The sequence below is a fragment of the Streptomyces sp. NBC_00250 genome (assembly GCF_036192275.1).
Taxonomy (GTDB): domain Bacteria; phylum Actinomycetota; class Actinomycetes; order Streptomycetales; family Streptomycetaceae; genus Streptomyces.
On the sequence record NZ_CP108089.1, the window covers coordinates 1 to 55,914 of the forward strand.

Genomic DNA, 55,914 nt, shown 5'->3' on the forward strand with positions numbered 1-55,914 from the left:
CCTTAGCGCTGCGCGCTAAGCAAGCGCAGCGGTTCGCTGCGCTCACCGCACCCCGCGTAGCGGTGGCGCCTCCGCTGCGCTCCGGGGACTGAGGGGCCGGCCCGCTGCGCGGTCCGGGTTGCGGGTGGGGAAGGCTCGCTGCGCGAGCCTCAAAGAGGGGGCGTGTTTAGGGCGGGACCACATTGCTGCGCAATGTGCCAGCGAACCGCCTCGCTGCGCTCGGCGGGGCCCGGCTTCGCCGGGCCGGGGCCGGCCCTTCGGGCCGGACGGGTTCGGGTTTCGCTTCGCTCCACCCGAACGGCTCGCTTCGCGAGCCTGGGTGACCCCGTTTCACGGGGTCCGGGCCTATGGCCTGTTGCGCGGGTCCGCTGCGCTCCCCCGCCCTGGTCCTTCCGGCTCCGCCTCCAGGACTGAAGCCCGCTTCGCGGGCCTGGCCAGCAGCAGGGTGGGGGTGTCTGCCGTATCGCGGCTCCCGGTCAGGGTGCGAAATACCAGCAGTACAGAGGCTGACGAAAGCCCTCTGCCCTGCGGGCCAGATCCGCCAGCCCCATCAGGATCCCGGCCGCTGTCTCGGCTCGCACACCCTCATCCTTGACTGCGGCAAGCTCAGCCCATGCACCCGCAACCTCAACCAGCCGTTTATTGCTCGCCTGCACCAGAGCGGAGCACAGGCGAGAAGGGAGCTCGAACACCGTGAAGCCGTCATTCTTCATCGGCACCACATCACGCGAGTCTGTAGCCACACCCCCTACTAGCAGGACCTCCCAGTCCGCCACCGCATCGTCGGGGTAGAAATCCGCGCACGCGAACGCGGGAAACCCATGCCGGCGCTGCCGCGGCCCGACCTGAGTAGCCACCTCATCATCCGGTGCCACGAAGAACTCGATAGTGATAGGCATCACCCGATCATGCCAGTCCACCCCTCGCAGTGATGTTTCATTCTGTTCTCCAGATTGAAACTGGCCCAGGGGCATGCCGCGGTGAGGCCCACCTCGCAGAGCGGGCTCCCCAGCCAGCAGGCATGGCGCCATCGCCGTAACCGCCACCACGTACCGGGGATCGCTGAACTTGCGGTGTACTCAACCAACCTGCGCAGGCACGCCCAAAGCCAGAAACCCACAGGTCAGACCACCGGGGCATTCCAAACCTGCACAGACTCAGTGAACCACCCAGCCAAAAACCCGCTCACCCGAACTGCACAACACCAGGTCCTTGGGCTGTCCCGTAACTGGGCGGTACCCCCTTGCCGATCCCGGATCGGGCTGTGTCAGAGGCTGGTGACAGGATCGAGGGGTGCTGATCAAGGGATATGACGTAGGCCCATTGGTGCCGGGCGAGTCACTGCTGGTCCACCCGGGCTTCTGGTCGAACTACCTCTTGGCGATGTGTAGCGACGGGGGGTGTGCCGAGCGCCCGGTTCCGGAGTGGTTCGGTGAGGACGGCGCCGATGCCGACGTCCTGTCCGAGGTCCTCTTCGATCCTGAACGCTGGCCAGTGTTCAGGGTGCCGGCACATGACGGCCCCGGATGCGTGGTGATCTACCGCAACTTGGATGGCGACTACGGCACCGACTACCTCCTCACCCATCCAGGCAGAAGCTACGTCGAGCAGATCGCCAGCTGGGACGGAGACTTCTCAGGCACTGGGCTGACATGGCACGACCTCATCCGGATCGCTGACAGCCCGTCCCTTGCGGCCGAAGGCGTCCAGGACACGGCCACCCGCTTCCTGCTACTGCTACCCCTCCTCACCGACCCGGACGTGCCGGAAACCGCATCGGCAAGGCTTACCGCCGCCCTGACCGCAGTCGGCGCGCCGCAAGACACTGCCTCCATCGCGGCAGAGCACCTGCTGGCCCACCTCACGAGAAGATCCCGCCACGACCCCACGTGGGCGTCTCCGCTGAGCCGAGCTCCCGGATCAGGGCCAGATGACGTCGTGACGTCGTGACGTCAACCCACGGCCGACCATCAACTGAACGTTCATGAGAGTCCGTGTCCCGGCCGTACCGTCCCAGACGGTGCAGGCGAGTTGGGCCCGACAATGGCGGGGCCCGCCAACCCCGGAACGGGACTGGCGGGCCATCGCCGTCAGCGGCGCTCCGGGCGCCGCTGGTGCCCTGCCCGTCAGGGGCGTCCGTAGCGCTTGCAGGCGAGGGCCGTGACCGGGGGGTCGGTGCGGCCGTTGTCGAGGCAGACCCGCACGAACGCCGCTCCGCCGGGAACGTCCGCGGGGACGGTCATCGTGAATCGGGCACTGCCACCGCACACCGCGTACCTGCTCCAGTCCACCCTCAGTTGCCGACCCTGACTGTCCAGGGTGTAGACCGTGGTACCACGACAGCCCGCCGGGCTGACCGACTTGTGCGTCCCCTCCACCACAACCGAACGGTTGTACCACTTCCACGGAAGATGCGGGGTGGTCAGCCCCGGGACTTCCAAGCGTGCGCCGCACAGGAGTTGAAGCGGCTCCTGTACGGCTGGGGCAGGTTCCAGGTCTTCGTGTACGGGTAGAGCCTGTTGATCGTGTCGGCATTCGCCTGGCAGAGCTTGACTGTGGCCTCCCAATTGCAGGAAGGCGTCTCGTACTGGCATTCCCGTGCAGAAGCCTGCGTGGCACCCACGACACCCATGCCGGATGTCATCACGAGAGCTGCCAGAACCACACTGATCTTGCGCATAAACGTTCCCCGTGTTCCTTGCTTGCGCACTAAACGCGCCTTGGTCAACTGAAGGCTAGGTGCTCGATCACACGCAGAGCGATACCTTTGAGGATCATTTGAGGTGAGTCTTCGGCTGGTTCTGTCGTCACCTGATGGTGTGGGTGTGAGCTGAATCCTCCGGTCTGCGGTCGCTGGTCTGCTGGTGTGATGAGACGACTGAGAAGCCGTTGTAGTACCGAGAGGTTCGCTTGGCGGTCGAACGAGGGTTCCCGGTTGGGTGATCTTCCCGTGGTCGGGGCATGAAGGCAGGGGCCTTCCGAACAACTCGACGACCCGTAGGGAGGTCTTCGCGATCAGCTCCAGCCGGGGGCTGGTGGTAGGGGCCAGTCGGGCGGGACCGGCAGTGGACGGTCGGACGTGAGCGGGGGGTCGAGCGCGCGGCCACTGAGCCAGCCGAGGAGGGCGTGGCCGGAGCCGGTGATGTTGGGGCCGGTCGGGGACAGGGTCCAGGATCGGCCGATGTCGAGGGCTTTGACCCGGGCGACGGGGAAGTCGAGTGCGGCGAGCGCCGTGATGGTGTCGTCGAGTGCCCAGGTCACGTACGTGCTGGGCCAGTCGGTGGTGCGGTAGCCGGCGTTCAGGTCGACGTGGTGCGTTTCGAGTTCGCGCCAGCAGCGGTGGAGGGTGTACCAGGCCGGGTGCCGCCAGCCCGCCAGTGCCGTGACCAGGGTGTCCCAACGTTCCACGGGCATCGATGTGGCGTCTTCGGCCAGGTGTGCAAGGCGGCTGCGCAGGTCGGTGGCGAGTTCGGCCGCGGGGCGGTCGGCGCCTTCACGGACAGTACGGGCGAGCGACTTGGCGTCCGTCCTCGGGGCGGGTTCGATGCCGGTTCGGGCCACGGCGAGCAACCACCCATAGGCGTCGATGCTGCGGGCCAGGTGGGTGATGACGTGGCCGCGGGTCCAGCCGGCCAGCGTCGAGGGTGCACGCATCTCCAGGTCGGTCAGCGAGTCGAGGGTGGCGGTGATCCTGGCACCGGAGCGGGTGACTTCCTCGACTATGTCGAGCATGTTCGTACCGTAGTGGCGGGGTAGTCGTCGCCGAGCGTCGGACGGACCTGCGACGCGGGATATCGGCCCCTCAGCAGGCCTCCGACCGCCGTGATGCCTGCCGTGATGGCGCGTTCACCGACGTTGCCGAACCCCAGGATCAGCTGCACTGGCTCTGTCGCATGCGAAGAACGGCAGGTGCTCATTCCGTAGAGGCCCACGGATCGGGCGTGGGCGGCGGCGATGAGGTCTTGCTCGTCGGCCGGTCCGTGGAGGTGCGCTACCGCGTGGAAGCCCGCCGCGAGGCCGGTCACCCTGACCTCGGGGGCATGTTCGGCGAGCGCCGCCACCAGGGTCGTGCGCCGTGCCGCGTAGGTTGTCCGCATCCGGCGCAGGTGCCGGTCGAAGCGGCCGGACTCGATCATTCTCGCGAGGGCGAGCTGATCGAGTGTGGGCGACCCGCGGTCGTTCAGCTGCTTGTGCTCGATGATCAGCTCGGTGAGCGCGGGCGGGCAGAGCATCCACCCGATGCGCAGCGCGGGCGCGAGGGACTTGCTGACGGTGCCTATGGAGATCACGCGGTCGGCGGCGAGTCCTTGCAGGGCGCCCACCGGCTCCCGGTCGTAGCGGAATTCGGCGTCGTAGTCGTCCTCGATGACGACGGCGTCCCGGCTCGTGGCCCACTCGATCAGGGCGAGCCGCCGCTCGGGTGCCAGAGCGACACCGGTGGGCCACTGGTGCGCAGGGGTCATGACGACGGCGCGGGCGTCGGTCGCGGCGAGTGCCTGCACGTCGATGCCGCGCTCGTCGACCGGTACCGGGATCGCCGACAGGCCCGCCCAGGACGCGGCAGAGGAGATCGTGGCCGGTGAGCCGGGGTCCTCGTACGCCACCGTACGGACACCTGTCCGGGCCAGGGCGTGCAGGGCCAGACCGAGGCCCTGCGCGTAGCCGGAGCAGATCACGATCCGTTCCGGATCCGCTGCGGCGGCGCGCACCCGCCGCAGATATCCGGCCATGACCTCGCGCAGAGCCACATTGCCGCGCGGGTCTCCGTAATCAAGCGCCGCCGTCGGCATGGTGCGTGCCGCCTCGCGCGTGGCCCACAGCCAGTCGGCGAGCGGGAAGCTGCTCAAGTCCGGGACGCCCCATTTGAAGTCGGCCACCAGGCGTGGAGGTGCCGAGGGCGGTGACGTGGGCGCTGGCGGTGCGCCCGCGCCGGCGGCGACCCGGGTGGCTGAGCCGACGCGTGTCACGAGGTATCCCTCGGCTTGGAGCTGGGCGTAGCAGTCCTGCACCAGCCCGCGCGACAGCCCGAGCATCCGAGCGAGTTCACGGGAGGACGGCAGCCGTTCGCCGATCTGCAGCCGCCCGGTCCGGATCGCGTCCCGCAGCCGGAGTTCCAGCTGGGATCGCAGCGGCTCGCCGCTGTCCCGGTCGATGACCAGCAGCAGATCGGGTGACAGACCGGACCACTCCAGAGGCATGGAATTGGATCTTACTGGCGATCCGCTTGGCCTTTAGCTTCGTCGTGTGACCAGGATGATCAACTCTCGAGCTGAGGGCGCCGGTTTGCGGCCGCCGCTGGTGACGCGGCCCCTGCTGCTGCGTTTCGTCTCGGTCATCGGTGCCTCGACGAGCTTCTACCTGCTGTTGTCGGTCGTCCCCCTCTATGCCGAGGTGTGCGGAGGCGGTTATGCCGCGGGACTGGCCACGGGTGCGCTGATGCTGGCGACGGTCGGAGGCGGGCTGGCCACTCCCCGGTTCGTTGCCCGCTTCGGTTACCGCCTGGCGCTGGTGGCAGGGCTGGTCCTGCTCGGCACGCCCACGCTGGTGCTGACCGCTTCCGGGAGCACGGTTTGGATCACGGCGGTCTGTGTCGTGCGGGGTCTGGGCTTCGCGTTCACGGTCGTCGCGGGTGGCGCTTTGACGGCGTCGCTGATCCCGCCCGAGCGCCGTGGTGAGGGGCTGGCACTGGTTGGCATCGTGTCCGGGGTTCCGTCGCTGGTGGCCCTGCCGCTGGGGGTGTGGCTGGTAGGGCACGTGGGGTACGTACCGGTCTGCATTGCCGGCGCAGTGGCCGCGCTGGCCGCTGTCGTCTCGGTGCCGGGCCTGCCGGACCGCGAGCCGACCTCGGGACGGTCGATCGGGGTGCTGGCCGGGTTCCGGACGGCCGCTCTTCTGCGGCCCGCCGTCGTCTTCTCGGCTACTGCGCTCGCTGCCGGAATCACCGTCACCTTCCTCCCCCTTGCCGTCCCGTCGGCTTCTACCGGAGTCGTCGCCATGGCCCTGTTCGTCCAGTCCGCGGCATCAACCGCGGCCCGCTGGGTCGCGGGCCGACACGGCGACCGGCACGGACCGGCCTCACTCGTCCTGCCCGGCCTTGTTGTCTCCGCCGCAGGGACGCTGCTCACCTCTCTGACCCACAGCCCGGTCGCCGTTGTCGTCGGCGTGGCCCTGTTCGGGGTCGGTTTCGGAGTCACCCAGAACGCCACGCTGACGCTGATGTACGCGCGTGTCCCCGCGTCTGGCTACGGCACCGTCAGCGCCCTGTGGAACTTCGCCTACGACGCGGGCATGGGCGTCGGCGCCGTCGGGTTCGGGGTGCTCGCAGGCCAGACCGGCTACCCATTGGCTTTCACCCTCACCGCCGCGCTGATGCTCACTGCCCTTGCCCCGGCCTGGCGCGACCGCCTGGCCAACGGCTCCCGTCGATGACCGGCGCAACCACACACGGCCGGGGCCAAGGCTCCACCACCAGCACTTGCCGACGCGATCCCGTCGACGAACTGACCGCATTCAGCAACGAGACCGCCCAACGGGCACTGGTCTCCCAAGAACAGGAGCGCACATGACCACGAACACCGTGACGGTGGCCATCCTCGGGCCGGGCGGTGTCGGTGGCCTGATCGGCGCGCTGCTCGCCCGCGACGGACACCGCGTCGTCTGCCTGGCCGGCGAGGAGACCACCGCCGTGCTGCGCCGCGAGGGCCTGCGAGTGCAGAGCACGCAGTACGGCGACTTCACCACTCCGGTCGAAGCTGACACCTTGCTGCGCGAACCGGTCGACGTCACCTTCGTGACCGTCAAGCAGACCGCCCTGCCCGCCGCCCTCGACCGTGTTCCGCCGCAGGTCCTCGGCGACGGTATCGTCGTACCCCTGCTCAACGGACTCGACCACCTCGCAGCACTGCGCCGACACTATCCGGCCGGCCAAGTCGTGGCCGGAACCATCAGGGTCGAGGCCACCCGCACCTCGCCCGGACGCATCGCGCACACCAGCCCCTTCACCGCCCTCGAACTGGCCGCCCCGCTCGCCGACCTCGCATCCCACCTTCGGCACGCCGGCCTCGACGTGACCCTGCGCACCGACGAGAGCACGATGCTCTGGGACAAACTCTCCTTCCTCGCCCCGTTCGCCCTGCTGACCACGCGCTACCAGTCCGCTGTGGGCGCCATCCGCGACGAGCGGCGGTCCGAACTGCTTGCCGTACTCGACGAAATCACTGCCGTGGCCCGCGCCGCGGGCACACCGGTGACCGCCGAGGCCGTGCTCTCCTTCTTCGACCGGGCCCCCGAGATGATGAAGTCCTCGATGCAGCGCGACGCGGAGAACGGCCACCCGATCGAGCTCGACGCCATCGGCGGGGCTGTCCTACGGGCCGCGGCCACTCACAGGATCGAGACCCCGATTACCGCACGTCTCGTCGCAGAGCTGGTTCCCACAGCAAGTCAGTAGCAACACCGGCCCGTACCGACGGCGGCGGGGGGCACCTCGTCAAGTGCCGACAGTCCAAAGCCATACACAACACCCCGGCGTGTTCACCGCCCGCTTTCAGGAGACATGATGCAGCACTTCGTCCGACCCGACGGCACCCCTCCGGTCAACGGCTACAGCCATGCCGTGGCGTTCACGGGGCCGATGGTCGCCGTCTCCGGACAGGTCCCGGTGGACGCCCACGGGCGGGTGGTGGGCGCGGGGGATACCGCGGCCCAGGTACGCCAGGTCTTCGCGAACCTGGTCACCGCGTTGGAGGCGGCGGGTGCCGCCATGGATTACGTGGTCAAACTGACGGTATTTCTGACCAACCTGGCCGATCTGGACACCTTCCGCCAGGTGCGCGACGAGTACCTGGACACGGCCCGCCCGCCAGCCTGCTCACTCGTCAAGGTCGCCGGGCTGGTCCATCCCGCGTTCCGGGTCGAGATCGACGCACTCGCAGTGCTACCCGCTGGGGCGTGAGCTCAGGGAAGACACGAGTCGATCACCGGACGCCGTTGTCCGGCATCTCCTGCCCGAGCCCGACTCGGAGCCCCTCCCCCATTGCGTGTTTGTGGCCGCGCAACGGGGCGCCCGGCCTCCGGAGCTGGCATGAGAAGCCGCATCTCAGCCGATCTTGGAAGCTGCGGGTCAAACAGAGTTCCTGGTCGGGTGATCTTCCGGTTGTACGCGCATGAAGACAGGGCCTCTCGGTAGCTCGGGGATGTAAATCGAACCAAGCGATGTCGGGAGGCCCCTTTGTTGTTGTACGCGCCCGCGCACGTCGACTTCAACTCGACCGTCGCGTCATGTGATTGCCTCGCGCACGTGTACGGGAACGCGGCCGATCATCCGGACCGGGTACGCCGGTATCCGTCGGACATGACGGACGCGGAGCGGGCGCAGGTGAAGCCCCTCTTGCCGGTGCCGGCCTGGCTGGAGGGCCAGGGCGGGCAGCCCGAGGGCTACTGCCACCGTCAGATGCTGGACGTGATCCACTACCTGGTCGCGGGAGGTACCTCCTGGCGGGCGATGCCCGCGGACTTCCCCGTTTGGGACCAGGTCTACGCCTTCTTCCGCCGCTGGCGGCAGGCAGGACTGATCGCGGAGTTCCACGACCGTCTGCGCGGGATGGTCCGCGAACGCGAAGGACGCGAGACGGAACCGACGGCGGGGATCATCGACGCTCAGTCGGTACGGGCTGCCGCGTCGGTGCCGGCCGCCTCACGCGGAACGACGGCGGCAAGAAAGTACCGGGCCGCAAGCGACACATCGTCACCGACTGCCTAGGCCTGCTCCTGGTCGTCGCGGTGACCGCCGCGAACATCCCCGACCGGGATGCCGCCATCGGACTGCTGGGGCGGCTGCGGTCGCTGCACCACGAGATCACCTTGGTCTGGGCCGACGGCGGCTATACCGGCGGCCTTGTCGACTGGGCGAAGGAGAAACTCGACCTCACCTGCAGATCGTCAAGCGCACCGACGACATGGAGGGGTTCGTGGTGCTGCCGAGACGCTGGGTGGTGGAGCGCACCTTCGCGTGGTTGATGCATTCGCGCCGCCTGGCCCGCGACTACGAAACCCTGCCCGCCGCCAGCGAGGCGGTGATCCGGTGGTCGATGATCACGCGGATGGGCCGCCGACTGGCCCGGCCACGGGCCGGCGGCCGACGCTGAACATCCCCGACGCTTCCTGGACCAACCACCCGCGCTCCGCCAGGCGTTTCGCCTTCGACCGCACCCCCTCGACCTTCGTCGGCAACGTTTCCAGCCCCAGCACCACCGCGATGTCCTTGGCCCGCACCGGCCCCTGCCCCCGCCCCGGCCGGTCTTGCAGCACGCCCAGGATCCGCTGGTAGTCCGGCGAGAGAAGGGTCGCAGGCAGCCCTTCCCGCCAGGGCGGCACCGTCGTCCCCGACACTGGCGCGGGCGCCGATTCCCCCTCGGCCTCCGTCACGGCGGTGGTCTCGGCAGCGGACACAGCCAGGGCCTCGGCGAGCTCCTCCCGCGCGATCACCCGCCGGTCCAGCTCGATCTCGGCGGCCTCCAGCGCCTGAGCCGCCCGGTCCGCCTCCTCCCGCAGATCCTCGACCCGCTCACGGGCAGCCGCTTCCCGCGCCTCCAGCAATCCCAGCATCGACGCCACCGCGCACCCCTCCCACCCACCCATTCACAGCCACGGTCGCCCCCACCCGGGCCTGCGGGGCCGGTCCGACAGCGCACACGCAACAACCCGCTCCTGGACCAGCCGGCGAAACAGGCAGGCCCGCCCGCCTCCGCGGTCCGATGCCATACCTCAAAGAAGTCCGCCCGTACGCGTGTTGTGTTTCTGGATCAAGATGTAGTACTTCTTATACATGAGTGAGCAGGTGCACAACAGGCTGGCCGTTGTCAGGGCCGAGCGGAAGGTGTCTCGACAGGCACTGGCCGAGGCAGTGGGCGTCCACTACCAGACCATCGGCTACATCGAGCGCGGCCAGTACAACCCCAGCCTCGACCTGGCCCTGAAAATGGCCCGGTTCTTCGGTCTCCCTGTGGAAGCACTGTTCTCCCTGGAACCGTTCCAGCTGCTCACCGACGAGGTCTACGGGAGGAATCAGTGATGACCACGACGCGCTACGACCGGCACATGTACGCGCTGATGAACGATCGCCGCGCGGCTGCGGCCCACGCCACCACGACCCGGCGTCGGCTTGCCGTCACGGCCCATGTCGCCCTCACCGCCGTCGGGGTGGGCGCCTGGATCGGCACGGTCTTCGGGACCGGGTGGGGACCGGCCCTCGTGGTCGCGAGCGCCCTGCTGCCCTGGGTCCTGCTCACCGGCGTCCTGAATGGCTCCACCCGCGGACTCCTCGAACTCCGGGGCCGGATGCTCGACGAGCGGCAGCTCGTGGAGCGCGACCGGGTGCGGGCCCTGGCCCACCGGATCACGCTGTGGCTCCTCGTGGCCGCAGCGATCGGCGCCAGCACCTACAGCACCCTGGCGGATACGCCTCTGCGCGCGGCTGTGACACCGGTCCTCGTCGGCGTACTCGCCGCGCACTGGATGATGCCGCTGTGGGTGGCGGCCCTGCGGGTCCAGGACGAGCCGGCCGACGACCCGGCCGACGCATCCTGAGGCAGTAGGCCTTCCGGTGGGTTAGCCCCCAGCGCGTGCGAACCGCCCCAGGGCGGGGGATCCGAGGCCTCGGGGGTGGAACGCATGAACGAAGAGGGCCGCAGCGACCGGGAGTTACTTGAGGACGAGGCCGTACGACAGCGGAAGGCACGTTCCGCAAGGTGGACGGCACCTGGCTGCTCACCACGCGGACTCTCTTCCGCCTTCGCCGGTCCCACGGAACGCCTCGACGGGCCCGGCCAGTCATGAGAACGGCTCCCAGCCGACCGGCCGTCAAGCGTCCTGCGCTACAGGGAACGAGACTCCACAGAACTTGAGCCAGAGCCGAAACTCGTGAGCAGAGCCAAAGCCCCATAGGGTCCTTTCGGTTGGCGGTTGGCGGTTGGCGGGGGTCAGGCGTCCCGGAGACGTTCGAAGCGCGAGATGCGCTCAGGGTCGCATCGCACGCTCAGCGTCGTGGGGTCCGAGGAAGAACTGGTCGGTGATGTCGTCGAGTCCGCTCGCGTGGTAGGCCATCGGGCGGACGACGGGCTCGCCGGTCGTCGCCGCCTCCTCCTCCACGAGGCTGAGAATGAGCGGGAGCAGGGAGGCGCGCACGGCCCTCGCCGGGAAGTTCCATCAGTCCCGGCAAGGACACCCGTGGGCGGCCTGGGCCCGGTCTCGGTGTGGCACCACGACTCGTACTCCTGCCGTACGTAGGCCCGGCCGGTGTCGGGGCGCCGGCCGGGCCAGCGGCTTCGTACTCAGCCAGGCAGGTGCGATCGCCGTCCACCTGACAGGCGAAGACCGCCGGATTGCACTCAACGTCGGGCTCGCCACCACCGCGGCTGTGACCCTCTGGCTGGCCGCCAAACTGTGATGGAGCGCAGCCCTCGACCGGTGGATGCAACTACAGGGACAGCCGCCACACGGCTGCTGGCATTTCTCGGGTTCGGGCGCAACTTGAGAATCCTGGCAGGCATGCGAAAGGGCCGATCTCACAGGGAGATCGGCCCTTCTCGGCGGTTCTGCTACGGCCGGTCGAGGACGTTCGAGATGTTCCGGATGATCAGGGCAAGGTCGTGTCGGTCCTTCGGCAGGAGGCCGCGGCCCAGGTCCTGGGCTACTTCTTCGACGCCTGCGGCGAGCTGGAAGTAGCGCTGGAGCATGGCGCTTCGCTGGTCAGCGTCCAGGTTCTCTCGCGCGAAGTCCATAAGCGCCTGGCCATCGTTCTTCAGCGCGGGCAGTGCTTCGTCAGGAGCGCCTGCCGGCCTCGGCTCGGGGACGGTCACAGCGCTGGTGTTCATAACCGGGTTATGGGGGCTGGCGGGCGACGGCGGCTGCCCTGCGTCCGGGGACTCGGACGACGTCTTCATAACCGGGTTATGGGCGCTGGCGGGCGACGGCGGCTGCCCTGCGCCCGGGGACTCGGACGACGTCTTCATAACCGGGTTATGAGGGCGGCTGCCCTGAGCGGCGACGGCGGCGGTGGCTGGAGGTGTCTCCGTGGTTGCCCGAGCAGCCGTGTCGGTGGACGTGCTGGCCGTTGGAGTCTTCCTGACCTGCTTCTGTGCTTCCTTCGCCGCCTCTTCCTGCGCTTTGATCTCCGCGAGGCGGGACTCCTGGTCTTCCGGCTTCTTGTTCCCGACCCGACGCAGGTGCTTGGCCTGTTCCGTTCCGTCCTTCAGTCGCTGCTGAAGTTCGGGCGTGAGGTTGAGCAGTGCCAGGCGCTGGGAAACCCAGGCCTGTGTTCGGTGAAGCCTTTCGGCGAGCTTGTCCTGTGTGCCGTGCAGCTTGAGGAGTTTCTGGAGGGCCTTGGCCTCGTCGAGAGGGTCGAGGTCTTTGCGGTGGATGTTGGCGACGAGTGCGGATTCGAGGACGCCGTTGGGGTCGGCCCCGAGGTCGTCGTCGAGCATCACCTTGAGGGTGCTGAGGCCGGCTTCACGGGACGCTGCGAGGCGGGAGTTGCCGTCGATGACTACGTACTGGGTGTCGCTCTCGAGATCTGTCTCGCGGCCGGGGTTGGCCTGTAGGTAGGCGAAGCGGGTCATGATGCTGATGGCCGTCTTCTGCCCATGGTCCCGGAGGCTGTTGGACAGGTCGGTCAGGTCGCCGAGCTCGCTCCGGGGGTTGTCCGGGTTGAGGCTGATGGCGCTGAGGGGCAGCTCGGTCGGTGCGGCGACGCCTTCGGTGGGCGCGCTTGTCGCCTGGTCGATGGCGGCACGGCGGGCGCTGACGTTTTGGGCGCGCTGGAAGGAGCTACTGGCTCCGAGGAGGGCGGCCTTGCTCATGAGATCTCCCTGGCGAGTGCGCGCATGCCGACTGCCTGGTCGCAGCGCGGCGCATAGGAGAGGAGAGGCTGCTTCACTCGTACGGCCTCCTTCTGTTCCTTGAGGTCGCCGATGACGCCGACAACCCGGGGATCCTTTATGTCGATCCATCCCTGCAGTGAGGACGTGGCGATGAAGCCGCGGCGGGCGTCGTACAGGTTGACGACGATGCCGAGGTAGTCCAGCTCGAGGGCCATGTCGGCGCGCAGGTCGTCCAGCTGGGAGGTGAGGAGGCCGTAGGCGTCGGCCGAGCTGTCCTCGGCTTGGACGATGACGAGGATGCCGGAGTTCCCCGGTTCTTCTCCGTCGCGTCGGCGTCCGTAGTGGGCGGCGGCGTCCATGCTGAGACCGAGGCTCGGCGGGCAGTCCACCACGATCACGTCGTAGTCGCCCTCGACGACGGCAAGGGCTCGCTCCAGGGCGGCTTCGCGGGCGCGGACTCCGGACAGCTTCACGTCGAGCAGGAAGGCGTCCGTGCATGCGGGGAGGAGGTGGAGGCGATCCCCGAACCGCTCGTCTTCGACCTGGACGATGAGGTCCTTCAACTGCCCCTTTGCCTCGCCGGACATGTGCTTGGTGAGGCTGTCGCCTTCGATGGGCAGTGGCGTGTGACCGAGCTGATTGGTCAAGTGGCCTTGGGGGTCGAAGTCGACGAGGAGAACGCGCAGCGCGAGGCCGGGAAGCTCCTCGTAGTCGAGTACGTCGACGGTCTCCTCGAGGAGCGCGGCGAAGTGCTTCGAGATTCGGACTCGGTGGAGTTGGTCGGAGTCTTCCGCCATCGCCTCCCCCAGGCCGGCGGCAATGGCGGTCTTGCCGACACCGCCCTTCTGGTTGCAGGTGATGATGCGTCGGACGAACCTTGGCCTGAGGACGGCGGGCGCCGGGTTCTTCTCGAGCCAGAGGGCCACCGACTGCGAGAGGCCTTGAACGATGGACACGCCCCGGGCGCCGCAGTCGGTGCGGAAGCTGTCCCACTGGCCTTCGGGAAGGAAGGTGGAGAAGGACTTGGCGCCTGCTGTGTCGATCGGGGGCAGGTTGGATCCCAGCCCGCGCCAGGCGGTGATGCCGGCTTCGACGGCGTGTTGGATGCCGATGCCGTGCTGAGCGCTTCGAACCTTCAGGTCGCGTTGCAGCTCGGCCGGGAGCTTTGAGACGACCTTCTCGCGGTCGCCGGGTGCGGGCTGAGTCATGTGCGACACCTTACTAACATTCAAGATCAGTTCAAGCGTCGACACGGTAGGTTCACAGATCGACGCCGTCGCGCGCCTCATAACCCGGTTATGAAACAGCCGCCGTGACGGTGCAGCACGCCACAGGTCATGTGCTTGCAGATGCGGGCGGCGCGCCGGCGCATCCCGGCGGCCAGGTACACGGCCGCCCAGTCGAGCAGCGCCTGGAGCTTGCTGGGCACGGGGGGCGGGCTGGAGGGGACGGTGCCGGCGCGAGACGCAGTGGCTGTGCGGGGCCGGCGGCGTCGTAGCAGTGGATGGTGGCGTAGGTGTGGACGGCGCGGGGGATGCGGGGAATCACGTCGTCGGGGTTGTCGCCGGGGTATAGGCACCAGCTGGCCCGGCTGTGGAGGGTAGGGGCCGTATCGGTCGAGGACCATGTCGGCGAGGTGCCGGTCGGGCGCGGGGAGCAGGAGCTCCAGGGCGTCGACGGACAGCCGCGGGCCGCCCTCGTTGTCCTGGCCGGGCAGGACGAGGTGGCCGCCGATGCGCAGCAGGTCTCCGGGCCGCATCAGGGTGAGCAGCTCGTGGGCGATGCGTGGGTCGGCGGTGTGGCAGTCCCAGACGGTGTCGTCGATGGCGTCGTCGGTGGGGGAGGAGATCAGCCGGAAGCGGGCGGTGAGGCCGTCGTCGCCGGGGGCGGGCAGGGAGTCGAGGTAGCCGTCGAGGGCGAGGGGTATCGCGGTCACGTCAGCCCGCCTTCCGGACGGTGGCGACCGCCTGGGCGGTGTCGTACGCGTCCAGGACCGCCTTGGTCGGCAGTCCCCGGTCGGCGACCTGGTGCCCGTGCTCGCGCGCCCAGGTCCGGATCGCGGTGAGCTCGTCCCGGCTGTAGGCGCTGCTGGTGCCGGTGCGGATCGGGCTGGGCGGGGCGGCGGCCGCCGGACTGCGGGTGCCGGTCTTCCCGACACGCAGCTCCTGCTCCGCCTTCTCCAGTGCCTCGCGGGCCTCGGCCACCCGGGCCTCCGCCTCGCGCTGCGGGTCCTCGCCGAACACCTCGGCCCGAGCGCCCTCACCCGCCTCGGCGACTGACTGCGGCAGAGCCTGAACCCGAGGCGCCCCCGACACACCTGGCAGGGGCGGGTCATGATCGAAGTAAGCTGGTCCGTTGATCACTCAAGAGGAAAGACGGGCAAGGAACTTGAATCGCATACGAACGACGGTGGCGCTCGGTCTGGTGCTGTCCGCGGGTCTCGTGACCGGATGCTCCGGAAGCGCGGAGCCCGATGCCAAGCCCAGCGGCGGAGAGACGGGGACGGTCACGGAGTCCGCGTCCGCGTCCGCGGCGCCGAAGACCCCGGTCTTCCAGGGCAAGCCGGTGCCCGGCCTTGCCGCGAAGCCGGCCTGGAGCCTGACGCGCGACGAGGCGGGGAACTGCGCGGGCAACGCGTCCGTGAAGGACTCGTCGCAGAACGACATCTGCACGGTCGGGGACGCCCTCGTCCTCACCACCTACAGCAACGGGCAGGCGGGCACGAACACCTTCACCGTCCGGCTCCTCGATGCCGAGACCGGCAAGCTGCGCAAGAAGTTCGACCTCGCCATCGCCGCCGATGACAGCGGGTCCACGTCCTCCTCGGCGGTGGCCCTCGCGCAGGTGGGCGAGTGGCGGGACGGTTCGCCGGCCCTCCTGATCCGCAACCGCGTCGACACCCCGGCGAGCGGCCTGAAGAAGGCCTCGACCCAGACCGTGCTGACCATGTACGCGCCGTCCGGCGAGAAGCTCGGGAGCTCCTCCTTCGACGAGGACACCCACATGTCCACGCCCGTCCGGAACGGCTACCTCGTGGATGCCAGCTCCATCGGCGGCGGCGCCACGTTCATCCCGATCGGTGGCGGGGAGACCGTGACCAGCGATGTCTCGGCCTTCGACCTCAAGGGGACGGTCGGCTCCGGTCTCGGCTACTACTCGCAGCCGGACATCTCCTACCAGCCCTCCGCCGACTGGCTGACCGCCAAGGACGTCCGCACGGGCAACAAGGCGTGGAACAGCAAGGACCTCACGCCGCCGGCCGCCATCGCCAAGCTGGTCACCTCGGACAAGGCGACCAGTGCGCGGCTGATGCCTTTCCGGGGCGACAAGGCCCTCCTCGAATGGTCCTCGTACGGCAACTCCGAAGCGGTCATGACGCTGATCGACGTCAAGAGCGGCCGCCGGCTCGCCGAGGGGCCGGCCATCGACACCAACGGCACCACCGACGACGACGGCCTCGCCATCTCCCCGGACGGCAAGACCGCCGTGGTGCAGTACGGCAAGGGTGCGGTCGCCTGGAACACGGAGACCGGCAAGGAGCTGTGGCGCCAGGCGGAGGACGAGGTGACCATCGGGCCGGGCGACCTCCCGGGCAACGGCGTCCTCTACGCGTACCTGGACGGCGTCGGAGCCGCGCTCGACGCCGACGACAAGAAGCTGCTGGCCTCCGAGATCGCGGAGATGCCGCAGTTCACGACGAACGGGTACGCCGCCATCCACACCTCCGAGGGCCTCTTCGTCTTCGCCACCCAGCCCGTCTGACGGACGCCCCGCCCCCGGTTCAGGGGGCCTCAGGCCCGGACGCCGCCTCGCGGCGCATCACGCACGTGTTCCCGATGTCGGGATCGCCGACGAAGAAGAACAGCACCAACTCGTCGCGCTGATCCCGGTCCACGTGGAAGCGCCAAAAGTCGGACTTCGAGACCGCCGCCGTGACGGACAAGCTCAAGGAACTGGGCGGGACGACGCGCTCCGCCAGGAACAGCAGCGTCTGAAGGACCACAGGTGGAATGTGACCTTCACCGACGCGGCGACCAGCGAGGCGGTCATGTCATCGGGGATCGACAAGGTCGCCATGGCGAAGTCAGTCCCACATCCCCTTCGCCCGCTGGAATCCGAAAGTTCATCCTCCCTCTGGGGGACGAAATTCACCGGGGAAACGGTGCTTCGTGTCACCTGCCGAGGTCTGCGGCGCGGTGCCGGCCCGGCGTCTGCGATCGGGGGGCAGGATCAGGGACGCTCCGTCCTGTCGGATGCAGCTTCCTGACAGCGCCCGCGTGTAGGTCATGTCCGGACGCGGAGCTCCGAGACAGTCCCCGTACCTGGGGAATCACCTCGGGGCTCGGCGTAGTTCTCCCGGCATGAACTCCGTACGGGAAACCTTCGACGTCCTGCGATACACCGCTTTCTCCGACGATCCCGAGGGAGGCAATCCCGCCGGAATCGTTCTCGACGCCACGGGCCTCAGCGACGAGGAGATGCTGGCGATCGCCGCCGAAGTCGGCTACAGCGAGAGCGCGTTCCTGACACCGCCGTCCGAGGGAGCGGGCTCCGGCGCGTCGGACGCCGGGCGCGCGTACACCATCCGCTACTTCAGCCCCAAGGCGGAAGTGCCCTTCTGCGGTCACGCCACCGTCGCGACGGCGGTGGCCCTTGGCGAGCGCCTCGGCCCCGGCGACCTGGTATTCACCACGCGGGCCGGGACCGTGCCGGTCACCGTGACGCGGGAGGGCGGGGCGCTGCGGGCCACACTCACGAGCGTCGAGCCGCACATCGAGGACGTCGCGGCCGATGACCTGGCAGAGGCACTCGCTGCGCTCGACTGGCCGGCCGGCGACCTCGATCCCGCCCTGCCTCCCCGCATCGCCTTCGCGGGCGCCCGCCATCTGATCCTTGCCGCCGCGAGCCGAGAGCGCCTGGCCCACCTGGCGTATGACTTCGCCCGCCTGGAGGCCCTCATGCACCGGCTCGACCTGGTGACGCTGGAGTTGGTCTGGCGCGCCTCTGCGGAGGTCTTCCATGTCCGCGCCCCGTTCCCGGTGGGCGGTGTGGTCGAGGACCCGGCGACCGGGGCGGCGGCGGCCGCCTTCGGCGCGTACGCCCGTGAGCTCGGACTTGTGCCCGAGGCGACGGTTCTCACCCTCCACCAGGGGGAGGACATGGGACGCCCCGGCGTCCTGACGGTGGAACTGCGGGCGGGCGACCGGCGGATCAGGGTGGGCGGCGCAGGGACCCGCATCCCGGCCTGATCCACTTGTGGCTGAGCCGTGGGGGCGAACCGACGGTCAAGCCGGTGCGCCTCCCTCGTGCCCCACGCTGCGGTGTGGGGCACGACGCGTCTCATGCCGGTTCGACTAGCCCCAGTTCGGGTCGCCGGCGGCATTCCACTCGGGGTCGCGGACCGTGCCCCAGCTGATGTTGCGCCGGACCCAGCCTGTGTCGATGCTCCCCGGCCCGGGTGGCTGCTGTGGCCCATCCGGTGTCCCTGGGCCATGGTCCCGATGGTGGAACCGCCCATGCATCGAGATGCTCATCTTGCATATTGAAACGTAGTTCCATTTTTCGGATTCTCGGAGCGTTCCGGTCGTGGACGCGACAGTGATCGCATGCGGGTCGGCTCCGGTTTCAGCACTGGGGACGGCTGCACGACCGTCTGCGAACGGTTCTGCACCGCAACTTCGAGGGCCGCCAGGGCAAGGGCAGGCGTACCCGCTTGGACTCCCCGAAGGTGGCCGCCGCCACCGTGGGGCCACTTGACCTCATCCGACTCCTCGTCCGACGCCGACGCGACCGCCGGAGTCCGAGGCCGTGACGGGTTCGAGGACGGGCTCTTCGAGGCCTGGTGCCAGGGCCCGGAGGCCCGCTCCTCGCACGAGTACGCCGGTCAGCCCTTCCCGGTTCGGCGACATCTTCCGCGGCAGCTCGCCGAAATACGGCCTGTTGATCGGTTGAAGGAAGCGCACACAAAGGTGCGCACACTGCAAGTCCCGGAGGACGTAAGGACGGCGCTTTCCCGGAAGTCGTTGGTCGTCACGGCCGGGGCGAAGCACGATCTCGCCGATGCGGCAAGGCGCCTGGACAGGTTGATGAAGGACCTCGACGAGGGCCGATTCCCTGAAGGTGACTGAGCAGCAGATGTCCACGCTCGTTGTCAGCACGCGTTCCTGTGAGGAGAAGCAGAACCATGACGTCACTCGATCCTGCAACCCGATCTCAGCCCCCCGCCGGCCATCTCGGTTGGCTGACCGCTGTGACCGGGCTGGTGTCCATCGTCGCCGTGGCCATCCTGGCCCTGACCGGTCACGCTGCCGCAGCCACCACCGTCGGGGTCATCGGTGGCGGGGTGAGCGCAGCCGGCGGAATCCAGGTGACCGTCCGTATCCGGCGCTGAGGCATTGGCCTCCTGCTACGGGACTGCGGGCCGTTCGCCGCAGCCCCGTAGCAGGGCACCTCACAAGCCCAAGTGCCTATCGACCCGCCGACCGACAGTGACGTTCCCTGCCCCTCACTCCTGGCACCGGGGCGCTAGGGCAAACGCCCCTGAAGCCAGCCCTCGGCCCGCCCGGGCCCCCCCTCCACCCCACGCCCGTCCTGCCGGTGCTGACGTCCAGGCGCGCCCTGCGCACCGTCCGGCGCGGTGTACATGAAGACCGTGATGCCGACGACGATGCCCACCACAAGGAGCAGGGCCGCCAGCGGCGCGGATCGGTGAGCAGTCCGCTGCGGCAGGTTCCTCGGCGGAGACGGAAGCCCCGCCGGTCGAGCTCGCCGTTCTTGGCGCACGAGACTCTTCGAGGACTCCGACAGCGGCGCCTTCCAGCTGAGCTGGTCGGCAGGCCCGGACCTACGGGAATCGCCCACCCTCGTTCGGAGGGTGGGCGATTCCCGTAGGCGGATGGCCAGGCCGTTCTACAGGAACCCGATGAAGTCGGCGAGGGCCCGGCCGCCGTAGTCGTGGTCGGTCAGCAGGGGCAGCGCGTAGCCGGTGAGCAGAGTGAGGAGCCATCCGAGGAGCACGAGGCCGGGGACCCATCGGTCGTACAGGCGATGGAGAACTGTCCGCGCGCCGACGGCGAGAACGGCGTTGAGGAGGATGGCGATCAGTGGCTTCCACAGGGGCTGGACGGGGTCGGCGGAGTATGTCGCGCTGAGCAGGATCCCGGTCGCCGCGGCGGTGGCGAAGACTGCCGTACAGGTGAGAGCGGTCAGCCAGATGAGGTCGCTTCGCCTGCTGCGACGCCGCATCATCTCTGCCGGGTCGGCCATCACGGTGGCTGTGTGGGAGACCCGCCTGAGCGCCTCCTCGAACGCCGCCAGTTCGCCCTTGCCGGCGCCCATGGCGATGAGAAGCGGCCGCAGACGGGACCACGAGGGCAGGACCTTCCCTGCGAGCCACTGCTTCACCGCTCTGCGGGCCTTGCGCGTGGCGAAGCCCTGGCTGACCTCGGAAGCCAGACGGGCATGCGACCAGTCAGCCCGCCCCACGCCGGCGCGCTGCCTCAGTGCCTCGATCTGCGCCCCGAACTGTCTCGCGTCCGAAGCACCGGCCAACGCGATCGTGAGGGGGGTCGGTGGCGCGGGGAAGTTGTCCGGTCCACGTAGGGCGTCGGCTACGTCGTCCACGTCATCCACGTCGTTCACGGGCGGGCCTGGGACGACGGAGACTCCGGGAGAGACGTTCTCGTCATCAGGCTGGGTCCCGGTGGCGGACGACGGCGCGGGGCTTTCGGAGAGCTCCGGGGCGGAGCCGCTGAGGGCGGGCTCCGCGACGTGAGGCTGCTCGTCGTCCAGAGAGGGAGCGTTCCTCTCGGCCTCGATCCGGATCGCGTTCGGCGCGAGGGGGGATCTTCCGTGCTGTGCTGCCTCCTGCCGGGCCCGTGCCTCCGCCTCGGTCACCCTGCGGGACGCGCTCTCGAAGGACTCGTCCCCCTGCCGTTCGATCCTCGGGTACGCCTCCTTGAAGGCCTCGGACTCCCGCCGGGCGATGCGTACGTACGAGCTGAAGAAGGCCGCCTTCTCCCCATCAGTGGCTCCCAGGGCGTCAATCAGTGCATCCAGCGCCCAGTAGAGCTTGGGGAACTGGCTGCCGTCGAGCCACCCGTCGACCGAGTTGTCCACCTGCCGGCTCTCGCTGCTGAGACGCCCACCGTCGGCCTGCGCGTTCATCCTCTCCACAGGCCAACCCTCGATGCCGGCACGGACCCGCAGCATCCCGACCGCCCGCCCCAGATCGGCTGGGGACAATGCCGTGGACAAGGTCTGGACAACCACGCTCCGCCCCGTGGACGTTGCGATATCCGTGCTGGTCACAGCGTTGTCCCTGTTGTCTCCAGGGTCTGCGTGGACAATCCCGCTGTCCACGGTCAGGTCGTCCTGCCTCGCGACGACCTGCCCGGTGATCACGTGCGGGGCCGCGGCGTCTGCGACGACGGGCCCGCCGACGCCGAGGTGCGAGCGCAGCTCATCGAGTCCCTCGTCCTGCTCAACGAGCTGGTCCTGCACCGCCTGAAGCACCTCGCCGATGCGCTCCAAAGGAGGCAGGTCCAGCCCGACACCCGCCGGCTGCGGCAGCAGCCTCCCCGCGCCCTGAGCAGCGCCTGTGGTCCGGCGTGCGTCGGCCTGCACTCGCGCGACGTTCGCCTCGGCGGCCAGGCGCAGCTCGAAGGCCTGCTCGGTGGCCTTGCGGGCGTGCCGCAGCTGACCTTCCGCCTGCTCCCGGTACATCTCCGACTGCTCCAGAGCAGCCTGGAGTTCGTGAGCGCCGTGGGCTTCGAGGCGGGCGTGGTCGCGCTCCTCGGTCAACTGGGCGCATTGGTTCTGCAGGACGGAGACCATCTCCTGCAGCTGCGAGCAGCGCTTCTCGGAATCGGCGAGCTTGCGCATGGCCTCGATCTGCTGCAGCCGGGCGTCGTCGAGGCGTAAGAGGACCTCGCCGACACCGGCCGGCATCGACGGTCTGTCCGGGATACCTGGCGAGGCCTGGGGCGCCGGCCGTGCGGCCGGCCTCCGGACCGCCTTCTGCGCGGCTTCCAGGAGGCGGCGCCCTTCGGCGCGCTGACGCTCGCGCATCTCCGTGTCGGACACGAGTGTGTCGACGACATCGTTCAGCAGCTGCTCGGGGATGAGCTTGGCGCCGTTGCGGTACTCGCTCCACACCGACTTCGAGTACGGGAACGTCTCCGCCAGCACCCGCACCTGGACGCCCGCAGTGACCTTGCGAAGCCAGGTCACTGCGGGCGCATTCGCCTCCTCGGTACGGCCCCTCAGCTCGCTCATCGGCCGTCCTGCCTGCGCCATCCCGTCCCCCTGCAACGCGTCCGCACGATGGACAACGCCCCCGTTGTCCGCGATCAACCGCCAGCTGCCTGGGCCTTCGTTGATCGCCCCAGGCGGACATTCTCACTCCCCGTCAGCTTGGTCTCCAGTTGGTTCACCGAACTCAGGAGGCCCGCATGCCCAGCCCGAACCCTCCCCGCCCGTCCCGCCGTACCTGGGCGGCCGCCTTCACCACCGTCCTCGTCCTCGCCCTGAACCAGGGCTGGCCCGCCGCCGACGTCATCAAGCTCGCCACCGGCGTCCTCGTGCTGATCGCCCTGGTTGTCGGCGTCGGCTCCAACAGCGAGTAGCCCCGCAGCGGTGTGCGCCCAGCCAGGGTGGCGCCTACTGGCGTCTACTCGGGGAACCGGAGCGCCGGAGGCCGGTGTACGGCAGCAGGGCCGCCCCGGCGTCACCGGCCGGGGCGGCCCTGCTGCTTCAAAGCCTATGGTCGGGTTGGCTCTTCTTCACGTGCGCGGAGTCCACGCTGTCGTCGATGCGGTACCGCACGCCGGTGGTCTGCCCGGACTCGGCGCCCGGGTCGACCAGGTCCACGAACTCGACGAGCTTGTACGTCGCGAGCGCTCACTCGGCAGCCCGCTGCACGCAGAGCACGGGCGCAGGACACGGCACAAGTCGACGACCGAAACAGAAACTGATTCGCCTGGCGATTCGTCTTGGGCAAGGAACCAAGCGGATGGGAAGCCAGGTGGAGCAGGCAGTCAGAGGCAAGACGTCCACGGGAGATGCGAGGCGCCGGTGGGGCTGGACACAGGGGCAGGTGCTCGCCGCGTTCGCAGTGCTGACGGCCGGGCTCCTGGCATTCCACCGGGCGGTTCCCAACGCCGTCGGCCACCTGGGCAGCTTCCTGGAAACCTTCCTGCCGTGGCTCGGCATCGTCGTCGTCGTGCTGCTCGTCCTGGCGCTGCTGCGCCGATCAGCCACCGCGCTGGTGGCGCTGCTTCTGCCTGTGACGGCCTGGACGTATGTCTTCGGTGGGTTGCTTCTTCCCGTGGTGGAGCCCGGCGCGCACGACCTGGTCGTCGTGCAGCACAACGTCAGCGACGAGAACACCGACCCAGCGGGCACGGCGCGCGCCCTTGTCAGCGCCGAGCCGGATCTCATCGCGCTGCAGGAACTGGTGTCTCCGGCGCTGCCGGTCTACGAGAGGACGCTCGCTGCGGACTACCCGTACCACGTGGTGCGGGGCACCGTCGGACTGTGGTCGAAGCATCCGCTCACCGATACCCGGCTACTGGACATCAAGCCGCGAGGAATCGCTGAACCCTGGAGTCGCGGGCTGCGGACCGTCGTCAATGCTCCGGACGGCGACATCGCGACGTACGTCACGCACCTACCGTCGGTCCGCGTCCGGGCGAGCGGCCTGGCATCCTCCTGGCGCGACGAGAGCGCCGGTCTGCTGGGCAAGGCCATCGCTGCCGAGCCGTTGAAGACCGTGATTCTGCTGGGCGACCTCAACGGCACGGTCGACGACCGTGGGCTGGCCCCGCTGACCTCACGGTTGAACGTGGCGGAGCGGGGCTTCGCCCTCAGCTTCCCCGCCGCCTTTCCGCTGGCTCGGATCGACCAGGTCATGGCCCGCTCGGCAACCGTCGTCCACATACGCACCCTGCCTGCCACCGGCAGCGACCATCTGCCGGTCGCTGCGAGAATCACCCTGCGCTGAGGCAGTGAGCAGTGAGCAGTCGACGCCACCGGTTTTGAAGACGGGGGAGTGGCGCTCCGACGGGGCGACGGGCCGTCAGTCTTCAAAACCCGGTTCTGAAGACCTCGGATCAGAGCTGGGTGAGAGGTGCCGGGGACCTTCCCGCGAGCTGCTGCGCCGTCGCCACGAGCTTCTCCTGTCGGTTCGGCACGCGCGAAGGTGGCCCGGCCGGGGGCCGGGTCACCTTGGACTGACTGAGGGGATCAGGCGGGCTGCGGGGCGGGGCTTGCCGGGGCGGCCGCGACCTTGCGGGTCTCGTGCATCATCAGCAGACCGTTGACCACCATCAGCGTCGCGGTCAGGCCATGGATGCCGAGCGCGATGCCCACGGAGCCGTGGTGGGCCAGCACGGTGGTCATGTCGCCGTACGCGGCGAGGGCTTCCACCAGCAGCACCCAGCCCAGCGCCCGGCGGTGGCCCGTCACCAGCAGGATGCCCAGGACCAGGGCCAGGACGACGTCGCGGATTCCCTTGATGATCAGGAAGCCGCCGCCGTCGCCGGCCGGCCAGCTCGGCAGGCCGAAGCCCGGCGCCGTCGTCTCCGGGCTCAGGATGAAGTCCGTCCCGAACCAGAGGATGAAGAGGATGAAGGCGGCGGACAGGACGGTGTTGATCTTCTTCAGCGGCATTGTCTTCTCCCTGTCGGTCTTCGTGAACTTGGTGGAGCGCGTCTTCCAGGACGACGCCGAGGAGGGTGAGCTCGGGCGGGTCGGCCATCAGGTGGTCGCCCAGGGAGGTCCGATTTCGGCAGGTCCCTCCAGGACGGCGGGGGAGTCCGCGAGGTTCAGATGAGGGCGGTGACCAGCAGGGTGAAGGCGGCGATGATGACGGCGACGCGGACGTAGTGGAAGCGGTCCCAGCGGTTCATCTGCTGCTTCCAGTCGGCGGGCCGGTTCTCAGGGGTCCACGTCTTGCCCTGGTTGTTGATCGGGACGAGCAGCAGGATCGACATGATCACGCTGACGATCAGCAGCACGCCGGCGGCGACGACGAGGCCGGTGCCGGCGTGGTGCCATCCGGCGATGGCCCAGATGGCGGTGAGGACGAGCGAGCCGATGTACCAGACCGGCATCACGGCGCCGAGCATCCGGCCCCCGTGTGCGCGGCCGAGCTGGCCGCTGTCCTCGGGGAGTGCGTTGAAGATCGGGTTCATGACGAAGGCGACGGAGAACTCCACCCCCACCATCAGGCCGACGACCACGGTGGTGAAGACCTCGAGTGCGTTGAGCATGATGACCCCTCCAGGAATCTAGCGTCGCTAGGTGATGAGGCAACGCTAGTACTACTGCCGCTCGATTGTCTAGCGGTGCTAGAATCGAATCATGTCGGTACAGGAACGCAAGCAGCGCGAACGGGCGGACCGCGAGCGCCTCATCGTGGCGACGGCCCGCGAACTCGCCGAGCAGCAGGGCTGGGACGCGGTCACCACCCGCCGGCTCGCCGAGCGCATCGAGTACAGCCAACCCGTCCTCTACAGCCACTTCCGCGGCAAGCGCGAGATCATCGGCGCCGTCGCCCTCCAGGGCGCCGCCGAGATGGCCGCGGCGGTGCGGGCCGCGACCTCCGCCGCGGACGGTCCGCGCGAGCGGGCCGCCGCGCTCGCCCGCGCCTACCTCGACTTCGCCGAACGCCATCCGGCGGTCTACGACGCCATCTTCCAGCTCGACGGCGGTCTCGCGTACGCGCAGGAGGACACCCCGGAACCGCTCAAGGACGCCTTCGCCGCCCTGCTGGAGACACTCGGAGAAGTCGCCGGGGACGGCGTCCACCCGGGACTGTTCACCGAGACGTTCTGGGCGGCCCTGCACGGCGTCGCGACCCTGACCCGGGCGCGACGGCTGCCGCCGGAGGACACCGAGCAGAGAGTGCACCTGCTGGTGGAACGGCTCGCCGTGGTCTGACACAGCGTCCCGGCGGGCACGCGGCCGGGCCCTCGGGCCCCGGCTGCGTACCTGCGCAGACCCTCGCGTGGCGGGTGGGCGCGCAGCTGTAGCGGCCCAGGCAGTTGAGGGTGGCGTGATTCAGCGGGGAGCCCCCGGCCGCGTCTTCGTCCAGGACGTCATGGTCCCGCTCCTCGGGCGGCAGGGCCCGGGGTCCGCCGCCCCTCGCGGCCGGACATCCGCAGCAGCTCGTACGCGCGGACCTGCCCGGTCACCCGTGAGCCGGTGGCTTCGTTCGCTTCCAGGGGCAGCGTTTGTCCGCCAGTTTGGGCAGCAGTTGCGGATCTTGAGGCCCGTGAATGTTCATGAGAAATAGCAGCGCGAGCGATGCGCGGTGCGTCACTCGTCCTGCCCGCGGGGCGTCAGTGCCCGGCGGGTGCTCGGGTGAGTCCGGTTCGGACCTTTGTCAGCGTCTGGCCGAGGAGGGGGCGGGCTCGTGCCCGTGTCGGCACTCCGCGCGCTGTTCCCGTCCAGCCACCCGGGAGGCATCTAGATCTTGTAGGGCTCCAGGGGGTATGCCCTCTGGAGCCCTACCGTCCGAGATTTGCTCTCAGCTTTGGGATGTTTCGGTGGTCAGTGCCGTGCGGACGGCGGCTTCGACCTGGGTGGCGGTGTTGGCGTGGCCGCTGGCGTTGGGGTGCACGAGCGTGGTGCGGTTGCCGCCGGAGCAGGTCAGGGTGAGCGGTCCGACGGCGACTTCGCTGGGCCAGTACGAGCCGGCCTTGCCGCAGACTCCCTCGACCCACTTGGTGGCCCGGGGCTGACAGGCGTCGTGGCCGACGCTGGAGGTGGCGGTGTCGACGTACGTGCCGCCGCTCAGCTCCGTGATGGCCTCGACGATCGCGTTGAGGTGGGTGTTCACCTCGCCCAGCCAGGCGATGTCCCCGTGGGTGGCCGAGATCCGGCCGACGTCCTTGAGGTCGGCCGCCAGCTCGGTGGTGTCCTGGCGGTCACAGGTGGTGGGGTCCTCCGGGACGATCGTGGGGTATCCGACCGTGATGACCTTGGCGTTGGGCGCCTTCTCCTGCACGGCGCGCAGCATGCCGGCGTACTCCCGGGTGACCCGGTCGTACTTGTCGTAGATCGACTCGGGGTCGAGGAACGGGCCGCCCGCCTCGTAGGAGTCCCGACAGGGGGTGGCCTCGTCCGGCTGGCCGATGCCGGCGATCAGACAGGACGTGAGGATCTTGCCGAAGGGCAGGCTGTTGCCGCCGACGCCGATCGTGACCACGTCGGTGCTCGCGCTCAGCCCGGTCCGGTCGACCTGGGGGGCCACGCTGGGCCAGCCGTCCTCGGGGGCCTGCACCGGGCTGATGGGGGTCTGCCGGGCCGAGGCGATCTCGTTGATGGTGGCGCCGCCGCAGCTGAAGTCGATCAGCTGCACCAGTCGGCCCGCGGGCGGTTCCGCCGTGAGCCTGCGCTCGACAAGGTTCGGGTACGCGCCCGTCGTGCGGTCGCAGCCGTCACGGTCCGCGCTGCCGAGCGCCGGGCGGGGTTCGCCGACGAACACGCCGGCCGTGTACGAGTCGCCGAGTGCCACCCACTCCACAGGTTCCGGCGCCGCCGCAGCCCCGGCCGGAATCCCGGCCGCAAGCGACAGCGCGGCCAGCGCACCCAGGGCGATCGCCCGAACGGCAGCCCTGCCCCGCGAGGTCCTTGCCGCACATGCTTGCGGCGTTGACCTCGTCATCTTGATGTCGAACATGCACCTCTCCCAAGGAGGGAACCGAAAGATCAACTACGCAGGGCAGCCAATCAGTCACATTCGGCTACCTACTACTGGGTGGGTGCACATTCACTCCTCCGATGCCCGGAGTGGCCAAATAGCGGTCGACGAACGGCCAATTGTGAACCGTCACCCCCTCTCCGACCTGCACGAGACGCCCTACCAGCGGCCCAACCGTCGGTCGGAGTCATACAGGAAGCGGCCGAGGACCGGCGTGCAGCTGCCCGCTGACCCGGCCGCGATCCACCCCGGCAGCCCCCGCACCATCACCGACACCGGGAACGCCCTCGGCCTCGACGACCTGACCGTGGATCTGGGTGCCTCCCAAACCCATGAACATCCGACGGCGCTACTCGTGAATAAAGCCAAGCCGGTGACCTGCAGCATGTCCGGCCAGTGTGAGGTGACCTCGGTCAAGCCGCTGAACGGACGGTCGACTTCACGCGGTAGCGGTGCATGTCGCGCGACTCTTCGTCGAGTTCGACCGTGTGCCCACGAAGTCGACCTCTACCAGCCCGTGGTCCTGCCGCAGGAGGCCGCCACCGGGGACATCCCGTCGAACGGTAGCTGCACTGCTCCCGGGCCGGCGCTGTCGGCCCGGCGATGCGGCTGGTTTCAAAACCGGGTTTGAACCGGGGTGCGTCGTTGCGCGAGCCGGCGGGGTGGTTCCTCTACGGCGATTCGTCTGTGGTGGAGCCCTCCTTGGCGTCGGGTGGCTTGCGCCGCGAGCTCTGCCTTGCCGGATTGCTGGAGTAGGTGACTATAGTGCTAGGCAACTAGATAAATGGAGGAACTGGTGATTGAGTTCCACCTCAGCGGCCGGTCCGGTCTGTCCCCCTACCAGCAGCTGGTCCAGCAGGTGCGGCACGCCCTGCGCCTGGGCGTGCTGAAGGAGGGCGACAGGTTGCCGACCGTCAAGGACGTCGCCAAGCAGATGGCGGTCAACCCGAACACGGTGCTCAAGGCGTACCGCGAGCTGGAGCACGACGGCCTGGTGGCCGCCCGCCCAGGGGTCGGGACCTTTGTGACCCGGACGCTGGCCGACGGCACGCTCGCCGCCCACGGTCCGCTGCTCAAGGACCTGCAGCGCTGGCTGACCAAGGCCCGCCTGGCCGGGCTCGATGACGAAAGCATCGAGGCGCTGTTCCTGAACGCCTTTCGTAACACCGCCGGAGAGGACGTAGCGTGAGTGCGGTCTTGCGAGCCCGGGGACTGGGCAAGAGGTACAAGCAGCGGTGGGCGCTGCAGAACTGCGAACTGGATGTTCCACCCGGCCGGGTGGTCGGCCTGGTCGGCCCCAACGGAGCCGGCAAGTCGACCCTGTTGAAGCTGGCCTCCGGCATGCTGACCCCGACAGCCGGATCGATCGAGGTGTGCGGTGGCCGTCCGGCCTCTGACGTGGAACAGCTGGCCAAAGTCGGTTTCGTCGCCCAGGACACCCCCACCTACGCCGCGCTGAGCGTCGCCGACCACCTCGACTTCGGCAGGCGTCTCAACCCGAACTGGGACGACGCCCTGGCCCGGGACCGGATCCGTCGCCTCGGTCTGGACCCCAAGCAGCGGGCCGGCAAGCTGTCCGGCGGCCAGCGCGCGCAGCTCGCTCTCACCCTCGGCATCGGCAAGCGCCCGGAGCTGCTGATCCTGGACGAGCCGGTCGCGGCGCTGGACCCGCTCGCCCGGCGGGAGTTCATGCAGGACCTCATGGAGGCCGTCGCCGAGCACGAACTGAGCGTCGTGCTCTCCTCCCACCTGGTCTCCGACGTGGAGCGGACCTGCGACTACGTCATCGTGCTGGTCGACTCCCGCGTGCAGGTGGCCGGCGACATCGAAGACCTGGTCGCCTGCCACCACCGGCTCACCGGCCCGCGCCGGGACCCGGCAACCCTCCCCGCGGACCAGCACGTCATCACCGCGAGTCACACCGAACGGCAGACCACCCTCCTGGTGCGCGCCGACGCTCCGGTCAAGGATCCGTCCTGGACCGTCAGCCCGCTCGGCCTGGAAGACATCGTCCTGGCCTACATGACCCGGCCCGCCGACGCGGTCCGTGACACCCGACCCGCGCTGGAGGTCCTCCGATGATCTGGCTGACCTGGCGCCAGTTCCGTACCCAGGCCGGCGTGATGTTCGCCGCGATGGCCGTCTTCGCCGCCGCCCTCGCGGTCACAGGACCGCAGCTGGCCGACCTCTACAAGGCCGCCGGCAGCAGCCTGGTGGACCGGCTCTCCAGTTCGGACCAGGGGCTCTATTACGCGGGACTGCTGATCGTTCTCGCCGTGCCGGCCGTCATCGGGATGTTCTGGGGCGCGCCGCTGATCGCCCGTGAACTGGAGACCGGCACTCACCACCTCGCGTGGAGCCAGGGCGTCACCCGCACCCGCTGGCTGGCGACCAAGCTCGGCCTCGGCGCGGTGGCCGCCATGACCGTCGCCGGACTGGCCGCGCTCGCGGTGAGCTGGTGGAGCAGCCCCATCGACCGGTCCATCGACAACGGTGGCGCGACGGACACGTACTTCGCGAGGCTCGACCCCGTGGCCTTCGCCGCGCGGGGTGTCGTCCCCGTCGCCCACGCCGCCTTCGCCTTCGTCCTGGGCGTCGCCCTCGGCCTCGTCATCCGCCGCACCGTGCCCGCGATGGCGACCACGTTCGTCGCCTACATCGCGGTCCAGTTCACCGTGCCGATGTGGATCCGGTCCCATCTGGCCGCAGCGGACCGGACCATCGTGCCGATCGCCCCCGACGGCGCCCCCATCAGCATCCAGGACGGTGCCAAGCAGATCGTCGCCCATCCCGACGTGCCAGGGTCCTGGGTCACCTCCCAGCAGACGCTCGACGCCGCCGGTGAACCGACCTCCGTGCCGTCGTCCTTCGCCGAATGCCTGCACACTGCTTCGGGCCCGCCCACCCTGCCGCAAGTCGACGGCTGCATCGCCGACCTTCAGGCCCTGGGCTACCAGCAGCAGGTGACGTACCAGCCCGCCGGCAACTTCTGGGCCCTGCAGTGGGCCGAGACGGGGCTCTATCTCGGCCTCGCCCTCGCCCTCGCAGGGGGCTGCGTCTGGTGGATCCGCCGCCGGCTGACCTGACGGACGACGCGTCGCTTGCTCGCGTCGGCGTGAGTCCCGCCGCCTCACGCCGCGCCTTACGCTGCCTCGCGCAGCGAAGCGCCCGAACGGCCTCGGCCGGGCGTCTCCTGGCCTCAGAAACGGCTCAAGTCGCTTGTCTCTACAGGTCTCTTCACAGCATGGTGGACTTCGCCATCGACCAATGGCCTGAAACACCAGGGGGAGACGAACATGAAGATCAGACGGATCAGCCTGTCCGCATACGCCGTCGTCGCGCTGCTCACGGGGACGGTCGCCTGTACGGCCGGCGGCGGGGCGGCCGACAGTGGGGCGGCCAGCGGTGAGGCGGCCAGCGGTGAGGCGGCCAGCGGTGGGCCGGCCAAGAAAGCTCAGCTCGCCGTCGACACGGCATGCGAGAACGGCACGTACACGTGGTTCAACGTCGACAAGCGAGACGTGCTGACGGGTGTCGCCGAGAAGCAGAAGCTCGGCAAGGGGGGCGGCAAACTGACGAACAGGTTGTCGACGCTCCACACCCCACGTACCGCCGTCACGTTCGAGAAGGGCCCGCGGGTCGACGCGGAGGCCGCGCTCCGCTCGCTGGGCTCCCACATCGGGGAGAGGGACGAGATCGACAACGACGATTACGGCTTCGCCGATGTCCGCAGGCCCGCACCGCAGCCAGCGACCACCACCAGCGTCAGCGGCGCCGGGACCTTCGTGGACTTCGCCTTTGTCCGACAGGTCACCGCCGACTTCCGGTACACCTGCGGCAACGGCGAGCTGGCGACGGGCCGCGCGATCAGCTGGACCGGTGACGGCGCGGGCGTCGTGGAGTGCTCCACATCGGTCGAGAACGTGAAGGCGGGGGAACCGGTCTTGGAAGCGGCCCGTCTGTCCTGCGGGCCCAACAGCCCTGCGGCCAGGGCCAAGAAGGCCTGACGAGCTCGCGGTCGGTGGTCGCGACCGCGGACCCGACCTCGACTCACGGCCCCCGCCAGAGGTTGGCGAAGGCCGAGTTCTCGATGTTCCGCCTCTGGCGTACGGCCTCCAGCTCCATCACCGCGTCATGGACCGCGGCCACCACGGTCGTCACCGCCTCGTCGTCGAAGCCGGGCTCTTCGTCGGGGCGGCGGCCGCCGTCGATGCCCACGACCGAGGCGAGGGCCGCCAGGACGGGTTCCTTCTCCTCCCAGCGGTCCGTTGCCCGGCGGCGCCCGGGCGTATCCGCCGGTTCCACGCGTTCCGTGCCGAAGGACAGCCGGCCGCTTCGCTTCCGCGTCAGCTCGCCCTCGTCCTCCAGGGCCGCCTGGTACGTGGCCGAGAGGTCTCGGCCCCGGCGCCACAGCCAGTCCTCGACCTGTTCGTAGGGCGCCTGCCGGGACAGCCCCGCCGCAGCGTCGGCCAGGAGCCGGTCGTCCGGCGTCGCGGCTTCGCCCGGCACGATGCGGTCGCCGTCCACGGTGGCGGTCCCCGCGCCGACGAGATCGATCAGCTCGGCTCCCGCGAGTGCGAGCGACAGGTCGCCCTGTCCCACCGAGTCCTTCGACTCCGGGCTCATTCCGATGAGGAACAGATCTCTTGCCGTGGTCATGAACGGATCCCCTCGGAGACGTCGGCAAAGGTGGGGCGACTTCACGATCAGTATCGCCCCCGCCGTGCGGCCGAAGCCCGTCGCGGGAAGGGAATCGCCTTGCGTCGGGAGGCGACCCGCGTCACGTCCGTGATCCGGCAGGTGACGGGCTCGTCGACCCGCGTCAGGCTCCGGGCACGTTCGTCGGCGAGTTGGCCGGGGGCGCCTGCTCGGCGGTCGTGCTGGTCGCGGCCCTCGGCGGACGGCTTCGACCAGCACTTTCGCGGTGGGCCCGCCCTGGTCGGGTCAGGTGGCCGACTCCAGGGCGTCCAGGCGGATGTCGTACTCGGCCCGGGCGGTGGCGATCTCCTCCTGGTGGTCCTCCGTCCAGTCCACCAGGGCCCTGATCGTGGTGTGCAGGGTCGCTCCGAGCGGAGTGAGCTCGTACTCCACGCGCGGGGGGACGACCGGGTGCACCGTGCGTCGTACGAGGCCGTCCCGTTCCAGCTGGCGCAGCGTCACGGTCAGCATCCGCTGACTGATGCCTTCGATGCGGCGGCGCAGTTCGGAGAAACGCAGGGTCTGGCGCTCCAGGTGCGCGATGGCGAGCAGCGACCACTTGTCGGCGACGCGGTCGAGGATCTGCCTCACCTCGCATCCCTCGCGGGCATCCCACTGGCGGACGTCGTAGTCCTGCTCGGTACCCGTGCAGTGACTTGGTGACTTTAAAGTGCGTTCTTCCATGGTTCCCCACCGTGCCGCATGATGCCAGTGGTTACAAGTGGGAACCAGCACAGGCTTCTTCTTTGCAACTCCCCTCCCAGCCTGCCCCGTTCTCACGCGAACTTCAAGGGAACTCCAAGCACCTGCCGCAATAATGCGGCTGATTCCCTATCGCTATTCCTTCGCGTTCAAGGAGAAATTCTGTGTCCACACTGCAATCCCCCTCGAGCAGCGGCACCGACCGCATGAGCGGGCGCGCATGGGGCGTGCTGTTCGTGCTGTGTGGCGCGATCTTCCTCGAGGGCATCGACGTCGCCATGCTCAACGTCGCCCTGCCCTCGATCCGCGAGGACCTGGACATGTCGACCGGCATGCTCCAGTGGGTGATGAGCGCCTACGTGCTCGGTTACGGCGGGTTCATGCTGCTGGGCGGCCGTGCCGCCGACCTGTTCGGACGCCGCCAGATGTTCGTCTTCTGGCTCGTGGTCTTCCTGCTCTTCTCCGGCCTGGGCGGCTTCGCCACCGAGGGCTGGATGCTCATCGTCGCCCGCTTCGTGACCGGTGTCGCCGCCGCGTTCATGACCCCGGCGGGTCTGTCCATCATCACCACGAGCTTCGACGAGGGCCCGCAGCGCAACAAGGCCCTGCTCGTCTACTCCGGCACCGCCGCGGGCGGCTTCTCCATCGGCCTGGTCGTCGGTGGTCTGCTGGCCGCCGTCAACTGGCGCTGGGTCTTCTTCGCGCCGGTCATCCTCAGCGCCCTCATCCTCATCGCCGCCATCGCCCTCATCCCCAAGTCGGCGCGCCCCGACCGCACCGGCCAGGGCGTCGACCTGGCGGGTGCGATCACCGTCACCGGCGGCATCCTGCTCCTCGTCTTCGGCGTCGAGCGTGCCACGCACGCCTCCGCCGCCTGGACGATCGGCACGATCGCGGCGAGCCTGGTCCTCTTCGGTGCCTTCATCGCCGTCGAACGCAAGTCGTCCTCGCCGCTGGTGCGCCTGGGCATCTTCCGCAACGGTTCGCTGGTCCGCGCCAACCTGGCCGGCATGCTGTTCGCCGCGGGCTTCTTCGGCTTCCAGTTCATCGCGGTGCTCTACCTGCAGGAGCTGCGCGGCTGGTCGACCCTGCAGACCAGCTTCGCCCTCATCGTCATCGGTGTGGACGCGATCCTCTCGCCCACCCTCACCCCCAAGCTCGTGGCCAAGTTCGGCAACGCCCGGGTGATCTTCGGCGGTCTGCTCCTCGCCGCCCTGTCCTACGCCCTGTTCCTGCCGGTCGGCGCGGACTGGACGTACATGGCGATGTTCCCGAGCCTGATCATCCTGGGCCTGGCCTTCTCCCTGGCCTACGGGCCGCTCACGATCGTCGCCACCGACGGCATCGCCGAGGAGGAGCAGGGCGTCGCCGGCGGTCTGCTGTACACGTCCTTCCAGTTCGGCGCCGCTCTCGGTCTGTCCTCCGTCGCCGCCGTCAACATCGGGGCCACGGACGGCACCTCGCCGGCGGAGCTCCTCGACGGCTACCAGGCCGCCCTGGTCGTGCCGCTGGTCGCCGCCCTCGTCGCCGCCTTCATCAGCGCCTTCGGCCTGCGCAGCCGGGCCGGGGCGACCGACGCCGAGCCGGCGGCCACGGAGATCCCCGGCGCGGCCGAGCCCGTCGAGGCGTCGAGGTAGTTCCCGCCCCCACCCTCGGCAGCACCCCGCTCCATCCGCTCAACCCGCTCAAGCAGCATTGCCCTGGCCTCCATGCCCCGGTCGGCCAGGGCAATGCTTTTTTTCTTGCGCGGAACCATTCTGCGGTAACCGGCCGGTCGAGATGACGGCCGGTCCGGCTGTTTGATCGGGCTGTTTTCCGAGAGCGTCGAATTACCTGCACATGACCTTGCTTTCGAGAGAATACGAATGACCGTCGGCGCAAAGAAGAGCGCGCGTCGTAAAGTTGCTGCGGCAAATTCTGAGGAGACAGGATGACCACGACCGACAGTGCCGTCACCGCGGTGCTGGACGAGGTGACAGCCCTCGTCGACACGCTTCGCAAGAGCGGACCCGAGGGCGAGGAGCGTCGCTGGATCCCGGACGAGAACGTCGAGCTGCTCGACAAGGCCGGCGTGTACCGCCTGGCGGTCCCGCGTCGCTTCGGTGGTCTTGAGGCCCCGGTCGCCAACCAGGTCAGGATCCTGAGCGAGATAGCCCGTGCCGACACGGCCACCGGCTGGGTCTCGATGATCTGGGTGTCCAGCTCGTGGATCCCCAGCCTCTTCCCCGACAAGGCCCAGGAGGAGGTGTACGGCGCCGGCCGCGCGGTGCGCGTCTCCACGGGCTTCACCCCCACCGGCACGCTGACCCCGGCGGGCGACGGTTCGTACAGCCTCAGCGGCTCCTGGAAGTGGCTCTCCGGCGCCCGCGGTTCGAACTGGGCCGTGCTGTCCGCCCTGCTCGTCGGCCCCGACGGCACCCCGGCCCCCTTCGCCGCCCTCGTCCCCTTCAGCGAGCTGGCCATCGCCGACGACTGGCACGCCTCGTACGCCGCCGGCACGGGCAGCTCCACGGCCACCGCCGAGAACGTGACGGTCCCGGCCCACCGGGTGGTCAGCCTGATGGAGGTGCTCTCCGGCACCACCGGCGACCGCTCGAACACCGGGGCCACCGGGCGCAACTACGCCTTCATCCCCTTCTTCATGGCCCAGGGCGCCTCCGCCTACATCGGGATCGCCAAGGGTGCCTACGAGCTGTTCCTCGACCGCCTTCCGGGCCGCGGCATCACCTACACCTCCTGGACCGACCAGAGCGCCTCTCCGGTCACCCAGATCCAGGTCGCCATCGCCGCCAACAAGATCGCGGCCGCCGAGGCGCTCCAGGACAACTGGCTGCGCCGGCTCCAGGAGCACGCCGACGCCGGTACGAGCCAGTCCGTGGAGGAGCGGGCCACCGCCCGTGGCACCGCTGCCTTCGCCATCCAGCTCGCGAAGGAGGCCGTCGACGAGCTGTTCGAGGCCAGCGGCGCCTCGGTGATCATGCGCGACGTGGCGTTCCAGCGCTTCCACCGGGACATGCGGGGCCTGGCCCTGCACGCGCTGTTCGCCTTCAACCCCAACCAGGAAGTGCACGGACGGGCCATCCTCGGGCTCGCCCCCGACACCCCGTTCCTGTGATCCGCCGTTCCGGATGACCGGAACGCTCCGGCCACCGGGCCGCCCGCACGCGCGGGCGGCCCGGTCTCGTACATCCCTCTTTGGTCGTTTACATCTCCCTGTGCAGGAAGGCTCATTGCCATGACCGACACCACCGTCCTCGTCCTCGGCGGTACGGGAAAGACCGGCCGCCGCGTCGTGAACCGGCTGAAGGAGCGCGGGGCCACCGTCCGCGCGGCCAGCCGCTCCGGGGACGTCCGCTTCGACTGGGACGACACGAGCACCTGGGAGCCCGCGCTCGCCGGCGTCGACGTCGCCTACCTGGTGGACGCGCAGGACAAGCCCGGCGCCTGGGACGCCGAGGCCGCGCTGCGCGAGCTGTCCGGCCTCGCCGTCGCCGGCGGGGTCCGCCGGCTGGTGCTGCTCCAGGCCCGGGTGACCGAGCCGGTCGGCGGCAAGTCGCTGATAGCCGGCGAGCGCGCCGTCCAGGAGTCCGGTGCCGAGTGGACCGTGCTGCGGCCCAACTGGTTCTTCCAGAACTTCGACGAGGGGGTCCTGCTCGACGGCGTCCTCGCCGGTGAACTGTCCCTCCCCGCCGGGTCGGGCCGCGAACCGTTCGTCGACACCGAGGACGTCGCCGCCGTCGCGGTCGAGGCCCTGCTGGAGGACGGCCACGCCGGACAGACCTACGAACTGAGCGGCGCCCGGGCCCTCACCCTGGACGAGGCCGTCAAGGAGATCGCCCAGGCCACCGGCCGGGACATCCGCTACGTCCCCGTCGAGCACCAGGCCTACGTGGACGAGCTCGTGAGCTACGACGTACCCGCCGACTACGCGCTCTTCGTCGCCGATCTCGTCGCCCAGATCCGCGACAACAAGAACGCCACCCCCACCGACACCGTCCGGCGTGTGCTGGGCCGTGAACCCCGGGACTTCTCCGACTTCGTGAAGGACGCCGCCGCGCGGGGCGTCTGGAACGTCTGAGTCCTACCGGGCTGAAAAACGTCCCAGTCCGACCGGGGTTGGGAACGTCCGAGTCCGACCGGACTTTCAGCACCTGACGTACCGGGGCCCCGCCGGAACACCGGCGGGGCCCCTTCCCGGTGCTCCCTCCCTCACACCGCGATCCTCCGTCCGCGCGTCGGCGACTGCGGACGGCCCGCCGACGGCTCCTGCGGCCGGTCCGTCCTCGGCGGCAGCAGCGTCAGGGTCGACGCCCGGTGCTTTCCGCCGCCCCAGCCGGGGCGGCGTTCGAGCAGCTCGGGCCGGGCCGTGGCGACGGTGAGCAGCGGGGCCGTACCGGCGCCGTCGGACAGGGACTCGAGCCGGTCCAGTACGGCGTCCGCCGCCTGGTGGGCGTCGTCGACGACGACCACGACCGGTTCGATCGCGGCGGCCGCCGTCAGGAGCTCCGCCCATACGTTCAGGACCTCGCCCCGGTCGGCCGGGTCCACCGGAGAGCCGCCCGGGGGCAGGAGCGGCAGGAGACGCTGGTACATCCGGGCGCGACGGGCCTTGGCCATGGGCAGACGCCACACGGCCGCGGCGAGTTTGGCCCGGGAGACCTCGACCGCGTCCTCCGCCAGGACGCCGCAATAGCGGGCCAGGATCACTCCGGCGACGGCCAGCGGCTCGCCGCGGCCGGTGGCCCGGGCGGTCAGTACGCGCACGGGCGCCGGGGACTGTACGGCGATGCTGCGCTCGAACTCCGCCAGCAGATGCGACTTGCCGACACCCGGTGCGCCGAGGACGGTCACCAGGTGGGGGACCGAGCTGTGCCGGGCCCAGTCCAGCAGACCGTTGAGCACCCCCAGTTCGTGTTCGCGGTCGGTACGGAAGGCGGCTTCGTCGCCGAGGAGTCCCAGGACCTGCCACGCGTCGGAGGAGTCGTCGGCCGACTTCGCCGCGACGGAGGCCGCGGTCGCGAGGCGCGCCGCGCCGCTCATCCACACCTCGCCGTCCGGTACCCGGCCCAGCATCGCCCGGCCGTCGTCCAGCAGCGTTCCCACGGCCGAGGGGCGGCCGGCTTCGGCGCCGGGACTGAGCCGGACCAGGGCCCTGCCGGTGGTCACCGCCGCCCTGAGGGCCGTCTGCATGTCGACCGAGAACCTCTCGCGCAGAGCCAGGGCGGCCCGGACGGCCCGCTCGGGATCGTCGTCCCCGGGTCCGTCGACTCCGAACAGGGCCAGCGTGAGCGATCCGATCGCGGCGACCACGGTGCCGCCGAACCGGGTGATGACGTCCTCGACGGTGAGCAGGGCCGTCTCGATGTCCCCGGGGGACACCTCGTCGAGACTGCCCAGCCTGAGCCCTACGAGCAGCGCGCTCACCGGGATCCGCTCGGTGACGGCCGTGTTGCCCTGACGTGGAACCACGAGGGGGGCGGCGCCGGGCTGTTCGGCGGGGGGTTGTTGTGTGAGGAGCGAGGGGACCGGGGTGAGCGGTGTGGCCCCCGGGGTGGTGCCCGGGGTTCCCGGGCTGGTGGCCCCGCGCGGAGTGACGGTTGCGCCCGGGGGAGTGGTGGCCTCGCGCAGGGGAGTGGTGGCCTCGGCGGCCAGCGCGGGGTCGTGGGTCAGGATCGCGTGCTGGAGCGTACGGAGACCGTGGCCGGGTTCCAGGCCGAGGTTCTCCACCAGGGAGGACCGCACCCGCTCGTAGACGTTCAGGGCGTCGGCCTGTCGTCCGCAGCGGTACAGCGCGAGCATCAGCTGCCCGCGGGCCCGTTCTCGCCAGGGTTCCGCCTCGGCCATCATCGTCAGCTCGCCGAGTATCGAATGGTGGCGCCCGCACTCCAGTTCGGCTTCGAAGAGGTCCTCAAGGACGTCGAGCCGGTCCCGGCGGGCGGCGTCGAGCTCCGGCCAGGCGATGCCCGACTCGGCGAGGTCGGCGAGGAGCGGGCCTCCCCACAGGTCCAGCCCTTTTCGCAGCAGCCGCGAGGCCTCCTCCGGTGAACCGGCGGCGAGTTCGGCCCTGCCTGCGGTCACCCAGCGGCGGAAGGCCATCAGGTCCACGTCGTCGGGGTCGACACGCAACATGTATCCGGGCGCTTTGGTCACGAGTTCCGGGGCACCGTGGGCCCCGGGGCCGGCGTTTTCGGCCAGGATCGTCCGCAGTCCCCATATCGCGTTGTGCAGAATCTTCCGGGCGGTGGCCGGAACGTCCTCCGATTCCCAGAGGGCTTCCACGAGCTCGCTCGTGGCCACCACGCGGTTGGCATTCAGCAGGAGATAGCCGAGTGTCGCGCGCTGTTTCGTCCCACCCAGGGCAACGGGTCCGTCCCCCGATATCGCTTCCAACGGCCCTAGCAATCTGAACCTCATTGCCCCCCGCTCCAAGGTTTGACGTGCATTCGGAAATACCCGCGGGCCGAATCAGGTTGGCAATCCTTGACGCGCCGGAAGGCCTGTGGTGCACTTCCCGCAGATTTCCCCCCACTGTCCCACCAGCTCCTTGAAAGAGTCTTGAGCAGTGCGTGACGGGAATATTTTTTGCCCGGGGGGACAGGCCAGGAAAAGAGAAGGTGAAACTCATGGTCGACAACGAAGCCGAAGCGGAAGTAACAATTCTGGGTCTTGGCCTGATGGGGCGGGCGATCGCCGCCGCGCTCCTGCGGGCCGGCCGTTCCACCACGGTGTGGAACCGGACCCCCGGAAGGGACGGGGACCTGATCACCCAGGGCGCCCGGGTCGCGCCCTCCGCGGCCGCGGCCTTATCGGCGACCGACGGCCTCGTGATCGTATGCCTCAAGGACCACGAGGCGGTCCGGTCCGTCCTCGACCCCCTGGGGGAGGCCCTGAGCGGGCGCACCGTCGTCAACCTGACGTCCAGCACCTCCGACCAGGCCCGCGAGCTCGCCGCCTGGGTCGGCGACCGGGGAGCCGCCTACCTCGACGGGGCGATCATGGCCGTCCCGGAGACCATGGGAGGACCCGAGGCGGTCCTGCTCCACAGCGGGGACGAGCAGGTCTTCGACACGCACCTGCCGGTCCTGCGTGACCTGGGCACCTGCCTGCACCTCGGTACGGATCCCGGTCTTGCCGCCCTTCACGACGTGGCCCTGCTCAACATCATGTGGGGCGTGCTGAACAGCTTCCTGCACGGGGCGGCGCTCGTGGGCACGGCGAAGGTCCCGGCCGCCGAGTTCGCCGTCCTGGCCAACCAGTGGATCTCCTCGGTCACCGAGTTCGTCTCCGCCTACGCCGAACAGATCGACGCCGACGCGCCCGTGGCCCGGGACGCCACCCTCGACACCCACGCCGCCGCCATGGACCACCTGGTGCAGGAGAGCGAGGCGGCCGGGGTGGACGTCTCGCTGCCTCGGTTCTTCCGTGGCCTGGTCGCCGAGACGGTCGCGAAGGGCCGGGGCGGCGACAGCTACGCGGCCGTCGTCGACCGCTTCCGCCCACGTCCCTGACGGTACCCGCGGGAGAAGTCAGTGACTTCAAAGTGCCTTCTTCCGCGACAGGTGGCAGTGCTGCATTCTGATACCGGAAGAGTCTTCCGGACCCTTGCCATCGACAATCGGACGCCGAGAGGAATCGATATGGCTACCACCGTGGAATCCTTCTCGGAAATCGAAGACAAATTCAATTCCTACATCCAGGACATCGTCTACTGCACCATGATCACAGTGGACAAGAAATCGCGCCCCCGGGCGCGTGTCCTGCTGCCCATCTGGGAAGTGGTCGACGGAAAGCCGGTCGGCTGGCTCGCCGCCTACAAGACGCCCGTCAAGGTGGCGCATCTGGCCAACAACCCGCACACCACCTACTCGTACTGGAACCCCCGCCAGAACGCGGTGTTCATCGACAGCGTCTCCACATGGGCCGAGGACCAGGAGACCCGGCAGTACGCGTGGGACCTCTACCGCAAGGGAAGCCCCGCGGGCGTCGGGTACAACCCGCTCAACTTCTGGCGCGGCGGACCTGAGGACCCCAAGTACCACGTCCTGCGCATCGACCCGTGGAGGGTGCAGGTGCTGCGCGGCTCGGACCTCAGCAGCCGCATCTGGACGGACGAGAGCCGGCGCTGAACTCCCGGCGCGGGCAGATGATTCGGCCTCTGCCCGCGCCGGGCCCGTACCCCCGGTCGGGGGGCGCGAGGTCGTCGGGGTCACCAGGGCATGCGGTCGGCACGACCATGAGGTCGTGAGGTCGCCCGGTCATGAAAAGATTCAAGATTCCCAGATATCGGTAACCGGGCGCTCATCAATTGATAGTCCCGGTAATGACCGAGGTGTGAGCGAATTCCGGAAGCAGTTGAATGCGCCGGCAGTACAGTCGGCAGAACCGGATGAATTCGCGGCAGAGGAGGCAGGATGGCCACGGTCGACATCGACGCCGGCACCGTACTGAAAGCGGTTCGGGAGAGCGTGCAGACCCTCCGTGAGAACGGACGCGCGACCGAGGAACGCGGCTGGCTCACGCAGGAGAACATCGAGCTGCTGGACCAGGCCGGGGTCTTCCGGTCCGCGGTCCCGCAGCGGTTCGGCGGGCTGGACCTGCCGCTCGCCGACCAGTTCGCGCTCGTCTCCGAGATCGCCCGCGGCTGTGGCTCGACGGGTTGGGTGTCCAACGCCTGGATATCCAGCGCCTGGATCATCTCCCAGTACCCCGACCAGGCCCAGGAGGAGATCTACGCCACCAGCGGCGGTTCTCTGAAGGTCTCCGGTGGCTTCACCCCGACCGGCCGGGCGACCCGCACCGACGACGGCTTCGTCCTGAACGGGAGCTGGCGCTTCAACACCGGCATCCGCGGTGCCGACTGGAACATCCTCGCGGCCCTCGTCGAGCGCACGGACGACGTGCACGAGGAGGTCTACGCGGTGGTGCGCGCCGACGACATGACGATCGCCGACGACTGGGACGTCTCCTCCGCCGCGGGCACCGGCAGCTGCACCTCGTCCGTCAAGGACCTCTTCGTCCCGGCGCACCGGGTTGTGGACGGCTTCGAGGTGCTGGAGGGTGAGGTGGCCGACCGGGCGCACGCCGAGGGGAGCGGCCGGGAGTACGGCCTCACCGCGTACGTGATGGCGCTGTCGGCGGCGGCCTACGTCGGGATGGCCCGGGCGGGCCTCGAACTGTTCCTGGACCGGCTGCCGGGCAAGGGCATCGCCTACTCGCACTGGGAGGAGCAGCGGGCGCACCCGTACATCCAGTTCCAGGTCGCGGCCGCCGCCAACAAGATCTCGGCCGCCCAGGCGTTGGCCGACAGCTATGTCCAGCGCATGCAGGCCGTCGCCGACGCGGGTGAGCGGATGTCGATGAACGACCGGGTGGAGCTCCGCAGCCAGATCACCTACTCGGTCCTGCTCGCGAAGGAGGCCGTCGACACGCTGCACTCGGTCAGCGGGGCTTCGGTCATCCAGCGCTCGCAGCCGTTCCAGCGTGTCCACCGGGACATCCAGGGGCTCGCGCTGCACGGCCTGATGGCGCCTCTGGGTGGCTTCGAGGCGTACGGCAGGGTCCTGGTCGGGCTCGACCCGGACACCGAGTTCTTCTAGACCGCCGGCTGTTCCCGAGGGCCGCGTACGGCGAATCCCCCCGCCGTACGCGGCCCTCGTCCGTGCCCACGTCCGTGCCCACGTCCGTGCCCACGGCGGCCCAGGGCAGTGGTGCTCACGGCGAGAGCCGGGCGAGCGCGGGGAGAGAGCGGAGCCTGGAGAGAGCAGCGACCGAGAGGGCGCAGCGACTCAGCAGCTACTGAGAGAACAGCGACTGAAGATTTTTGAGTCGCTGTCAGTCGCTGTTGAAGAAGTCCAGGTCAGAGGGGTCAAAACCTTCAAAACAGCGACTGAAGCGACTCAAGACTCGTATCTATGACACGCACACGCGCACGCGAATGTCTTCATAAAGTCCGAAGTTGAGTCGCTACGGTCGCTAACAGGAGGGGTGAACCCATCCTGACCTGGGCTTATGTGGCAGCGACTGAACAGCTACCGAAGCCCTCCAGAGTCGCTGAATCGCTGATTTCTTCAGTCGCTGAGGCGCTCCGGACGTGCTGGTGCCCAGCGACCGAGGCAGTTCGGTCGCTGGGCACGTGGTTCTCAGTCGCTGACAGCGACTCAAGGGTGGCTCTGAGCGACTCGGCCCAGCGACTCAGGCCTCGGGCAGCGTGATGCCCAGCTCCCGCATCGCCGCGGACTCGGGACCGCCCTCGGAGCGCTGGGTCTTGTACCCCTTGATCCGGGGGGCCACGGTGCGGGGGTCGATGGCCTCGGAGGGTGCGCCGGACGCGTAGAGCCCCGTGGGCTGCCCGTCGCGGTCGTGGGGGAGCAGCCAGAAGACCCGGCGCACGAAGGTCCCGGAGGCGCGCGAGGAGCGGGCGTCCGGGCCGAGGATCGCGTAGCCGACCATGCGGCCGGCCCGGTGGTAGGCGGGTTTGCCCCGGCGGGTCGGGAGCCGGTCCAGGGTCTGTCGCACGTAGTCGAGCGGAGCGATGTCCTCCAGCCACACGAGTTCTGTCTCGGAGCTGAGCTGCTCGGGTTCGATGAGCGCGCTCATACCGTCTCGCCCCCTTCGGTGTTGAGTCCGATGCCCGGGTAGAACTTCCGCTGATTCGACAAGATCATCTGCTTGGGGGTGCTGATACCGATGGTTTCACGGACACGGGCGGCGAAGGACCTGGAGGAGACAGGATTGGCTCCTTCCATCTGGCACCAGCCCGTATAGCTGTTGTACAGCTGCCTCTGCTCGGCGCGCATCGCGGGGTGCAGTGTGCAGCACTCGCCGAGGAAGCGGCCCGTGTGGTCCTCGGTCTCGGCGTAGGCGGTCGTGGCGGTACGGACCTGGTCGGGCCCCGTCAGATCGCGGGGACCGTCGAGGTAGCGGCCGGCGCCGGAGATCAGCCAGTGCAGGATGCCCGGCCCCTCCTCGGTGACCAGGACGTCCGCGAGGTTGTCGATCTGACGGTCCGTGGCGACGACCCGCTCGAACGGGATCAGCGTCATACGCCGCCAGAAGGCGTATCCGCCGGTCCCGACCTCGGGGCGGTGGTTGCCCAGCAGCCAGAGCTTGTGGGTCGGCGTGAAGCTGAAGAAGTCCTGCCGCATCCGGCGGGCCTTGATCCGGTCGCCGCCGGTGAGCAGCTTCACCCGGGCCTCGTCGAACCGGTCCCCGGGCTTGAGTTCGGAGCACACGATGATGCGGCGGCCGTGGAGCTCCGCCAGGTCCGTGGGGTGCCCCTCGAAGGGGCGGGCCATCAGGAACCCGGGGGGAGCGGCGTCGGCGTAGTCCCCGAGGAGTTTGACCATCACGTCGAGCAGGACGCTCTTGCCGTTCTTTCCCTGCCCGTACAGGAACGGCATGATCTGGGCGCCGACGTCGCCGGTGATCGAGTAGCCGAGGAGTTCGTGCAGGAAGTCGATCAGCTTCTGACCGTCCTCGTCGTCGCCGAACGTGTCGGTGAGGAACCGGTTCCACCGCGGCGTGGACATCGCACGCGGGGAGACGCTCGTCGCCCGGGAGTGGAAGTGCTTGTCCGGATCCGGCGCGGAGAGCTGCCCGGTGGCGAGGTCCACCACCCCGTTCGGGGTGCACAGGGCGTACGGGTCGGCGTCGAGGAGCGCGGCGTTGAGCACCATGCCGGGTGCGGCCTTCGCCTGGAGCAGCATCGCCTTCATGCCGGAGGTGGACAGGGCCCGGCGCTTGTGGCGGCGCAGGTCCGTCGTGGTGTACCGGCTGATGGGGTCGCTCTCGGCGAGGGACTCGGCCATCTCTCCGGCGGCCCACACGACGGTGTCGTCCTCGTCCAGGGCCCAGCGGTATCCCGACCAGCGGTACCAGCCGATACCGGGAACGTGCCGGAAGTCCCGTCCGTACAGGGCGACGAACAGCTTCGCGTTGCCACGGTCGCTGAGACTGTCGGGGAGCAGGCCGTGCTCGGTCGCGTGGGACGGCACGGTGGCGGGCGGCGCCTGGGACGGTACGGCGCGCGGAGTCGAGAGCAGGATCTGTCGGGCCACTTCTGCCGGGTCGAACAGTCCGTCGTGGGGCTCGGGTACGCGGGTCAAGAGAAGTCTCCCGGCATGAGGGGACGCTGTCGGCCGGCGCTCATCCCGCTGCGGATGATCTGCAGGGCCCGCCGTTCCTGCGTGGGGCGGGCGTGGAGCGCGGCGGCCAGCAGCGCGGACTCGGCGTCGGAGTCGGTCAGATGACCGGCGCTCACCAGCCCGCCCGCGGTGTAGGCGGCTCGGTTGAGTTTGTCGCTGAAGGCAGCCCCCTCGGGGACGGAGGCGCAGGCGGACACCGCGGCCAGGACCGTGGCCAGGGTGCGTCCGACGACGGCCCGGCCACCGCCCGCGGCGATGACGGCGGCGCGGGCGCGCTGCGGGACGGGCGAGCCGGAACGCTGGGGCGGCAGCGCGGGCAGGTGACCCGTCCGGGCCAGCTCCAGGGCCAGCCAGGCGGGCAGCGGTGCGGGATGGCGGGCGCTGCCGACCGCCGTGTAGGTGCCGGCGTCGGTGACGGTGCCGGGGGCGATGATGTAGCCGCCGTTGGCGCGTACGTCGACCTGCCAGGCCAGTGCGCGGGAGGGGCTCGATCCGGCCGAGCACTGCCAGGCCTGCCCGGGCTCCGCCGCGTACCAGATGTGCATGCCACCGGAGGGCGTGCGGACGCGCAGGGTGGTGGAGTCCTCGGCCGGATCGGGCTGGCCCCGCAGTGCGGCGAGCAGGGCGAGGCTGTGGAACCCGTGGCGCAGCCCGTTCAGCGAGACGGCCGGAGGGATGGGGATTCCGGGCAACAGCCGTTCCCGCTGCGGGGGCATGGCGTCGTGGGCGTCCACGTCGATGACGACGAGACCGGCGCTGCCGCAGGCCACACCCACGCCGAAGCCGGGCTGCTGCCCCCACCAGGTGCGGATCCTGGCGACGTCGGTCGTGGCCGCGTGGAAGCCGTGGCACCAGCGCCCGGACGGGATGCAGGGACAGTCCTGAGGCTTGTGCGTACGGACCTGACACTCCCGGCAGTTCGCGCTGGGCGTCTTGCGACGGGGCGCGAGAGGATGCACGGGCCACCCCTGCTGGGAGCACCACAGGGCGATCTCCAGAGGAGTCCCCGGGCGGCTGCCGACGCGGTCGGTCTCGCTGCGACATGTTGAGTCGCTGGGTGATTTCCCCAGGTCAGGGAGCATGAGGCGTTCCTCTCAGCGACCGAAGCGACTCAAAGTCGGAATATGCTCCGAGTAGGTTAGCGGAGGCTCGGACGAAATCCTGTGAGCCCCTGTGAACAACGGTCGCGAGGGCCGGGTGAACACGGTGGGGGAAGACCGGGTTCACCCGGCAGCCTCGTCAGTCCCGACAGCACCGGCGGGCGTTCCCGCACGAACGGCGGCCGGAGGGCGGGACGTCAGTGGGGCCTGCGGGCGGCGGACAGGACGTCGGCGGTCGTGCGGACAGCGGCGTCGGCGGTCACGGGGCCGTCGCCTTTCCCAGCGGCGAGAGGTCGGGACGCTTCGGTCCCATTCCGTCGCCGGCCGACTGGCCCCGGAGTTGACGCGCCATCCAGGGAAGGAAGTGCGCACGGAACCACCGCAGGTCCTGGAGCTGTTCGGCCGGCCACGGTCGACGCTCCGCCGCCCAGGCGGAGGCGGGCTCCTGCTGCCGTGGAAGACCGAGGACGTCGGCGGCCCGCCGGGCGACCTGCTCGTGCCCTTCGGACGACAGGTGCAGCCGGTCCTCGCTCCAGGCGCGCGGATGCTGGATCGCCCGCAGTGACCACAGGTCGACCACCGCGCAGCCGTGCCGGTCGGCGATGGCGCGGATGTGGGCCGTGTAGACGGCGATCTTCCCGCGCAGCCTGCGCAGGACCGGCGTGTCGCGGGGGTCGAAGCCCGTGAAGACCAGGACCGTACCGGCCGCGCCGGTGAGCTCGGTGATCGCGGCCTCGAAGCGGGCGGCGATGTCGTCGGGGGAGCTGCCGGGATGCAGGATGTCGTTGCCGCCCGCGCACAGACTCACCAGGTCCGGTGCGAACTCCCGCACCCTCGGCACCTGCTCCTCGACTATCTCGTCGAGCAACCGGCCCCGGACGGCGAGGTTGGCGTAGCGGAACTCCGGGGTGGGGGAGTGCCGGGCCAGTCGGGTGGCGAGCCGGTCGGCCCAGCCGACCACCTCGCCCCCGGGAGTCTCGTCGCCGACCCCTTCGGTGAAACTGTCGCCGAGTGCCGCGTACGAGCTGATGCCGAGGGCCGCCGGGTGGGGGCCGAGGCCGGGCGGCGTGGTGGACGGGCCGATGGCGGACGGCGTGGACGGCGTGGACGGGCCGATGCCGGGCGTCGTCGTGTGCGGGCCGATGCCGGGGGCCGCCGCCTCGTACGGACCGGGGCCGTATCGGATGGACGGGGGACGGGTCACTTCCGGCATGTCCTGTCCCCTGCCTTTCGGTTCCGTCCGGTGCGTCTTGAGCACCGGGAGCAGTCGCGGTGAGGCGGCACGGGGCAGGGGCAGTCAGGGCATGAAGGACCTGCCCCCGCGCCGTCTCGTGGCCATAGCTTGAACCGGCGCCCGGCTTCGGGCCAAAGGAGAAACGGCGAGAGTGTCAGTTTTCCGCGCGGTCGGTCTGTTTTCGCGTGGGCCGTTGCACCAGGCCGGACGCGGTGTCAGACCTGGTGCCGCGTCTGCCGGGCAGGGTTTTCGTCCGGTCAGGGGCGCAGGACGACCTTGCCCGTCGTACGGCGCTCCAGCAGGTCGGTGTGGGCCGTACCGGCCTCGGCGAGCGGGTACTCGATGCCGGTCACCGGACGCAGCCTGCCCTGGAGCGTGAGCGCGATGAGCTGCTCCAACGGCTCGCGCAGGCCTCCCGGTCGGGCCAGGGTGGGCCGCAGCCAGAAGCCGACGACGGCGGCGTTGAGCCGGCTGAGCTTCGCCGGGTCGAGCGCGGCGAACGCGGTACGGGAGGCGTTGCCGTACGTCACGAGCCGGCCGAAGTCGGCGAGCGAGCCGAGTGCGTGGTCGAACAGGTCGCCGCCGGCCGCGTCCAGGATCACGTCCGCACGCAGCGCCAGCGGATACCGGGCGACCTCGTCGGCGCCCAGCTCCAGGGCGAGCTTCTCCTTCTCCGCCGTGGACGCCTGCGCCAGGACGCGGCCCGCCCCGAACTCCCGGGCCAGCTGGACCGCGAGGCTGCCCACCCCACCCGCGGCGGAGTGCACGACGACGCTCTCGCCGTTCTGGAGCCGGGCCGCGGAGCGCAGCAGGTGCCAGGCGGTGAGCCCCTGCGTCAGCAGGGCGAGGGCCCGGGGGGCGTCCAGCTCCTCGGGGACCTCGACCAGAGCGGACTCCCGGGCGACCACGCGTTCCGCGTATCCGTGGGTGACCTTGGCCAGGACCCGGCGGCCGTCCTCCGTACGGCCGACGACCTCGCCGCCGGGGATGTGGGGAAGCAGGTCGGGGGAGAGATAGGACCCGTCCACCTGCAACGTGTCGGCGAAGTTGACGCCGGCCGCCTCCACGGTGAGCAGGGTCTCGCCGGGCCCGGGGACCGGGACGGGCACGTCGATGGGCGTGAGCACTTCGGGACCGCCGAAACGGTCGAACCGTATCGCGAGCATGATCAGGACGTTACCCGGCGGCCCTGAGCCGTGGGTGCCGTTCCGCCCTGCCCCTTGGGGAGTTGCTTCGTCCGGGCCCGGTGGGGGTTGCTTCGTCCGGGCCCCGTGGAGAGTTGCTCCGTCCGGACCCCGTGGGGCGCTTCGTCCGGATCCGTGGGGCGGTGGGGCGCGTGACTCCGCCTCCGTACCGCCACTGGCTCAACGGCCTCGCGGTGCCCTGGATGTTCTGTCCCGGGAGGTCGTGGACGGGTAAGCCAGGTCTCGGCTGAGGGATCTTGAAGGGGTGTGACCCAGATACGCCAGAAACCCGCCAGAACTTGATCTTGGGCCTGCTGGGTGCCTGACGCTGTCGGGGATCTTGGCGATGGCGGTCGGCCATGCCCTCGACATCTCAGTCTCCAAGATCCCCGACCTCGTCACCCGCGATCAGCTCTGCGTCTCCTCGCGGCGTCCAATAGCGGCCGCATCGGGTACGACGAGCAGCTTGCCGGTGGTACGCCGAGCCTCCAGATCGCTGTGGGCCTGGGCGGCCTCGGACAATGCGTATCGGCCCGTTACGGTGACCTCGAGCGCCTTGGAGCGCACCCACTCGAACACATCGGCGGCCCGTCGGAGCAGTTCGGACCGATCGGCGATGAAGTCCCCGAGGCTGGGCCGGATCAGGGTCAGCGAACCGCCGTGGGCGAGCCGAATCGGATCGAACGGCGGCACGGCACCGCTTGCCGCGCCGAAGAGCACGAGATGGCCGCGGGTTCGCAGGCTGGCGAGGCTCGCATCGAAGGTGTGCGCGCCGACGCCGTCGAAGACAACCGGCAGTCCCTGACCGCCGTTGAGCCGCCTCACCTCGGCCGCGAGATCGTCGACTGCGGAGGAAAGGATCACCTCAGCGGCCCCGGCACGCTTCGCCAGCTCGGCCTTCGCCGTGGTCGACGTCGTGCCGATCACCCTGCCGCCGAGATGGGTGATGAGCTGGGTCAAAAGCAGCCCCATGCCGCCGGCAGCCGCATGCACGAGCACCGTGTCGCCTCCCTGAACCGGGTAGGCATCCTTGATGAGATAGTGCGCGGTCATGCCTTGCAGGAGCACGGCGGCGGCGGTCTCGAAGCCGATGTCGTCGGGCAGCGGCACCAGCCGGGAGGAGTCCACGACGGCCCGCTCGGCATACGTGCCGGGAATCTCCACCCAGCCGACCCGGTCCCCGACCGCGACGTCGGCGACGCCGGGTCCGACTTCGACGACCGTGCCGGCGCCCTCAGAGCCCGGGGTGAAGGGCAGCGGGTGGCTGTACCGGCCTTCGCGGTAGTAGACGTCGAGGAAGTTGACCCCGGATGCGGCGACCTCCACGACCGCCTCGCCCGGACCCGGCCGCGGCTGGTCCACCTCGGCCTCCTGCAGCACCTCGGGACCGCCCACTTCGTACACCTGAATCGCTCGCATGACCCTCCAATAACGGCTAGTCCCCCACTAACCCCGTTGACGGCGATCCGATTCCCGGCAAGGAACGCTGGCTACGGCTACCTGCACACCGCCGTCGACGACCACTCCCGCCTCGCCTACAGCGAGATCCACGCGGACGAGAAGAAGGAGACCGCCACCGCCTTCTGGCAACGGGCCCACGCCTTCTTCACCGGCGCTGGGATCACCGTCGAACGGGTTCTGACCGACAACGGCTCCTGCTACCGCTCACGCGACTGGCGCGACAGCCTGGCGGCGGCCGGGATCACCCACAAACGAACCCGGCCCTACCGGCCCCAGACCACACGCAAGCCGCGTCCCCAACCTGACGAGGCAATACACCTAGACAGCACGTTCCGGAACGCGGTCCCTGGATTCCGGGTGATCTTGATCATCGGCCGTGGCGGCGGCACGCAGCGCCGCCTCGACCCGACGGTTGCTGGTCATGGTGGCGGTGACGGCGGTCATGGTGAGGAGGAGGCCGGCGGCGGTGTAGAGCGGGGTGCGGACGTCGTACGTGGTGGCCAGCCAGCCGCCCAGGAAGGCGCCGAACGGGGCGGCGCACATGGCGAGCATGCGGGAGGTGGAGGCGACCCGGCCCATCAGGTGGGCGGGGACGATCGACTGCCGGAGGGAGGGGGCGAGCACCATCGTGGCGCCCATGCCCGCTCCGCAGACGGCGAGTGCGAGGCCGGCGACGTACGGGTTCGGGGCGGCGGCAAGGCCCAGGATGGCGAGTCCCTCGACTGCTGCCGTGCAGGTCAGCGCGGTGCCGGTGCCGAGTCGCCGACCGAGGAAGGAGGCGATGCCCGCGCCGAGCAGACCGCCGGTGGCCTCCGCCGTGAGGAGCAGGCCGAAGCCGAAGGTGCCGATGCCCAGACGATCGCGAGCGAAGAGGGCGAGCACGGTCTCCACGGCGAGGAAGGCGACGTTCCCGACCGCCGGACGCAGCGCGAGCCCGAGCAGCAACCGATCCCGGAACACGTACGAGGCGCCGGCGCGTGCCTGCCGCAGCAGTGACTCACGGGCCTGCGGTACGGGCCGGGGTGCGGCGGGCAGCGAGCGTACGAGCAGTGCGGAGACCGCGAACGAGACAGCGTCGGCGAGCAGCGGAACCGCCCGCCCGAGCGCGAGCAGGGCACTGCCCGCGGGCGGCCCGGCGAAGCCCGACGCGGCGGTCTGGGTGCCGCGCAGGCGGGAGTTGGCGCGCTCCAGGAGCGCGGGGTCGCGGCCGAGCAGATCCGGCAGATAGGCCGTGGCGGCCGTGTCGAAGAAGAGTCCGCCGAGGCCGAGGAGGAAGGCGACGGCCGCGAGCAGGGGAATGCTCAGCGCGTCGAGCGCGGCGGCTGCCGCCGGTATCGCGAGCAGCACCGCACGCACCGCGTCCGTGACCCACATCGTGCGCCGGCGGTCCCAGCGGTCCACCAGGGCACCGCCGAGCACCCCGAAGAGCAGCCACGGCAGTGTTCCGGCGGCCGCGACGACGGCGAGCGCCATCGGGTCCCGCGTCAACGTCAGCGCGAGCAGCGGCAGTGCGGCGTGCGACACCCCGTCACCGAGCGAGGATATTGTCTGCGCGGTCCACAGCCGTCCGAACCCGGTCGGCAGCTTCCGAAGGTCTGAATTCACTTGGTCTCCCCTTCGGTCTGCGCGCGCGATGCCGGGTGGAACAGGGCGAAGACGAGTGACGCGTCCGGCAGCGACGGATCGGACAGCTCCCGGTACTCCTTCGCCAGTGCCTGCAGCCGCGCCCCCAGCTCCGCGAACTGCTCGTCGGTGAGTCGCAGATGCATCATCCCCACGTGCCGCTCGCCGTCCGCCGGCGCTGCCTCCAGGTCCGCCACCGCATGCCGCATCAGCATGTCCGGGCCTCCCTCGCCCGGATCCGGCAGCACGATCGACCGCGCGGCCATCGCGTAGTACCGCTCGGTGACCCCCCGGACCTTCCGGGTGCGGACCACCTTCACCAGGCCGGCCCGTTCGAGCAGCCGTACGTGGTAGCTGGAGCTCCCCTTCGCGAGGCCCACTCGCTCGGCGATCTGCGTGATCGTCGCGGGCTCGAAGCGGAGCACGGCCATGATCCGGTGGCGCGTGAGGTTGGAGACGGCGCGTAGCTGCTCGTCAGTGGTGACGTGGAGCGCCTCGGGAACTTCGTCGGTAGGCATGAGCTAATGGTCAACGTTTCTTGACCATTGGGCAAGGGGTTTTCGCTCCGACTTCCGGAATCAGCCATTCAGCAAGTGAGGGCGCTCCACGCGGGATTCAAGAGCCACTCGCCACTCTGGTCCCCGACAGGACAAGGGACGAGGGGCGGAGATGGCGCACCAGCTCACCGGGGAACGGCCGGCGACGGACACCGGGCAGGGGCACGCCGACACCCGGCACGGGGACAGCGACCCCGTCCCGGCCTGGTTCGCGAACGCCGTGTTCGGAAACCTGCCGCGCTCCGACCAGCGGCGCTGCGCCACCGCCTACCTCCGGGCGCTGCTCACCTCGCCCGGACGCAAGACCGTCCGCGCGATGGCGAACTCCACCACGGACCTCCAGGCCCTCCAGCAGTTCGTCAACGCCAGCCCCTGGGACTGGCGGCCGGCCCGCCGGGCGCTCGGCCGCCTCGCGGCCGAGCGGATGAACCTGCGGGCCACCGTCGTCGACCTCGCCCTCGTCCCCAAGTACGGCGAGCAGATCGTGGGCGTCCACCGGCGGCCCACCCCCACCGGCGGCTCCGTCAACTGTCAGGTCTCGCTCGGCATGTTCCTCACCGAACGGGGCCGGAGCCTGCCCGTCGACTGGCGGCTCTACCTCAACCGCGCCTGGGGCGAGGACAAGGCGCACCGGCAGCGCGCCCGGGTCCCCGACGGGGTACGCCGCCGCCCCCTGGAGGAGCTGGCGCTCGAACTCCTCGACGAGGCGCCGGAGCCGCGGCGGGGCCGTACTCCGCCCGTGATCCTCGATCTGCGCGGCACCGGAGACACCTGCCGCGCCGCGGCCGGTCTCCTCGACCGCGGCGCGGACTTCCTGCTGTCCCTGGGTGAGGCCGAGCGGCGGCGGGCCAACCTGTTGAAGCCGCCGGTACGCGGACCCCTGGTGACTCTCGCCTCCCCGGCACGCCTCGACCTGCCGGGATACGGAGCGGGCCGCTTCCGGCTCCTCACCGAGTGGTCCCCGGCGCGCGACCGCCCCAGACAGGTGTGGCTGACCAACATCCTGGACGGTGCGTCGAACGACTTCCTCGCCCTGCTGCGGCTCAGGAACACTTCCGGCGGAGCGCTGACGGCCATCAGCGAGGACTACGGGATGGCGGACTTCACGGGCCGGTCGTTCCCCGGCTGGAACCACCACATGACGCTGGTGTCCGCGGCGTACGCGGTGGACACGCTGGAGCTCGGCGACGACGACGTGCCGTAGTGCCGTAACTCGCCCGCTCGTCGACGAAGGGCCCGCAGGCGGTTGCCTGCGGGCCCTTCGTGCCGTGTTCGGCGTCTGCAGTCAGTCCTTGATGTCGCAGATCGCGGCGCCGGAGGTGACCGAGGCGCCGACCTCGGCGGCCAGGTCCTTGATGGTGCCGGAGCGGTGGGCGTTGAGCGGCTGCTCCATCTTCATGGCCTCCAGGACGACGATCAGGTCGCCTTCCTTGACCTCCTGGCCCTCCTCGACCGCGATCTTGACGATCGTGCCCTGCATCGGGGAGGCGAGGGTGTCGCCGGAGGCGGCCGGGCCGGACTTCTTGGCGGCGCGGCGCTTCGGCTTCGCACCCGCCGCGAGCCCGGTCCGGGCCAGCTTCATCCCCAGGGCGAAGGGGAGGGAGACTTCGAGGCGCTTGCCGCCGACCTCGACCACGATCGTCTCGCGACCTGCCTCGTCCTCCTCCGTGTCCGCGCCGGCGGGGGCGAAGGGCTTGATGTCGTTGACGAACTCGGTCTCGATCCACCGGGTGTGGACCCGGAACGGGTCGGCGGTGAAGTCGGGGTCCACCACCACGGCCTGGTGGAACGGGATGGCGGTGGCCATGCCCTCGACCTTGAACTCGCCGAGCGCGCGGGCGGCGCGCTGCAGGGCCTGCTCGCGGGTGGCACCCGTCACGATCAGCTTGGCCAGGAGCGAGTCCCAGGCCGGGCCGATCACCGAGCCGGACTCCACGCCCGCGTCGAGGCGGACGCCGGGGCCGGTCGGCGGGGCGAAGAGGGTGACGGTGCCGGGGGCGGGCAGGAAGCCGCGGCCCGGGTCCTCGCCGTTGATGCGGAACTCGAACGAGTGACCCCTTATGGCCGGGTCGTCGTAGCCGAGCTCCTCGCCGTCGGCGATGCGGAACATCTCGCGGACGAGGTCGATGCCGGTGACCTCTTCGGTGACCGGGTGTTCGACCTGGAGGCGGGTGTTGACCTCCAGGAAGGAGATCGTGCCGTCGGTGCCGACGAGGAACTCGACCGTGCCGGCGCCGACGTAGCCGGCTTCCTTCAGGATCGCCTTGGACGCCGCGTACAGCTCGGCGTTCTGCGCCTCGGACAGGAACGGCGCGGGGGCCTCCTCCACCAGCTTCTGGTGGCGGCGCTGCAGCGAGCAGTCACGGGTGGAGACGACGACCACGTTGCCGTGGGAGTCGGCCAGGCACTGCGTCTCGACGTGGCGGGGCTTGTCGAGGTAGCGCTCGACGAAGCACTCGCCCCGGCCGAACGCGGCAACGGCCTCACGCACGGCCGAGTCGTACAGCTCCGGGACCTCCTCCAGCGTCCGGGCGACCTTCAGACCACGGCCGCCGCCGCCGAAGGCGGCCTTGATCGCGATCGGCAGCCCGTGCTCCTCGGCGAACGCCACGACCTCATCCGCACCCGAGACCGGGTCGGGGGTGCCCGCGACGAGCGGGGCACCGGCACGCTGGGCGATGTGACGGGCCGCCACCTTGTCACCCAGATCACGGATCGCCTGCGGCGGCGGACCGATCCACGTCAGACCCGCGTCCAGCACGGCCTGCGCGAACTCGGCGTTCTCCGAAAGGAACCCGTAACCGGGGTGGACCGCGTCCGCACCCGAGTCCTTCGCCGCCTGCAACACCTTCGCCATGTCCAGATAACTGGTCGCCGGAGTGTCACCGCCCAGAGCGAACGCCTCATCAGCCGCCCGGACATGCAGAGCATCCCGGTCCGGCTCGGCGTACACGGCCACGCTGCCGATACCCGCATCCCGGCACGCCCGGGCCACACGGACAGCGATTTCGCCACGGTTGGCGATGAGCACCTTGCGCACGACGGCTCCTCATACCTGTTTCACGGCATACGTGATACCTGTTTCACGACAAACGGAATGTACGACGCATGTGGCGGGAATTCATGCCACGGACGGGACCATCCGTGTCCCGTGCCGGTGCGGCTGAAGCGGCAGATGCGCTTCCACCTGGGTCCCGTGCCCCCGCGAGCTGCTCACGGTCAGCCGGCCGCCGGCGTCCTCCATCCGCTCCGTCATGGAACGGAAGCCCTGATGGGCGTGGCCGGGCCGCAGCACCCGCTCGACGTCGAACCCGCGACCGTCGTCCTCGACGCTCGCGTACGCCCACCAGCGGGTGGAGCGCACCGAGACCTTCACCCGCCCGGCCTTGGAGTGCGCGAAGCTGTTGCGCAGCGCCTCCCGGACCGTGAGGTACAGGTCCCGGCGCCGTACGTCGGGCAGGAGGCCCTCGTCGCCCGTCACCTTCACGGTGACCTGGACCCCGTCCGGCGCGGCCCCGACCGCGAACGCGCGCAGCGCCACGTCGAGCGGCGGGACGACGGACCGCTCCCGCACCCCGCCGACCAGGTCGCGCAGCCGCTGGTCCGTGGCCCGCAGTGCGTCCCGGG

General features: G+C 69.7%; 53 protein-coding genes and 3 pseudogenes (1 of these 56 only partly in view). 29 read left to right on the top strand and 27 right to left on the bottom strand.

Going from position 1 to position 55,914, the window contains the following annotated elements:
* Window positions 1-476: 476 nt before the first annotated feature.
* The gene (locus tag OG259_RS41225) at window positions 477-899 is read right to left on the bottom strand and encodes a hypothetical protein (protein ID WP_328940244.1); all 423 of its coding nucleotides are present in this window, start codon (window positions 897-899) and stop codon (window positions 477-479) included.
* Window positions 900-1,293: 394 nt separating this feature from the next.
* Here OG259_RS41225 and OG259_RS41230 point away from each other — a divergent pair, with 394 nt between their 5' ends.
* On the top strand, window positions 1,294-1,950 hold the full coding sequence (locus OG259_RS41230) for a hypothetical protein (protein ID WP_328940245.1): 657 nt from the start codon (window positions 1,294-1,296) through the stop codon (window positions 1,948-1,950).
* A 1,065-nt stretch (window positions 1,951-3,015) separates the two neighbouring features.
* Here the strand turns inward: OG259_RS41230 and OG259_RS41235 are convergent.
* Both OG259_RS41235 and pdxR read right to left on the bottom strand, forming a co-directional pair.
* Window positions 3,016-3,732: a maleylpyruvate isomerase family mycothiol-dependent enzyme gene (locus OG259_RS41235; RefSeq protein WP_328947344.1), complete on the bottom strand. Its 717-nt coding sequence runs from the start codon at window positions 3,730-3,732 to the stop codon at window positions 3,016-3,018.
* Entirely contained in the window at window positions 3,720-5,198 is a 1,479-nt protein-coding gene (pdxR, locus tag OG259_RS41240; RefSeq protein WP_328947345.1) for a MocR-like pyridoxine biosynthesis transcription factor PdxR, read from the bottom strand. The genes OG259_RS41235 and pdxR overlap by 13 nt, the downstream gene beginning before the upstream one ends.
* 55 nt (window positions 5,199-5,253) lie before the next feature.
* On the opposite strand from pdxR, the gene OG259_RS41245 reads away from it, so the two are divergent.
* The 5 genes and pseudogenes from OG259_RS41245 (at window position 5,254) to OG259_RS41945 (ending at window position 9,146) form a co-directional block, all read left to right on the top strand.
* Window positions 5,254-6,429 (top strand): MFS transporter, encoded by a 1,176-nt coding sequence (locus OG259_RS41245; RefSeq protein ID WP_328947413.1) that lies wholly within the window; start codon window positions 5,254-5,256, stop codon window positions 6,427-6,429.
* A 133-nt stretch (window positions 6,430-6,562) separates the two neighbouring features.
* Window positions 6,563-7,450 (top strand): ketopantoate reductase family protein, encoded by an 888-nt coding sequence (locus OG259_RS41250; protein WP_141296898.1) that lies wholly within the window; start codon window positions 6,563-6,565, stop codon window positions 7,448-7,450.
* Between the two features lie 105 nt (window positions 7,451-7,555).
* The gene (locus tag OG259_RS41255) at window positions 7,556-7,954 is read left to right on the top strand and encodes a RidA family protein (protein WP_328947346.1); all 399 of its coding nucleotides are present in this window, start codon (window positions 7,556-7,558) and stop codon (window positions 7,952-7,954) included.
* Window positions 7,955-8,230: 276 nt separating this feature from the next.
* Window positions 8,231-8,761, top strand: a complete 531-nt coding sequence (locus OG259_RS41260; protein WP_328947347.1) for a transposase — start codon at window positions 8,231-8,233, stop codon at window positions 8,759-8,761.
* Window positions 8,743-9,146 (top strand): annotated as a pseudogene (locus OG259_RS41945) (transposase). The gene OG259_RS41260 and the pseudogene OG259_RS41945 overlap by 19 nt, the downstream one beginning before the upstream one ends.
* Here the strand turns inward: OG259_RS41945 and OG259_RS41270 are convergent.
* Window positions 9,094-9,606, bottom strand: a complete 513-nt coding sequence (locus OG259_RS41270; protein ID WP_328947415.1) for a hypothetical protein — start codon at window positions 9,604-9,606, stop codon at window positions 9,094-9,096. The pseudogene OG259_RS41945 and the gene OG259_RS41270 overlap by 53 nt on opposite strands.
* 220 nt (window positions 9,607-9,826) lie before the next feature.
* On the opposite strand from OG259_RS41270, the gene OG259_RS41275 reads away from it, so the two are divergent.
* Together OG259_RS41275 and OG259_RS41280 are read left to right on the top strand one after the other, a co-directional pair.
* The gene (locus OG259_RS41275; protein ID WP_328947348.1) at window positions 9,827-10,072 is read left to right on the top strand and encodes a helix-turn-helix transcriptional regulator; all 246 of its coding nucleotides are present in this window, start codon (window positions 9,827-9,829) and stop codon (window positions 10,070-10,072) included.
* The gene (locus OG259_RS41280; protein WP_328947349.1) at window positions 10,072-10,587 is read left to right on the top strand and encodes a hypothetical protein; all 516 of its coding nucleotides are present in this window, start codon (window positions 10,072-10,074) and stop codon (window positions 10,585-10,587) included. The genes OG259_RS41275 and OG259_RS41280 overlap by 1 nt, the downstream gene beginning before the upstream one ends.
* A 429-nt stretch (window positions 10,588-11,016) precedes the next feature.
* Here OG259_RS41280 and OG259_RS41285 read toward each other — a convergent pair whose 3' ends face one another.
* On the bottom strand, window positions 11,017-11,184 hold the full coding sequence (locus OG259_RS41285) for a hypothetical protein (protein WP_328947419.1): 168 nt from the start codon (window positions 11,182-11,184) through the stop codon (window positions 11,017-11,019).
* Window positions 11,185-11,314: 130 nt separating this feature from the next.
* Here OG259_RS41285 and OG259_RS41290 point away from each other — a divergent pair.
* Window positions 11,315-11,446, top strand: a pseudogene (locus tag OG259_RS41290) (DoxX family protein); the annotation flags it as partial.
* Window positions 11,447-11,597: 151 nt separating this feature from the next.
* Here OG259_RS41290 and OG259_RS41295 read toward each other — a convergent pair.
* The 4 genes from OG259_RS41295 to OG259_RS41310 all read right to left on the bottom strand — a co-directional run bounded on the left by OG259_RS41295 (window position 11,598) and on the right by OG259_RS41310 (window position 15,121).
* A complete protein-coding gene (locus OG259_RS41295) occupies window positions 11,598-12,857 on the bottom strand; it encodes a ParB/RepB/Spo0J family partition protein (protein WP_328947350.1) in 1,260 nt (419 codons plus the stop codon).
* Complete coding sequence (locus OG259_RS41300; RefSeq protein WP_328947351.1) at window positions 12,854-14,086, bottom strand: ParA family protein; 1,233 nt, start codon at window positions 14,084-14,086, stop codon at window positions 12,854-12,856. Before OG259_RS41300 ends, OG259_RS41295 begins: the two co-directional genes overlap by 4 nt.
* Before the next feature lie 77 nt (window positions 14,087-14,163).
* A complete protein-coding gene (locus OG259_RS41305) occupies window positions 14,164-14,814 on the bottom strand; it encodes a hypothetical protein (RefSeq protein ID WP_328947352.1) in 651 nt (216 codons plus the stop codon).
* 1 nt (window position 14,815) lies between these two features.
* Window positions 14,816-15,121, bottom strand: a complete 306-nt coding sequence (locus OG259_RS41310) for an Lsr2 family DNA-binding protein (protein WP_328947353.1) — start codon at window positions 15,119-15,121, stop codon at window positions 14,816-14,818.
* 145 nt (window positions 15,122-15,266) lie between these two features.
* Here OG259_RS41310 and OG259_RS41315 point away from each other — a divergent pair, with 145 nt between their 5' ends.
* Window positions 15,267-16,640, top strand: coding sequence for an outer membrane protein assembly factor BamB family protein (locus OG259_RS41315; protein WP_328947354.1), 1,374 nt, complete (start codon window positions 15,267-15,269; stop codon window positions 16,638-16,640).
* A 19-nt stretch (window positions 16,641-16,659) separates the two neighbouring features.
* Here the strand turns inward: OG259_RS41315 and OG259_RS41320 are convergent, their stop codons facing one another.
* Complete coding sequence (locus OG259_RS41320; RefSeq protein WP_328947355.1) at window positions 16,660-16,881, bottom strand: hypothetical protein; 222 nt, start codon at window positions 16,879-16,881, stop codon at window positions 16,660-16,662.
* A gap of 358 nt (window positions 16,882-17,239) precedes the next feature.
* On the opposite strand from OG259_RS41320, the gene OG259_RS41325 reads away from it, so the two are divergent.
* The 3 genes from OG259_RS41325 to OG259_RS41335 all read left to right on the top strand — a co-directional run bounded on the left by OG259_RS41325 (window position 17,240) and on the right by OG259_RS41335 (window position 19,269).
* Entirely contained in the window at window positions 17,240-18,127 is an 888-nt protein-coding gene (locus OG259_RS41325) for a PhzF family phenazine biosynthesis protein (protein ID WP_328947356.1), read from the top strand.
* 681 nt (window positions 18,128-18,808) lie between these two features.
* Window positions 18,809-19,006, top strand: a complete 198-nt coding sequence (locus OG259_RS41330) for a hypothetical protein (protein WP_328947416.1) — start codon at window positions 18,809-18,811, stop codon at window positions 19,004-19,006.
* Window positions 19,007-19,062: 56 nt separating this feature from the next.
* Window positions 19,063-19,269 (top strand): hypothetical protein, encoded by a 207-nt coding sequence (locus OG259_RS41335; RefSeq protein WP_328947357.1) that lies wholly within the window; start codon window positions 19,063-19,065, stop codon window positions 19,267-19,269.
* A 518-nt stretch (window positions 19,270-19,787) separates the two neighbouring features.
* On the opposite strand, the gene OG259_RS41340 is transcribed toward OG259_RS41335, so the two are convergent.
* Window positions 19,788-22,154, bottom strand: a complete 2,367-nt coding sequence (locus OG259_RS41340) for a hypothetical protein (RefSeq protein WP_328947358.1) — start codon at window positions 22,152-22,154, stop codon at window positions 19,788-19,790.
* 176 nt (window positions 22,155-22,330) lie between these two features.
* Between OG259_RS41340 and OG259_RS41345 the strand changes: the two genes are divergently transcribed.
* Window positions 22,331-22,504 carry a hypothetical protein gene (locus tag OG259_RS41345; RefSeq protein WP_328947359.1) on the top strand — a complete coding sequence of 58 codons (174 nt, stop codon included), beginning with the start codon at window positions 22,331-22,333 and terminating at the stop codon, window positions 22,502-22,504.
* A 470-nt stretch (window positions 22,505-22,974) separates the two neighbouring features.
* Window positions 22,975-23,880, top strand: a complete 906-nt coding sequence (locus OG259_RS41350; RefSeq protein ID WP_443052166.1) for an endonuclease/exonuclease/phosphatase family protein — start codon at window positions 22,975-22,977, stop codon at window positions 23,878-23,880.
* Window positions 23,881-24,122: 242 nt separating this feature from the next.
* Here OG259_RS41350 and OG259_RS41355 read toward each other — a convergent pair whose 3' ends face one another.
* Window positions 24,123-24,548: a DUF4267 domain-containing protein gene (locus OG259_RS41355; RefSeq protein WP_328947361.1), complete on the bottom strand. Its 426-nt coding sequence runs from the start codon at window positions 24,546-24,548 to the stop codon at window positions 24,123-24,125.
* 155 nt (window positions 24,549-24,703) lie between these two features.
* Window positions 24,704-25,150 carry a DUF1772 domain-containing protein gene (locus OG259_RS41360; RefSeq protein ID WP_328947362.1) on the bottom strand — a complete coding sequence of 149 codons (447 nt, stop codon included), beginning with the start codon at window positions 25,148-25,150 and terminating at the stop codon, window positions 24,704-24,706.
* A 91-nt stretch (window positions 25,151-25,241) separates the two neighbouring features.
* On the opposite strand from OG259_RS41360, the gene OG259_RS41365 reads away from it, so the two are divergent.
* Entirely contained in the window at window positions 25,242-25,820 is a 579-nt protein-coding gene (locus OG259_RS41365; protein WP_328947363.1) for a TetR/AcrR family transcriptional regulator, read from the top strand.
* Between the two features lie 589 nt (window positions 25,821-26,409).
* On the opposite strand, the gene OG259_RS41370 is transcribed toward OG259_RS41365, so the two are convergent.
* Window positions 26,410-27,399 (bottom strand): SGNH/GDSL hydrolase family protein, encoded by a 990-nt coding sequence (locus OG259_RS41370; RefSeq protein ID WP_328947364.1) that lies wholly within the window; start codon window positions 27,397-27,399, stop codon window positions 26,410-26,412.
* Window positions 27,400-27,799: 400 nt separating this feature from the next.
* On the opposite strand from OG259_RS41370, the gene OG259_RS41375 reads away from it, so the two are divergent.
* The 5 genes from OG259_RS41375 to OG259_RS41395 all read left to right on the top strand — a co-directional run bounded on the left by OG259_RS41375 (window position 27,800) and on the right by OG259_RS41395 (window position 31,592).
* The gene (locus tag OG259_RS41375) at window positions 27,800-28,216 is read left to right on the top strand and encodes a hypothetical protein (RefSeq protein ID WP_328947365.1); all 417 of its coding nucleotides are present in this window, start codon (window positions 27,800-27,802) and stop codon (window positions 28,214-28,216) included.
* 153 nt (window positions 28,217-28,369) lie between these two features.
* The gene (locus tag OG259_RS41380) at window positions 28,370-28,774 is read left to right on the top strand and encodes a GntR family transcriptional regulator (RefSeq protein ID WP_328947366.1); all 405 of its coding nucleotides are present in this window, start codon (window positions 28,370-28,372) and stop codon (window positions 28,772-28,774) included.
* On the top strand, window positions 28,771-29,667 hold the full coding sequence (locus OG259_RS41385; RefSeq protein ID WP_328947367.1) for an ABC transporter ATP-binding protein: 897 nt from the start codon (window positions 28,771-28,773) through the stop codon (window positions 29,665-29,667). Before OG259_RS41380 ends, OG259_RS41385 begins: the two co-directional genes overlap by 4 nt.
* Complete coding sequence (locus OG259_RS41390) at window positions 29,664-30,671, top strand: ABC transporter permease subunit (protein ID WP_328947368.1); 1,008 nt, start codon at window positions 29,664-29,666, stop codon at window positions 30,669-30,671. Before OG259_RS41385 ends, OG259_RS41390 begins: the two co-directional genes overlap by 4 nt.
* A gap of 210 nt (window positions 30,672-30,881) precedes the next feature.
* Window positions 30,882-31,592, top strand: coding sequence for a hypothetical protein (locus OG259_RS41395; protein WP_328947369.1), 711 nt, complete (start codon window positions 30,882-30,884; stop codon window positions 31,590-31,592).
* 43 nt (window positions 31,593-31,635) lie between these two features.
* Here OG259_RS41395 and OG259_RS41400 read toward each other — a convergent pair whose 3' ends face one another.
* Together OG259_RS41400 and OG259_RS41405 are read right to left on the bottom strand one after the other, a co-directional pair.
* Window positions 31,636-32,244, bottom strand: coding sequence for a GOLPH3/VPS74 family protein (locus OG259_RS41400; protein ID WP_328947370.1), 609 nt, complete (start codon window positions 32,242-32,244; stop codon window positions 31,636-31,638).
* A gap of 285 nt (window positions 32,245-32,529) precedes the next feature.
* Window positions 32,530-32,967: a winged helix-turn-helix transcriptional regulator gene (locus OG259_RS41405; RefSeq protein ID WP_266903231.1), complete on the bottom strand. Its 438-nt coding sequence runs from the start codon at window positions 32,965-32,967 to the stop codon at window positions 32,530-32,532.
* 224 nt (window positions 32,968-33,191) lie between these two features.
* Between OG259_RS41405 and OG259_RS41410 the strand changes: the two genes are divergently transcribed.
* The 3 genes from OG259_RS41410 (at window position 33,192) to OG259_RS41420 (ending at window position 37,063) form a co-directional block, all read left to right on the top strand.
* Window positions 33,192-34,622 carry an MFS transporter gene (locus OG259_RS41410; protein WP_328947417.1) on the top strand — a complete coding sequence of 477 codons (1,431 nt, stop codon included), beginning with the start codon at window positions 33,192-33,194 and terminating at the stop codon, window positions 34,620-34,622.
* 293 nt (window positions 34,623-34,915) lie between these two features.
* A complete protein-coding gene (locus OG259_RS41415; RefSeq protein WP_328947371.1) occupies window positions 34,916-36,100 on the top strand; it encodes an acyl-CoA dehydrogenase family protein in 1,185 nt (394 codons plus the stop codon).
* 120 nt (window positions 36,101-36,220) lie between these two features.
* Window positions 36,221-37,063: an NAD(P)H-binding protein gene (locus tag OG259_RS41420; RefSeq protein WP_328947372.1), complete on the top strand. Its 843-nt coding sequence runs from the start codon at window positions 36,221-36,223 to the stop codon at window positions 37,061-37,063.
* 131 nt (window positions 37,064-37,194) lie between these two features.
* On the opposite strand, the gene OG259_RS41425 is transcribed toward OG259_RS41420, so the two are convergent.
* A complete protein-coding gene (locus OG259_RS41425; protein WP_328947373.1) occupies window positions 37,195-39,285 on the bottom strand; it encodes a BTAD domain-containing putative transcriptional regulator in 2,091 nt (696 codons plus the stop codon).
* A 323-nt stretch (window positions 39,286-39,608) separates the two neighbouring features.
* Between OG259_RS41425 and OG259_RS41430 the strand changes: the two genes are divergently transcribed.
* The 3 genes from OG259_RS41430 to OG259_RS41440 all read left to right on the top strand — a co-directional run bounded on the left by OG259_RS41430 (window position 39,609) and on the right by OG259_RS41440 (window position 42,581).
* Window positions 39,609-40,493, top strand: a complete 885-nt coding sequence (locus OG259_RS41430; RefSeq protein WP_328947374.1) for an NAD(P)-dependent oxidoreductase — start codon at window positions 39,609-39,611, stop codon at window positions 40,491-40,493.
* 129 nt (window positions 40,494-40,622) lie between these two features.
* Entirely contained in the window at window positions 40,623-41,111 is a 489-nt protein-coding gene (locus OG259_RS41435; protein ID WP_266903221.1) for a pyridoxamine 5'-phosphate oxidase family protein, read from the top strand.
* A gap of 285 nt (window positions 41,112-41,396) precedes the next feature.
* Window positions 41,397-42,581 (top strand): acyl-CoA dehydrogenase family protein, encoded by a 1,185-nt coding sequence (locus OG259_RS41440; RefSeq protein WP_328947375.1) that lies wholly within the window; start codon window positions 41,397-41,399, stop codon window positions 42,579-42,581.
* A 595-nt stretch (window positions 42,582-43,176) separates the two neighbouring features.
* Here OG259_RS41440 and OG259_RS41445 read toward each other — a convergent pair.
* The 6 genes from OG259_RS41445 to OG259_RS41470 all read right to left on the bottom strand — a co-directional run bounded on the left by OG259_RS41445 (window position 43,177) and on the right by OG259_RS41470 (window position 50,065).
* A complete protein-coding gene (locus tag OG259_RS41445; RefSeq protein WP_266903217.1) occupies window positions 43,177-43,581 on the bottom strand; it encodes a DUF6009 family protein in 405 nt (134 codons plus the stop codon).
* The gene (locus OG259_RS41450; protein ID WP_328947376.1) at window positions 43,578-45,089 is read right to left on the bottom strand and encodes a DNA primase family protein; all 1,512 of its coding nucleotides are present in this window, start codon (window positions 45,087-45,089) and stop codon (window positions 43,578-43,580) included. Before OG259_RS41450 ends, OG259_RS41445 begins: the two co-directional genes overlap by 4 nt.
* Window positions 45,086-46,087 carry a bifunctional DNA primase/polymerase gene (locus tag OG259_RS41455; RefSeq protein WP_443052167.1) on the bottom strand — a complete coding sequence of 334 codons (1,002 nt, stop codon included), beginning with the start codon at window positions 46,085-46,087 and terminating at the stop codon, window positions 45,086-45,088. Before OG259_RS41455 ends, OG259_RS41450 begins: the two co-directional genes overlap by 4 nt.
* Before the next feature lie 400 nt (window positions 46,088-46,487).
* Window positions 46,488-47,441, bottom strand: coding sequence for an SGNH/GDSL hydrolase family protein (locus OG259_RS41460; RefSeq protein WP_328947378.1), 954 nt, complete (start codon window positions 47,439-47,441; stop codon window positions 46,488-46,490).
* A 278-nt stretch (window positions 47,442-47,719) separates the two neighbouring features.
* Entirely contained in the window at window positions 47,720-48,628 is a 909-nt protein-coding gene (locus OG259_RS41465; RefSeq protein WP_328947379.1) for a quinone oxidoreductase family protein, read from the bottom strand.
* Between the two features lie 426 nt (window positions 48,629-49,054).
* Complete coding sequence (locus OG259_RS41470) at window positions 49,055-50,065, bottom strand: quinone oxidoreductase family protein (RefSeq protein ID WP_328947380.1); 1,011 nt, start codon at window positions 50,063-50,065, stop codon at window positions 49,055-49,057.
* Between the two features lie 69 nt (window positions 50,066-50,134).
* Between OG259_RS41470 and OG259_RS41475 the strand changes: the two are divergent.
* A pseudogene (locus OG259_RS41475) lies at window positions 50,135-50,395 on the top strand (DDE-type integrase/transposase/recombinase); the annotation flags it as partial.
* 30 nt (window positions 50,396-50,425) lie between these two features.
* Here OG259_RS41475 and OG259_RS41480 read toward each other — a convergent pair.
* Complete coding sequence (locus OG259_RS41480; protein WP_328947381.1) at window positions 50,426-51,712, bottom strand: MFS transporter; 1,287 nt, start codon at window positions 51,710-51,712, stop codon at window positions 50,426-50,428.
* Window positions 51,709-52,248, bottom strand: coding sequence for an ArsR/SmtB family transcription factor (locus OG259_RS41485; RefSeq protein ID WP_328947382.1), 540 nt, complete (start codon window positions 52,246-52,248; stop codon window positions 51,709-51,711). Before OG259_RS41485 ends, OG259_RS41480 begins: the two co-directional genes overlap by 4 nt.
* A gap of 151 nt (window positions 52,249-52,399) precedes the next feature.
* Between OG259_RS41485 and OG259_RS41490 the strand changes: the two genes are divergently transcribed.
* Window positions 52,400-53,491 (top strand): IS701 family transposase, encoded by a 1,092-nt coding sequence (locus OG259_RS41490; RefSeq protein ID WP_328947383.1) that lies wholly within the window; start codon window positions 52,400-52,402, stop codon window positions 53,489-53,491.
* A gap of 81 nt (window positions 53,492-53,572) precedes the next feature.
* On the opposite strand, the gene OG259_RS41495 is transcribed toward OG259_RS41490, so the two are convergent.
* Window positions 53,573-55,327: an acetyl/propionyl/methylcrotonyl-CoA carboxylase subunit alpha gene (locus OG259_RS41495; RefSeq protein WP_328947384.1), complete on the bottom strand. Its 1,755-nt coding sequence runs from the start codon at window positions 55,325-55,327 to the stop codon at window positions 53,573-53,575.
* An 81-nt stretch (window positions 55,328-55,408) separates the two neighbouring features.
* A protein-coding gene (locus OG259_RS41500; RefSeq protein WP_328947385.1) for a sensor histidine kinase crosses the window boundary here: on the bottom strand, window positions 55,409-55,914 show its 3' end. 658 nt of this gene lie beyond the right edge of the window; only the last 506 of its 1,164 coding nucleotides appear in the window; its start codon lies off the right edge, out of view — the gene reads right to left on this strand; it ends in the stop codon at window positions 55,409-55,411.

Excerpts from the sequence above, each read along its gene's own strand:
- OG259_RS41390 (WP_328947368.1), top strand. The coding sequence starts at position 29,664 with ATGATCTGGCTGACCTGGCGCCAGTTCCGTACCCAGGCCGGCGTGATG.
- OG259_RS41245 (WP_328947413.1), top strand. The coding sequence starts at position 5,254 with ATGATCAACTCTCGAGCTGAGGGCGCCGGTTTGCGGCCGCCGCTGGTG.
- OG259_RS41410 (WP_328947417.1), top strand. The coding sequence starts at position 33,192 with ATGAGCGGGCGCGCATGGGGCGTGCTGTTCGTGCTGTGTGGCGCGATC.
- OG259_RS41235 (WP_328947344.1), bottom strand. The coding sequence starts at position 3,732 with ATGCTCGACATAGTCGAGGAAGTCACCCGCTCCGGTGCCAGGATCACC.
- OG259_RS41355 (WP_328947361.1), bottom strand. The coding sequence starts at position 24,548 with ATGCCGCTGAAGAAGATCAACACCGTCCTGTCCGCCGCCTTCATCCTC.
- OG259_RS41490 (WP_328947383.1), top strand. The coding sequence starts at position 52,400 with ATGGCGCACCAGCTCACCGGGGAACGGCCGGCGACGGACACCGGGCAG.
- OG259_RS41345 (WP_328947359.1), top strand. The coding sequence starts at position 22,331 with ATGCCCAGCCCGAACCCTCCCCGCCCGTCCCGCCGTACCTGGGCGGCC.
- OG259_RS41380 (WP_328947366.1), top strand. The coding sequence starts at position 28,370 with ATGGAGGAACTGGTGATTGAGTTCCACCTCAGCGGCCGGTCCGGTCTG.
- OG259_RS41440 (WP_328947375.1), top strand. The coding sequence starts at position 41,397 with ATGGCCACGGTCGACATCGACGCCGGCACCGTACTGAAAGCGGTTCGG.
- OG259_RS41250 (WP_141296898.1), top strand. The coding sequence starts at position 6,563 with ATGACCACGAACACCGTGACGGTGGCCATCCTCGGGCCGGGCGGTGTC.
- OG259_RS41325 (WP_328947356.1), top strand. The coding sequence starts at position 17,240 with ATGAACTCCGTACGGGAAACCTTCGACGTCCTGCGATACACCGCTTTC.
- OG259_RS41275 (WP_328947348.1), top strand. The coding sequence starts at position 9,827 with ATGAGTGAGCAGGTGCACAACAGGCTGGCCGTTGTCAGGGCCGAGCGG.
- OG259_RS41300 (WP_328947351.1), bottom strand. The coding sequence starts at position 14,086 with ATGACTCAGCCCGCACCCGGCGACCGCGAGAAGGTCGTCTCAAAGCTC.
- OG259_RS41420 (WP_328947372.1), top strand. The coding sequence starts at position 36,221 with ATGACCGACACCACCGTCCTCGTCCTCGGCGGTACGGGAAAGACCGGC.
- OG259_RS41340 (WP_328947358.1), bottom strand. The coding sequence starts at position 22,154 with ATGAGCGAGCTGAGGGGCCGTACCGAGGAGGCGAATGCGCCCGCAGTG.
- OG259_RS41430 (WP_328947374.1), top strand. The coding sequence starts at position 39,609 with ATGGTCGACAACGAAGCCGAAGCGGAAGTAACAATTCTGGGTCTTGGC.
- OG259_RS41415 (WP_328947371.1), top strand. The coding sequence starts at position 34,916 with ATGACCACGACCGACAGTGCCGTCACCGCGGTGCTGGACGAGGTGACA.
- OG259_RS41365 (WP_328947363.1), top strand. The coding sequence starts at position 25,242 with ATGTCGGTACAGGAACGCAAGCAGCGCGAACGGGCGGACCGCGAGCGC.
- OG259_RS41225 (WP_328940244.1), bottom strand. The coding sequence starts at position 899 with ATGCCTATCACTATCGAGTTCTTCGTGGCACCGGATGATGAGGTGGCT.
- OG259_RS41405 (WP_266903231.1), bottom strand. The coding sequence starts at position 32,967 with ATGGAAGAACGCACTTTAAAGTCACCAAGTCACTGCACGGGTACCGAG.
- OG259_RS41460 (WP_328947378.1), bottom strand. The coding sequence starts at position 47,441 with ATGCCGGAAGTGACCCGTCCCCCGTCCATCCGATACGGCCCCGGTCCG.
- OG259_RS41485 (WP_328947382.1), bottom strand. The coding sequence starts at position 52,248 with ATGCCTACCGACGAAGTTCCCGAGGCGCTCCACGTCACCACTGACGAG.
- pdxR (WP_328947345.1), bottom strand. The coding sequence starts at position 5,198 with ATGCCTCTGGAGTGGTCCGGTCTGTCACCCGATCTGCTGCTGGTCATC.
- OG259_RS41270 (WP_328947415.1), bottom strand. The coding sequence starts at position 9,606 with ATGCTGGGATTGCTGGAGGCGCGGGAAGCGGCTGCCCGTGAGCGGGTC.
- OG259_RS41255 (WP_328947346.1), top strand. The coding sequence starts at position 7,556 with ATGATGCAGCACTTCGTCCGACCCGACGGCACCCCTCCGGTCAACGGC.
- OG259_RS41445 (WP_266903217.1), bottom strand. The coding sequence starts at position 43,581 with ATGAGCGCGCTCATCGAACCCGAGCAGCTCAGCTCCGAGACAGAACTC.
- OG259_RS41280 (WP_328947349.1), top strand. The coding sequence starts at position 10,072 with ATGACCACGACGCGCTACGACCGGCACATGTACGCGCTGATGAACGAT.
- OG259_RS41360 (WP_328947362.1), bottom strand. The coding sequence starts at position 25,150 with ATGCTCAACGCACTCGAGGTCTTCACCACCGTGGTCGTCGGCCTGATG.
- OG259_RS41400 (WP_328947370.1), bottom strand. The coding sequence starts at position 32,244 with ATGACCACGGCAAGAGATCTGTTCCTCATCGGAATGAGCCCGGAGTCG.
- OG259_RS41295 (WP_328947350.1), bottom strand. The coding sequence starts at position 12,857 with ATGAGCAAGGCCGCCCTCCTCGGAGCCAGTAGCTCCTTCCAGCGCGCC.
- OG259_RS41435 (WP_266903221.1), top strand. The coding sequence starts at position 40,623 with ATGGCTACCACCGTGGAATCCTTCTCGGAAATCGAAGACAAATTCAAT.
- OG259_RS41470 (WP_328947380.1), bottom strand. The coding sequence starts at position 50,065 with ATGCGAGCGATTCAGGTGTACGAAGTGGGCGGTCCCGAGGTGCTGCAG.
- OG259_RS41335 (WP_328947357.1), top strand. The coding sequence starts at position 19,063 with ATGACGTCACTCGATCCTGCAACCCGATCTCAGCCCCCCGCCGGCCAT.
- OG259_RS41395 (WP_328947369.1), top strand. The coding sequence starts at position 30,882 with ATGAAGATCAGACGGATCAGCCTGTCCGCATACGCCGTCGTCGCGCTG.
- OG259_RS41465 (WP_328947379.1), bottom strand. The coding sequence starts at position 48,628 with ATGCTCGCGATACGGTTCGACCGTTTCGGCGGTCCCGAAGTGCTCACG.